This window comes from Butyrivibrio sp. AE2032 (genome assembly GCF_000702965.1).
The window spans coordinates 115,343-173,013 of record NZ_JNLF01000009.1; the positions used below are offsets into that span (position 1 = coordinate 115,343).

Below are 57,671 nucleotides of genomic sequence, written 5' to 3' on the forward strand. Positions count from 1 at the left end.
GATGACCTGGAGCTCTATCTGGATGTGAGCTTTGTATCCGTTGAGATCACTGACAAGGTGGAGTCGGCGGATGCGCTCTTAAATTCCATGATAATAGCCATGGATAAGGCTGATAAGCTGGATAGCAGAGAGCCTGTCATTATCTCTGATAATGAAATGGAGAATAATAAAAAGGAAAACATCTTAAAGAGACTACTTGTAAAGGTTGTGGATGAAGACAAGGTTGAAGTATTCCTACAGCCGATAGTAAGAGCTGATAACGGACAGATTGTAGGAGCAGAGGCTCTTTCCAGGATCAGGGATGACGATGGAAAGCTGATTCCTCCTGTGGCCTTTATTCATATCGCTGAGAAAAATGGACGTATCAATAAGCTGGGAGAGCAAGTTTTTGAAAAGGCCTGCAGATTCATTAAAGAGAATGACCTTGAAAAAATCGGTGTTCACTGGATAAATGTCAATCTGTCGCCCATGCAGTTTATGAAGGCGGATCTGGCTGAGAGATATGACTCAATCTTACAAAAGTATGGTATCAGCCCGGAGAAGATCAGGCTTGAGATCACTGAAGAGTCCATGATAGATGACGGTTTCCTTAGAAAACAGATCCATTCCATGCAAAAGAAGGGCTTTAAGTTTGTCCTTGATGACTACGGAACAGGTTATTCCAACATAACAAGATTAAAGAAATGTCCTTTTATTAACGTGAAGCTTGATATGAGTCTTGTATGGGATTACTTCAATGAGCCTGATGAAATTCTTCCAAGCATGGTACAGGCCTTTAAACACATGAATTTCACTGTGACAGCCGAAGGCATCGAAGATGAGAGAATGGCAAAGGCCATGAGGGAAACAGGCTGTGATTACTTCCAGGGTTATTACTATTCAAAGCCGTTGCCTTTAGATGAATTTTTGAAGAAATACAATACGTGAATAAATCCTTTAGCCGGTGTCCACAGGTCACCGGCATTTTTTGACATTATTAATGAAGGTTGCTTTTTATAACTAATTCTCATATAATACAGACTGTTGTTAGAAGTAGATTTTTAGTAGAAGATTTGAGGTTTTTTTAATGATCAGTGCAAATAATGTAACACTTAGAGTTGGTAAGAAAGCTCTTTTTGAAGATGTAAACATCAAGTTCACGGAAGGTAACTGCTATGGAATCATCGGTGCAAACGGTGCCGGAAAATCCACCTTCCTTAAGATACTGTCAGGGCAGATCGAGACCACAAACGGAGATATTGCTATTACTCCCGGCGAGCGTCTCTCATTCCTGGAGCAGGATCACTTTAAATATGACGAAAACGAGGTCCTTGATACTGTTATGGGTGGTAATGCCCGTCTTCTTGAGGTTATGAAGGAGAAGGATGCCATCTATGCCAAAGAGGATTTTACAGACGAGGATGGAATCAGAGCCAGTGAACTTGAGGCTGAGTTTGCTGAGATGAACGGATGGGAAGCTGAGTCTGACGCAGAGAGCCTTCTTAACGGCCTTGGAATTGAGACTGAGTATCACCATAAGCTCATGAAGGAACTTGATGGTAATCAGAAAGTAAAGGTTCTTCTTGCAAGAGCTCTTTTCGGAAATCCCGATATCCTGCTTCTTGATGAGCCTACCAACCATCTTGATCTTGATGCTATCGCATGGCTTGAGGAGTTCCTTATCAATTATGATAACATCGTGATCGTTGTGTCCCATGACAGATATTTCCTTAATAAGGTCTGCACATATATCGCTGATATCGACTATGGCAAGATCCAGCTCTATGCCGGTAACTATGACTTCTGGTATGAGTCTTCCCAGCTGATGATCCGTCAGATGAAGGAAGCCAACAAGAAGAAGGAAGAGCAGATAAAAGAGCTGAAGGAGTTCATTGCAAGGTTCTCCGCAAACGCTAGTAAGTCCAAGCAGGCTACTTCCAGAAAGCGTGCTCTTGAAAAGATCGAGCTTGATACTATCAAGCCTTCAAGCAGAAAGTATCCTTACATCGACTTCAGACCTGAAAGAGAGATCGGTAACGAGGTCCTTACAGTTGATGGAATCTCCAAGACAATCAATGGAGAGAAGGTTCTTGATAATATTTCTTTTGTTGTTCAGCATGATGACAAGATTGCCTTCGTTGGAGGAAATGAGCTGGCTAAGACAACTCTTTTCCAGATCCTTATGGGTGAGATGGAGCCAGATGAGGGAACCTATAAGTGGGGCGTAACTACTTCCCAGGCATATTTCCCTAAGGACAATACAAAGGAATTTGACAACGATTACAACATTACAGAATGGCTCACAGGTTATTCTGAGATCAAGGATTCCACTTATGTAAGAGGATTCCTTGGACGTATGCTCTTTGCAGGTGAGGACGGCGTCAAGAAGGTTAAGGTTCTTTCCGGAGGAGAGAAGGTTAGATGTCTTCTTTCAAAGATGATGATCTCCGGTGCTAACTGCCTTATCTTTGATGAGCCTACAAACCACCTTGATATGGAGTCAATTTCCGCTCTTAACGACGGAATGATCAAGTTCCCAGGAGTTGAGCTTTTTGCCTGCCGTGACCACCAGGTTGTACAGACAACAGCAAACAGGATCATGGAGATCCTTCCTGATGGAACCTTAGTGGATAAGAGATCCACTTATGATGAGTACCTTGAAAATGACGAGATGGCTAGAAAACGTACAGTTTACAATACAGCCATTGAAGAGGAAGAAGACGACTGATTACAGTTCGTTTCTAATAGTGATGATTTAAAAGGAGGAGCTAAAATGCAGCAGTACAGTCCAGTAAAGTCAGGAAAAGTTCGTGAGATCTACGATATCGGTGAGAACCTTATCATGGTGGCAACCGACAGAATTTCAGCTTTTGACGTAATCCTTAAGAACAAGGTTACCAAGAAGGGTGCAGTTCTTACCCAGATGTCAAAGTTCTGGTTTGATCTTACAAAGGATATCGTGGATAACCACATGGTAAGCGTTGATACAGCTGATATGCCTGAGTTTTTCAGAACACCGGAGTTTACAGGAAACAGTATGCTCTGCAAGAAGCTCACCATGATCCCTGTTGAATGCATCGTTAGGGGATATATTACAGGAAGTGGCTGGGCAAGCTACAAGGAAAATGGCACAGTTTGCGGAATCAAGCTCCCTGAGGGACTTCGCGAGTGCGATAAGCTCCCTGAACCCATCTACACACCAAGCACCAAGGCAGAGATCGGCGACCACGACGAGAACATCGATTTCGACAGAAGCGTTGAAGTTCTTGAAAAAGAATTCCCTGGAAAGGGCCGTGAATATGCTGAGAAGATCAGAGACTATACAATAGCTCTTTACAAGAAGTGTGCTGACTATGCACTTACAAAGGGAATCATCATCGCAGACACCAAGTTTGAGTTTGGTATAAACGAAAAGGGCGAGGTTGTTATCGGAGATGAGATGCTCACTCCCGATTCATCACGTTTCTGGCCTGTTGAAGGTTATGAACCCGGACATGGACAGCCTTCCTTTGATAAGCAGTTTGTAAGAGATTACTTAAAGGCTAATCCTGAGTGCGATTACAACCTTCCACAGGATGTTATCGACAAGACGATCGAGAAGTACCTGGAGTGCTACAGACTTCTCACAGGAAAAGAGCTGTCAGTTTAATGAAGGACTGAACTATTATGCTTTTAAATGTACATGGAATAAATAAGAGTTTTGATGGAAAGGACATCCTTAGGGATGCCTCTTTTCATGTGGAAAATAATGAGAAGGTGGCCATTGTCGGAATTAACGGAGCCGGCAAGACCACCCTTTTAAAAATCATAGTTGGAGAGCTTTCTCCTGATGACGGAGATGTTACCTTCTCCAAGGATAAAACCTGGGGATATCTGGCTCAGAACCAGAATATTGATTCAGATAACACCATCTACGAGGAGCTCAAAGAGGTTAAAAGATATGTCATCGACCTTGAGGAGAATATCCGCAGGGCTGAAGATGACATGAAGCATCTGCAGGGAGATGAACTGGAGAGCCTTCTTAACAGATATACTCAGATGAATGACGAGTTCCAGAGGCTTCAGGGCTACGCCTGGCAGAGCGAAGTTACCGGAGTTGCCAAGGGCCTTGGATTTACTGAAGGAGAGCTTTCTAAAAAGATAAGCACCCTTTCAGGCGGACAGAAGACAAGAGTGGCTTTAAGTAAGCTTCTTTTGCAGAGCCCTGATCTCATTATCCTGGACGAGCCTACAAACCATCTGGATCTTGGTGCTATCAGATGGCTTGAGAATTACCTTTTGAATTACAAAGGGGCAGTAGTTATCGTGTCCCATGACAGATATTTCCTTGATAAGATCGCAGACAAGGTTGTGGAGGTGGAAAACTGCAAGGTATCTACCTTCATGGGCAACTACAGTGCCTATGCGGTCAAGAAGGAACAGAAAAGAGCTGCCCAGTGGAATGCCTATATCAAACAGCAGGCAGAGATCAAGCATCAGGAAGAGGTTATAGCAAAGCTCAAATCCTTTAACAGGGAGAAGTCCATAAAAAGAGCTGAGAGCCGTGAGAAGATGCTGGACAAGATAGAGGTTTTGGATAAGCCTGTTGATGTCAATGACAGCATGAAGATTACCTTAAAGCCTAACTGTGAGAGCGCCAATGATGTGCTTACAGTAGAAGGTCTGTCCAAGTCCTTTGGCAATGAAAAACTTTTTGAGGGATTGGACTTCGAGATCAAGAAGGGTGAGCATGTGGCAATAATCGGTGACAACGGAACCGGCAAGACCACTCTTCTTAAGATAATCAATCAGGCTGAGAGAATGGATGCAGGTAAGATCACTCTGGGAGTCAAGGTAAACATTGGTTACTACGACCAGGAACACCATGTTCTTCATGATGACAAGACTCTTTTCCAGGAGATATCTGATGCCTATCCAACCCTGAATAATACAGAGATACGTAACACACTGGCAGCATTTCTTTTTACCGGTGAGGATGTGTTTAAGAGGATAGGAGACCTTTCAGGCGGAGAGAAGGGCAGAGTTTCACTGGCTAAGCTTATGCTTTCCGAGGCTAACTTCCTTATCCTGGATGAGCCTACAAACCATCTGGATATTACCAGCAAAGAAATCCTTGAGTCTGCTATTTCCGGCTATGAGGGAACGGTTCTCTACGTCAGCCACGACAGATATTTTATTAACAAGACCGCTACAAGGATCCTTGATCTGACCCACAATCAGCTGGTGAACTATATTGGCAACTACGATTATTATCTTGAACATGTAGACGATAAAATGGCAAGACTCTTTGGAGAGGGGACTCAGATGTCCTCAGCTGCAGGAAATGTTTCATCTTTAAGTGCGAGGATCGATGCTGCAAAGGCTGCTCCAACTAATGCATCTGAGAAAGAGAGCTCAGGAGCTGATGACTGGAAGGCCCAAAAGGAGGCTCAGGCCAAGAGACGTAAGCAGGAGGCTGCTCTTAAGAAGTGCGAGGATGAGATCGCTAAATTGGAAGCCAGGGATGCAGAGATAACTGAGGCTCTTTCAGATTCTTCTATTGGAACGGACCTTGCTAAGCTTCGGAAACTTTCAGATGAGCAGACCGAGATACATGATAGACTGGCTATTCTGTACGATGAGTGGGAAACTTTGTCGGAAGAATGAGGCCTTATAGCATTGACCGCGGTGATCAGTGATTATATAATATAGAGTGCTACATTAGCGTAACAAAGAGGAGTCGGCTTTGAATCGTTTATATATACCATTTGTGTGGGAACTGCTTTTTATTTTAGCTACAATTCATTACCCGAAACAGACGTTGATGCTCTTTTTTGTCTTTTATCTTGGGATTCTGTATTACTTTTACTTTTTTTACAAGCAGTTTTCATTTAGAAAATTATATAAGAACTTCAAAAAGGTTGTGGCTTTCTGGATTCCTGTCGTACTAACGTTTTTTGGTCTTTACCTGGCGGATTTTATTAAGACCAATGTGATCCCCAGTCTGTTTCCTCTTGTGAAGGATGGAACAGTACAGATCATTTACCACAATGAACTTTTTCCTACATTCATTTATGCCATAATGATGATCATCATAAAGCCTGTGGCTGAGGAGCTTTTCTTCAGGAAGGCCATCATCAGGTTTGGAAGCAAGAAGAAGGTACTGGCCTTTACGGTAATGAGTCTTGTGCTTTGTGCCCTTTCCCGTGCCCATGGACTTTTGGGAATAGCAGAGTGGATCTTAATGGCACTGCCTGTTACCATCGCTTATGTGGCTACCAGGAATATTTATATTTCAGTTCTGGCCCATGTTATATTTGAGTTCTATGACAATATTTATTCAGTTGTTTATACATTTGCAAGGATCTTCAACAGATGATCCTTGCATTTTTTATGATTTTTTTTAAAATTAACTGTTGCATTTTTTTTCGGGATGATGTATCTTGCTTATGTGTGATTAGTGTAATACACGTCGTGCTATATCAATTATAGGTCTTATGAACAAGGCATTTTTAGATGCAGTCGTTTATTGAATCCCTTAGAAGATAGTTAAAGACAATGATGTGGTTTTTTTATAAGGAGCGCAAAGGCGCAGAAATGGAGTAAATTTGAGAGAAAGATACGAAACACTTAAGCTGAACGACCTTAGAGACATTGCGAAGAAGCGCGGCATTAAAGGCGCATCAGGAATGAAGAAGTCTGAGATCATCGACCTTATGTGTGAGATGGACGAGAAGGAAAATGCTCAGAGACAGGCTCAGGATACAGTAGAGGAAAAGCCTAAGGAGAAGGCCTCTGAAAAGAAAGAATCTGCAGGTGAAAACAGATCCCGTAAAAGAAGGATTGTTGTGACCGGTGGAATGAATAAGCTGATGGAGGAGTCATCTTCAAACGCAGCACCGGCTCCAAGCAAGGAACAGGCTCCAAAGGCAGCTCAGCCAGCTAAGGAAGAGGCAGAACCTCAGGATATGGCAGATGGCGACAGCGCCGGCGGAATCCTTGAGGTAATGCAGGATGGATACGGCTTTATCAGATGCGAGAATTACCTTCCCGGTGAAAATGATGTATATGTAGCTCCCGGTCTTATCAGAAAGTACAACCTTAAGACAGGAGATATCCTTACAGGAATCTGCAGAGCAAAGAAGGAAACAGATAAATTCGCAGCTCTTTCAGTTCTTAATACAGTAAACGGCTACAAGCCTGAGGTTGCCATGGGAAGATGGGATTTCGACAAGATGACCCCAATATTCCCTAACAAGAAGATTAGACTTGAGCAGCCCGGATGCTCTGTTGCTATGAGGATCATGGATCTTATAAGCCCTATCGGTAAAGGACAGAGAGGTATGATCGTTTCTCCTCCTAAGGCCGGTAAGACAACACTTCTTAAGGAGGTTGCAAAGTCAATCCTTAAGAACAGCGCAGATATCCATCTTATCATTCTTCTTATTGATGAGAGACCTGAGGAAGTAACAGATATCAAGGAAGAGGTAGAGGGACCTAACGCAGAGGTTATTTACTCAACCTTCGATGAGCTTCCTGAGCATCACAAGAGAGTTGCCGAGATGGTAATGGAAAGAGCAAAAAGACTCGTTGAGCATGGCAAGGATGTTGTTATCCTTCTGGATTCCATCACAAGACTTACCCGTGCCTACAACATTGTAGTTCCTCCTTCAGGAAGAACACTTTCCGGTGGTCTTGATCCTGCAGCTCTTCACATGCCAAAGAGATTCTTTGGTGCAGCCAGAAACATGAGAGAGGGCGGAAGCCTTACAATCCTGGCTACAGCCCTTATAGAGACAGGTTCCAAGATGGATGATGTTATCTACGAGGAATTCAAGGGAACAGGTAACATGGAAATGGTGCTTGACAGAAAGCTCCAGGAAAAGAGAATCTTCCCTGCTATCAATATTCCTAAGTCCAGCACCAGAAGAGAAGATCTTCTTCTTTCAGGCGAAGAGCTGGCAGCAATCAATAGCCTTAGAAAGGGCTTTAACGGCATGAAGGCTGACGATGCGGTAGATCAGTGCATTAACCTGTTCTCCAAGACCAGAAATAATGTTGAATTCGTAAGAATGGTAGAGAAGCAGATCCGCTTCTGATAGATAATAAAAGCCGTCCCTGGTGTTGGGGCGGCTTTTTACTTAGATATCTTTGAGGTCCAGCAGGTTGGCTATGTCTTTGGCCTGCTGGGCCATTTTTTCTTCTTTTCTTTGTTCTCTCAAGGTCTTTGGGTTGTTTCCACTCGTTTCTTTGGCAGGAATAGTAATGGAAGAGGGCCTTTCCGGTACTGCTGCTGCAATATCCTCCTCGACCTCAAGCACCTGCTGATCCTGAGAAATTTCCGGATTAAGATCTGTCTCAGGCACATTATCAAGGTTCGCAAGCTCTTTCTTCATGGAAACCAGAAGTGTTATAAGGTCAACATTAATATTGGATATGGTGCAGCCGACAGCTTTTTTATCCTGTACCTTAAAGAATCTGACAGCAACAGTAGACAGTTCATAGTTGTGGAGCATGGCTCCATATCTGAACATTACGTCTATATGGTCTCCGATATTGATCTTGGTGTTGTCATCTATAATAAGGGAAATGCCTCTCATGGAAACGTCGTAAACGATGCAGTTCTTAAGATCAAGGCTGTTACCATTGATAGACATAAGACCAAGCTTCTCAATATGGAACCTTTCGGCCTTTCTCTCGTTCTCAGGCTCAAGCATTGAGGCACTTTTGATCAGGTGGAAATTACCGTAACGGGTCTTTACGGGAGTGATGGTGGTTGATACAAATTTGTAGACTCTTCCGTCGCGTTTATTGCGGATCTCACAATTTGAGGGCTCTAAGATCTCCATATACTTTCCGAAGTATTCCATGGGCCTTACAAGCAGACCTCCGGACACACCAAAAATAGCCGAGGTCAAAAGGACAACGCTGTGTCCGTTAATTACGGCATGTATCTTAATTGCGGAACCATTTGCAACTTCACTGATAAGCATAGGCTTTTACCCCCGTTGCACAACCCTATGATTATGATATACTACACATGAAAAAAAATCTAGCATGGGAGATGGGTTATGATCAAAGAAAACTTGGAACTTGTAGAGAAGAATATACAGGAAGCCTGCAAAAAAGCCGGCAGAGATAGAAGCGAAGTAACTCTTATTGCAGTAAGTAAAACAAAGCCCGTTAGCGATATCAGACAGGCCATGGACTGCGGAATTACTGTATTTGGAGAAAATAAGGTCCAGGAGATCAAGGATAAGACAGAGGAGATCAAGGAACCCTTATCCTGGCATATGATAGGTCATCTTCAGGCTAACAAGGTTAAGTATCTTCCCGGCAGAGTCTGCATGATCCATTCTGTGGACAACAAAAAGCTGGCAGATGAGATAGAGAAGCAGTTTTCAAAGACTGATGAGAAGATAGATGTACTTATTGAGGTTAATATGGCTCATGAGGACAGTAAGTTTGGCTTATCCCCGGATGATGCCCCAGAATTTGTCAAAGAGATAAGCACTCTTCCTCATCTCAATATCAGAGGCCTTATGACCATTGCTCCTTACACGGAGGATCCTGAGAGTAACAGGGTTTATTTCAAGGGGTTAAAAGAGCTGATGAACAGCATTAACGCCATGAAGATCCCGGGAGTTAATATGGATACACTTTCAATGGGAATGACAGGAGATTACCAGGTCGCAATTGAGGAAGGAGCTACCTTTGTAAGAGTAGGAACAGGAATTTTCGGAGAAAGAAACTACAACATCTGAACCTTTTATTAAATAAATATAAACGAATTTACACTCAAAAAGCCAGATAGTATAATAAATTTGTATACTGTTTGGCTTTTATATTGCCTAAAAAGGAAGTGCTTTATGCTGAAAACAGTACCACTAAATAAAAACTTGACGCTTGATCAGATCAATCACCTCATAGATACAGGCCATGTTTTTGTCACGCCTTTTGGACTGAACAGAACCTGTTACATTGTGGTTAATCACAAGCCTTTTATGGTCATTGCAACGGATATTTCTATCAGGGGAGTACAGCTTTCCGGGTCCTGGTACACCTGGGAGGAAGTAGAAGCCATGGGAGGAGTCTACGATTCTGAATTTGAGGCATTAAAAGCTATTGCAAGCGGTGCGTGATAAGGGTAAAATTATTCTCACGTAGAATTTGGAGGCTATTGGTTTGGGGTATGTATTTTATTATTGCCAGGCGTATTTCTTTTGCATTCTGCTCCTGGCTGTTATTCTTTTTAAAATCGTAAAGAGTGTAAATAAGCAGGCTTCTCAGATTTATCTGGGAAATATGATAATCATTCTTATGTTCTATTATGCCGCTGAGATTTTTTGGGGAATGGTGGACGGAGGCTTGTTTGGGCAGTCGGTTTCACTGATCTATCTGGCAAATACCTGTACTTATGTTTTAATAAGCTTTTCTGCATATTACTGGTTTGTGGTCTCTGAGGTAATACAAAGAGACATGTTCATTGAACAGATGAGAAACCGGCTTCTTTTGGCTATTCCTGTAGTTATTGCAGCTTTTCTCTGCATTTCTGCCAACTGGACAGGACTGGTATTTTATGTCGATGAGAGTGGCACTCTTGTAAACGGAAGGTTTTATGTTCTTCTCATAATAGTTCCCTTTGGTTACATGATCGCGGCTTCAATAAAGGCTTTTTCAAGATACTTCAACAAGGACAGATATGCTGAAAGAGGTATCTATCTCATGATCGCTATTTTCCCTGCAGCGCCTATTTTGCTTGGTATTTTACAGGCTATTTACTGGAGAATACCTTTCCTTTGCTATGGCGGAGTACTGGCGGTCTTTTATGTTTACACCACAACCATTGATAATCTGATCTCCATTGATCCTTTGACTCAGACCAACAACAGGAATCAGATGTACAGATATCTTATTCAGAAGATGAAGAATGAAGAGCCGGGAATGAGTCTATTCCTCCTGATGGTTGATGTGGACAGAATGCGCAATATCAATGAAGCCTACGGACATTCCGAGGGCGACAGGGCACTTGTCAGAGTTTCCACTGCAATTAAAGAAGCCTGCCAGGGTGGCCCCAGAAGCAGGATGTTTGTTTCAAGATATGGCGGCGATGAATTTGTTATAGTTGCTGAGATGGCCTATAAGGCAGAAGCCACATGGCTTGCAGATCAGATCAGAAATAATATCAGAAGAGCAACTGAGAATGATGCTGCTCCCTACGATGTAACTGTCAGCATTGGAATCGCTCAGTACGACTACCAGGCACCGGTATCTATTCAGGCATTCATAGCAAGAGCAGATTCAGATCTTTACCAGAATAAGAAACTGGCTATGGGTTAAAACATAGAACTTACAAGGCTTATAATGACACCTGTAAGAATAAAGCCTGCCAGAATCGCGATTGCATATATGAATTTCATTCTTGCCATAAAACTACTCCTCCCAAAACGTGGTATACTATAGTATAACAGATTGGAGGGGGAAAAGTATGCAGATTTATGTGTCAGGTAACGTTCTTCGAAGTGGCGACGGTTCAGTTGAGCATCCTTTTAAGACAATACAGGAAGCTGCTCTTATAGCACAGGCAGGCGATACCGTGTTGGTGGCTCCCGGTATATACAGAGAATGGGTAAAACCTGTAAATTCAGGCACAGAGTCTGACAGAATTAAATATGTCAGCACTTCAAGAGGCGAAGCAGTTATTACGGGCGCAGAGCGCCTTAGTGGCTGGGAAGCCTTTGAAAATGTTTGGCGCATTCGAATTCCAAACAGCTTCTTTGGGGATTACAATCCCTATACGGATGAGGTCCATGGTGACTGGTTCTGGACATCCGATAAAAATCCACACACAGGAGATATATATTTAGACGGCAGGTCAATGTACGAGGTATTTGACCTTTCTCTTTGCATGCATCCACAAAAGGACAGAAGGTCCTGGGATGCAGATTTTTCCCAGTATGTATGGTACACTGCCCAGGAGGACGGTAGTACTGTGATCTATGCCAATTTCCAGGGTAAGGACCCCAATGAGGAGAATGTGGAATTCTCTGTCAGAAAGGCATGCTTCTATCCTGAAAAGACAGGGCTGAACTATATCACCTTATGCGGATTTACAGTAAGATGCGCTGCAACGCAGTGGGCACCACCAACAGCTCTTCAGGAGGGAATGATAGGACCTCACTGGGCTAAGGGATGGATCATTGAAGACTGTGACATCTATGAATCAAAGTGCTGTGGTATTTCCCTTGGAAAGTATTACCAGAAGGGTAACAACAATAAATGGTCCACAAACTATGTGAAGATTGGATCCCAGACTGAGCGTGATGCTATCTGCCAGGCTGTAAATGAAGGCTGGGATAAAGAAACTGTTGGCTCCCATATTGTAAGACGCTGCGATATCCATGACTGCGGACAGACAGGAATTGTAGGGCATCTTGGAGGCGCTTTCTCCATCATAGAGGATAATCATATCCATAACATTAACAACAAGCATAATCTGGCGGGAGCAGAGATCGGTGGAATCAAGCTTCATGCTGCCATTGATGCAATAATTAGGCGCAACCACATTGACCACTGTACAAGAGGTCTTTGGCTTGACTGGCAGGCTCAGGGCACCAGGGTAAGCCAGAACCTGTTTCATGATAATGTTCCTCCGGAGGGAACTGTAATTGAAGACGGACTGTCCCTTGGTGAGGATATCTTTATTGAGGTTTCCCATGGCCCTACACTGATAGACCATAACCTCTTGCTTTCAGATATTGCCTGCAGACTCAGCACTCAGGGCCTTGCCTTTGTGCACAATCTGATAGCTGGTTCATTTACTTATGTTGGATTAGGAACAGATGACGGAACAAAAAAGTTCCCTACACAGAGGTTTACACCATACCATGTTCCTCATTCCACGAAGATTGCCGGATTTATGACCATACTTCACGGAGATGCAAGATTCTACAATAACATCTTTGTTCAAAAGAAAGTTAGACAGGATCTTCTGGATTTCTGTGTATCTCAAAACTCCGATACCATGGACATGAATAACTTCATCTGTGGTACCTGTGTATATAATCACTTCCCGACACCTTCAGAGTATTTCTCAAGGTTTAAAAAGGGCGCAATAAAAGAGGCTGGATCTACAGATATGTACTATGATCATCTGCCTGTTTACACCGGCGGAAATGCCTTCTATAACGGAGCGAGAGCCAGCGACTATGAAGTGGCTGCTCACGTGGATCAGGATCACAAGATCAGTCTTTACCTTGATGAGGAGGACGGAAGATATACTCTTCACACCAATCTCTATGAGTATCTTCCGAGAAACTTTACACTTCCTGTAAACACTGAGTCTTTGGGAGTTGCCTTTGAGCCTGAACAGAGATTTGAAAATCCTGATGGCAGCGCCATTATGTTTGATACAGATTACTTTGGGAGGAAGCGCGGAAGATATCCGGTTGCAGGACCTTTTGAGGAGTGTAATACAGACAGATTTACAGTCCAGACTCCTGGCTTTGGAAGCTACAGGATCCGTCACGATGAAAGTCCTCGCCTTGAAGGAAAGGAAGAAGCAAAAAAAGACGCTGAGGCAAAGGAAGAGGAATCTTTCTTTGAAGAAATGGATCCTTCTAAGGAATTTGAGACAAATTATGACCATGAAGCCAAGGAGCCGAACTTCACCATGAAGGAAGACGTTCCTGAGCCGGAGGATATCGTTTCAGAAGTGAATGCCAATATTCTTCTGACAGGGTGCGAGAGCGCCGGTATCTCTTTTCCGTTTGAAGGAAGCCTGTTCCAGGTTAGAGATATGTTCGTAAAGGGGAACGAAGTGTGGCTGTACGATGGCGTCAATGACAAGGTTGTAGAACTGGACTGCGAGTATGGAATTTACCATACGCTTAAGAAGTGGTCCATTGGGGCGCTTCAATCTATAGATGTATCTGATGATCCCAACTGTGAGGGCTTTGTTCGCACAGCAGGAACACTTTTGTGTATCCTTAATAAGAGCATGGCTCACGACCCGGCTGATACCTGTGCTACCATACAGGAGAAGGTCAACTCAGGAATAGAGCATAAGGGCATCAAGATGCGCTTTACCACTAAATACCTTAAGTTCATTCGCAACAAGAAATTCATTTCTCTTGAGGATGTTATTTACAGGATGAGCAAAGGCAACATGGATATAGTCACAGAGAGACTTGAAAAACTCTGATACTAAACTAAGGATATAGGAACTGATGGAAAAAAGAGCTAACTGGTACGAGCTGGACAATGCTGCCAAGATCGTACCGTCGACTGCAAAAGGCGCAAATACAAGAGTATTCAGGATTACCTGCGAGCTGAAGGAAGACGTCAACAAGGAGATTCTTCAAAGGGCACTGGATGAGACCATTGAGGAGTATCCCTTCTTTAACTGTGTCCTTCACAGGGGAATTTTCTGGTACTATTTGGAGGATAGCGACCTAAAAGCTGTGGTGGAGGAGGAACATTCACCTGCCTGTATGCCACTGTACATAAAGGGAAAAAAGGCGCTTCTTTACAGGGTAAATTATTTCAAAAAGAGGATAAATCTTGAGATGTTCCACGTGCTGGCTGATGGCACGGGAGCCTTCATGTTCTTTAAGAACCTCATCACAAGGTATCTGCAGATCAGATACAACTTAAGTGAAGATATTAAGCCTTCTGATGACTTTTCCCTTGAGGAGAAGAATGTCGATGCTTTCACAGATAATTACAGCAAGCAAAAGGGCTTAAAACAGCTCAATGAAATGAGATCTGTAAAGGCTTATCAGGTAAGCGGAGAGCTGGATGATAATCTTTTACCTCATCTTCTTGAGGGTACTGTGTCTGCTTCTAAATTCCTGGAACTGGCCCACAAGTATAACACTACAGTTGGGGTGCTTTGTGTTGCTTTGTACATCAAGGCGGTAATACAGGGAATGAACCGTCATCAGAGAAAGAAGCATGTGGTGGTCAGTGTTCCTGTTAATCTTCGCCAGTTTTATAAGAGCGGAACTGCCAGGAATTTCTTTGGTGTTATCAATATTGATTATGATCCTGCAAAATATACCGGAGAGATTAACAGCATAACAGATCAGGTTGCTGCGGACTTTAAGGAAAAGCTTGCTCCGGAGAATATTGAAAAGACAATGAACTCATACTCGGCTTTGGAGCACAATCTGGCTATTAAGATGGTGCCACTGCCCATCAAAGACTTCACTATAGGCAGATTTGACAGTGCAGCTAAGAGGGGAGTTACAACCTCAATGTCGAACCTTGGCCTTATCAAGATGCCAAAAGAGGTAGAGGACTACATAGACAGGTTCTGCGCCTTTATGACAGCGTCTTCTCAGCAGGTGTGCGTATGCACCTTTAAGGACAAGATGGTATTCGGAGAAGTTTCACCCTATAAGACCCACAAGACCATGCTAAATTTCTTCAGGTGCCTTACTGAAGAGGGACTGGAGATTGAGCTTGGTACTAATGACTACGATTTATACGAGGATAAGTGATGCAATACTGTAAGAAATGTAATGTTAAGATTCGAGGAAGAAAAGAGTGCTGCCCACTTTGCCAGGGGCTTTTATACGAGACTGAAGGGGATGAGAATCCTTCTTTCCCTGTACTTGGGAAGAGAAAGATCACATCAATAACCTTTTTGAAGGTTTGCACCTTTTTGTTCATAGCTTCTGAGATCGTTTTTGGGACAATCAATATCATGACCAAAGGGGAATTTTCTTTTATCGGCCCTGTTATGCTGGGAATTCTGGTGGTCTGGATCGATATCATTGCCACAATGTACCTTCGAAACAATCTGATAAAGGTCATAACCTTTGAGGTTTTGGTTGCCATAGTTGTGGATTACTACATCGATAAGATGACCAATTTCCACGGCTGGAGCATCCGCTGGATGATACCCATGACCCTTATTGGCCTGGCTATCGTGACTATTGTTACTGCGCTGATACTTAGACTGCGTCTTGATGAATATATTCTGTACATTGTATTTGATTTTGTGATGGTGCTTCTTCAGATCATCTTTATCAGAAATGGGGAGAATACCTTCCCATGGCCGGCAGTGTGCAGCATTATGTTCTACATGATACTTATAGCTGCTCTTGTGATATTCAGGTTCCGTGATCTTAAAAATGCCTCGGAGAAGATGTTTAATCTATGAATCTTAAGAATAAGCTGAACAAGAACAACTTAAAAAGAGGTATTGTTTTCGCATCCAAGGCCGGAGACTTTGTTGAGAATTCCATCGGCAAAGCAATTGAGAACAGGCTTATGGCGCCGGACCTTCCAAAGGAGCCTGAGAAAATGGTATGGTACAAGGTTCCATTGGATAGGGGACTTTCGGGGGATGGTTCTGAATACTATATCTATGTTAAGCTGGCTGATCCTGAGAAGCTCTGCGTATTCCTTTCCGGGGGCGGAGTTGCCTGGAATGAGTACACAGCTGCCAGACCTGTTACAGGGGGAAAGGTTGCAGCCGGCCAGCCTAATTTCTATTGGAATAATCTAAGACCCTTCACCCAGATCATGAACATAAATGTTGGCATCACTGATATCTCCGGCGACAAGAATCCGTTTAAGGATTGGAGCTTTGTGGTCATAACCTATGCCACAGGAGATTTTCATATAGGATGCAATGATTATCCCTATAAGACTGAGGATGGCAACACAGAGGTGCTTCATTTCCATGGCTATGTTAATTTTCTTGAGAGTATGAAGGTGGCAAAAGCTCTTTTCCCTAATCCTGATACTCTGCTTATAGCAGGAAATTCAGCAGGAGCTTTTGCTGTGCCTGCCCTGGCAGGAGAGATAGTGGACAACTACTATCCAAAGGCAAGAAATGTGACACTTCTTTCAGACAGCGGACTACTTCTGTATAAGGGCTGGAGAAAGACTGCAAAGCACATCTGGATGGCAAAGGAGAGTTTCTATAAGCCTATTCATTCGGACAATATTACTTTGGACTGGTATAGGGATCTTTATGACAGATATGGAAGCAGATTCAGATATCTTTATTCAAGCTCTGTAAGAGATTATCTCCTCAGTGCATATCACAATGATATCGTAAATAAGAAATATGCGTCAGATTCTGATGTACAGGAGGAATATTTCCTGCTGAATAAGAAGATGGTGCAGGAGTTAAAAGAAATAACGCCGTATTTCGGCATCTTTTTGAATGAGTGGAAAATACCGCTTATGACCAGCGGTGGAACAGTACATACCAGCGTTCGTGAACCCCATTTTACGTTGTTTACGCAAAATGGGATATCAATGGCCCAGTGGCTATCGGACGCGGTAGAAGGCAAGGTCTATGATGTCGGATTAGACCTTATTGATTAGTTCAATCTAAAAAGCACTGCTCAATGAGCGCTTCATATTCATCACGTAGTTCTTCAGGTATATCGTATTCATCGAGCGCTTCAGCTACTGACCAGTGCTCGTTGATCATTGAACGAAGAATGTTGCGGATTACACTAAGATCCAGTGCCTCAAGACATGCAACGTTAGCCATACTTTTTTCCCTCCTCATTTTGTAACACAAAACACTTTTTAACTACAATATATTGTATTATATAATTTATTATATACAAGTATTGACATTTCACTTCCTGTCACTTTTGTACAATATGCACAGAAACCTGGGGGAACTTTCATGCATATAACTACAATAACTTTGATCATTTCAATACTAAGCCTTGTGATGAGCTTCTTTATGGTGGGCTTTTTGCCGTCATTAGTGTCGTTTATTATGGGCTTAGTTCTTTTTTTCAAGGAAGAAGAGAAGTCTATCGAGACTGTCAGGATAATTGCCATTGGTACAGCGGGACTTGCCCTTCCCATTGTTATGTATCTCAATACCTTTGGCTTTGGACTTCCTGTAAAAGGTGACATGTACGCCAGTTCTTTTCAGCAGATCCTTTCCACCAACTATTCCAATTTCGGTATTCATGTTTTTGATCCTAAGACCACTGTTAGTCAGGAAACTGAACTTGCAGCCACGGAGCCCGACAACTTGCCTGAACAGGAGGATGATCAGACCTATTTTGTGCAAAATGACATAAAGGTCGATAAAGAGGAAGAAGAACAGAAAGATAATGACACAAATGTCGTAGAAAATAATGGCATTTTTGAAAGTTTGGACAGTATAGACCCCAAGGAGAAGAACAAGGGAGGGATTGTTAGCATAGCACCTTCTGATGATGACATGCCTTCCTATGGAGGACTACCTGTTGGAACTATTCTTGTGGCTCAGTACTTCAGAGAAGATGATCACAACTGTAATCCAGTTCTGGTTCTTCAAAATAAGACCGGTGATCTTTGCAGGTTTGAGTGCAGATTTATTGCAAGGGATAAAGAGGGAGAGGAACTGGCTGTTTCTGACAAGACCGTAGAAGTAGTCAGGGACGGCTCTGTATTTGTTTTCGAGGGAAGATTTGATAAAAGAGACTTAGGAGGCAAGATACCTGATGCCTATGAATTTCTCATAACCAAGAGAACTCCCTATGAAACTGATATGGCCAAATATATTTCTGTTCATACTGCAGTTGAAGGCAGTTCAGCACTACTTACTGCAGAGAATAAATCCGACAAGAAGGTTAAGGTTGATGCCTACGTTCTTTTCTTTGATGGAAAAGAGCTTGTTGACTGTATGTGGATGATCCCACAAAACATCGATGAAGTGTGCCTTGATCCCGGAAGCGCTGCAACCATCCAGGGCGATGCCTACTATAGATTCGACAGGGTTGAAACCTTTTATACCGCCTATGAGGCTGTTGGCGAGAATGGATAAAAATATGTGGTATAATGATAGTGCTGCGCGTTGAACCTTGGAATGAAAGGAAACAGAGGCATTGAATAAAGCCATGAAGATAGTTCTTATTATATTGTTGATACTGGTCATCCTGTTCTTTGCATTTTCTCTTTTTATGGCAGGATTTGTCATGACGGGACAAAGGCAGACTCTGGATGAGGCCTTTGAGTGGCAGTCTGAACACTATGATACTTCTTTTTATGAGGGGCTTGATAAGATTGATTATACTGTACCAGGATACGAGGGGTATGAGCTTCACGTTCAACTGTTAACAGATCCAAAGGCGGCTCAAAAGAGCAGTAAGTATATCATTATTTCCCACGGATATACTGACAACAGAATGGGATCGCTTAAATATGTTCCCATGTACATGGATCTTGGATTTAACTGCATTATCTATGACCTTCGTGGCCATGGCCTTAATGAAAAGACCTTTACCAGCTATGGAGTTTTAGAGAGCCAGGACCTTCTGTGCCTTATAGAGGACACAAGAGAAAGGTATCCTGATCTTACTTATCTTGGGCTTCACGGTGAATCACTGGGAGCAGCAACTACCCTTACATGCCTTAAAGAAAAACCCGCTGTGGACTTTGTGGTTGCAGACTGTGGCTTTTCGGATATAGAAAATGTCCTAAGGAATGGCTATAAGAGCGCAGGTGTTCCAACATTTCTTTTTGAGATTGCTGACTTTGGCGCAGTAATGAGATTCCATTATTCACTTAGGGATATGAGGCCAATAGACAGCCTTGATGACAATACTATACCTATCTTGTTTATACATGGGGCAGAAGACAATCTGATCATTCCTAAGAATTCTGAGGATATGGCAGAGCGCACAAAGGGGGTAAAAGAGATACACCTTATTCCAAAGGCAGGACATGCGGAATCTATTCTTACAGATCCGGAAACTTACCATAAATATGTGGAGGGATTCCTTCAGGGTTTGCAGAATTGATCATAGAAATATCTTATTTATGAGGGAGAGAAAGAATGAAGTTAAAAAGAGTATTGGCTTTAGCAACAAGTATACTGACATTTGCGAGTTTGCCTGTTTCTTCACTGGCAGCCACATCTGAGCTGACAGGACTGGAGATCAGCGATGCCATCGCAAACCAGAGACCTGTGGCCATTATGGTGGACAACGAGAAAAAGGCTCTTGCGCACTACGGCACAGGAGAGGCGGACATTGTCTACGAGATGATGAACAGCACAGCCAACGGCCGTGTCACAAGACTTATGTGTATTTATAAGGACTGGACCAATCTGGGACAGACAGGAAGCATCAGAAGTACAAGAACTACTAATGTAATGCTTTCGGGAGAATACAACGCAGTTCTGGTTCATGACGGTGGACCATTCTATATTAAATCTTATCTGGCACAGCCCTATGCCTCCAACTTAAGCGGAGGATTTACAAGGGTTAAAAATGGTAAGCCTACCGAGTTTACAGAGTATGCTTTTGGTCAGGAGATGGTAAGCAGATTTGCAAAGGCCGGTTATCCAACCACCTATACAGCTGCTCCCGGAAATCATTTCCAGTTTGCAGGTGGAGATACAGAGCTTGCCAGCGATCTTGTGGCAAATAATGTTGAGCTTGGAAACATCTTCCTTCACAACAAGAGCAGACTTGCCTATAATCCTGAAAGCAGAACCTATGATTATTATGAGTATGGTTCATTACACACAGATGCTGAAGATGGTCAGCCTTTGACATTTAAGAACGTTATCTTGCAGAATGTTTCTTTTAACCAGCTGGACAAGAACGGCTATCTGACTTATAACGTTGTTGGATCAGGATCAGGGTACTACATTACAAATGGTAAGGCTATTCCTATTACCTGGAAAAAAGATTCTGAAGCAGGAGTTACTCATTATTACAAGGCGGACGGTGGAGAGCTTGCTGTTAACAGAGGAAAGACTTACATTGGGCTTTGCCCTTCTGACAGCTGGGGAAATCTTCAGTTGAACTGAATTGGCTATATTAATGCGCATGGACGAGTTTTTTGTCTATGCGCATTTTGCTGTGTTGGAAACTTTAATGCTTTAAAGGGTTTGTGCAAAAATTACACTTTTTGTATCAGTTTCACACAAAAAGTGTACAATATATTTGTTAATAAGTACAAAAAATAAAAAAAGTATAAACAAACCTATTGCATTTTGCACAAAGGCGCGATATGATTATTTTGTCGAAAAGAACTGACCGACAGTCGTTAAATTAAGTTGATTTAAGTTTGTAGGAAAAGGTTTTTGACGGACATGATGAAAGCGACACCCTGGTATTACAAAACTGAAGAAGAGCCTTGAGAAAAGAGTAAGGGTATAGATGAGGGGGAACCTCATTTTACTTTGCCTGCTCTTTTTTTATTTGACAAAATAGAATGAAAAATCGTGAATTTATTGACAGAATTGAGATGAATCCTATCATAGCTGCCGTGAAGGATGATGAAGGTTTAAGGACAGCACTTACAGAAGACGTCGAGATAATTTTTGTATTATACGGAGATATATGTTCGATTCCGGGCATTGTTGAAAAGATCAAGAAAGCCGGGAAGGTGGCCATGGTCCATGTGGATCTGATCACCGGACTTAACAATTCAAAAGAGGTCTGTCTTGACTTTATCAAGAACAATACAAAGGCAGATGGCATCATCACTACAAAGAGCAATCTGATATCCCATGCCAAGGAGCTTGAACTGAATACAGTTCTCAGATACTTCATACTGGATAGCATGGCACTTCAGAATATTGAGAAGCAGGCGAGAATGCCCGGGGTAAGACCTGACATAATAGAGTTTCTTCCGGGTATAGTTCTTCCTAAGATGATCAAGAGAATCAACAAGGTCAGCAGAGTTCCAATAATAGCCGGGGGGTTAATTGCTGACAAGGAAGATGTTATGAATGCCCTTGAGGCAGGAGCACTTGCTATTTCCACCACCAATCCTGATGTTTGGGGATTGTAAAAAAGAACATTAAAGCGAAGGGGCTTTAATAATATTTCTTTCACAAGAAAAAGGAGGGTATTGTAATGGCAAAATACGTAATGGCACTGGATGCTGGTACCACAAGTAACAGATGTATCCTTTTCAACGAAAAGGGTGAGATGTGTTCTGTTGCACAGAAGGAATTCACACAGTATTATCCAAAGCCCGGTTGGGTTGAGCATGATGCTAATGAAATCTGGCAGACACAGCTTTCAGTTGCTCGTGAGGCTATGAACAAAGTTGGGGCTACACATGAGGACATAGCTGCAATCGGTATCACAAACCAGCGTGAGACAACAATCGTTTGGGAGAGAGCTACAGGTAAGCCTGTATATCACGCAATCGTATGGCAGTGCCGTAGAACAGCTGACATGAAGCAGGAACTTATGGACAAGTATCCTGGAATCGACAATGCAGCTTACAACAAGACTGGTCTTGTATTTGACCCATATTTCTCAGGAACAAAGCTTCGTTGGATCCTTAACAACGTAGAGGGTGTTCGTGAGAGAGCAGAGAAGGGTGAGCTTTGCTTCGGTACAGTTGATTCATGGCTTATCTTCAAGCTTACAAAGGGTAAGGTACACGCTACTGATTACTCAAATGCTTCAAGAACAATGATGTTCAACATCAACACAGTCGATTGGGATGAGGAGCTTTGCAAGCAGCTTGAAGTACCTATGAGCATGCTTCCTAAGGCACTTCCTTCAAGCTCAACAGAGTTTGGCGAGTCTGATCCTGAGTTCTTCGGCGGCCCTATCAAGATCGCAGGTGTTGCTGGTGACCAGCAGGCAGCTCTTTTTGGCCAGACATGCTTCGAGTCAGGTATGGCTAAGAACACATACGGAACAGGTTGCTTCATGCTTATGAACATCGGCACAAAGCCTCAGTTCCCTAACAACGGACTTCTTACAACTATCGCTTGGGGTCTTGATGGAAAAGTTGAGTACGCTCTCGAGGGTTCAATCTTCGTAGCAGGCGCAGCTATCCAGTGGCTTCGTGATGAGGTTAAGCTCGTTGATACAGCACCAGATTCTGAGTACTTCGCAACTCAGGTTGAGGATACAAACGGATGCTACGTAGTTCCTGCATTTACAGGACTTGGTGCTCCTTATTGGGATCCTTACGCACGTGGAGCTATCACAGGTCTTACACGTGGTGTTAACAAGAAACACATTATCCGTGCTACTCTTGAGTCTCTTGCACTTCAGACTAACGATGTTCTTGGTGCTATGGAAGAGGGTTCAGGAATCAAGCTTGCAGCTCTTAAGGTTGACGGTGGTGCATGTAAGAATAACTTCCTTATGCAGTTCCAGTCAGATATCATCAACGCTCCTGTACATCGTCCTGTATGCGTTGAGACAACAGCTATGGGTGCTTCTTACCTTGCAGGTCTTGCTGTTGGATTCTGGAAGAGCAAAGAAGACGTTATCAAGAACTGGGCTATCGACAAGGAGTTCAAGCCTGAGATGACAGAAGAGGCTCGTGCTACAAAGCTTAAAGGCTGGAAGCAGGCTGTAAATGCAACTCTTGGTTGGGCTAAAGAGTAATTCATATTTAATTAGTGAGGAAAAAAATTATTATATATTACTCAAAGGGGGTAAAAATTCATGAGTGTTTATGTAGGCGAGTTTATCGGAACAATGTTACTGGTACTCCTTGGTGATGGCGTTTGCTGTAACGTTTCACTTGAGAAGTCAGGCTTTAAGGGTGGCGGAGCAGTTCACATCCTTATCGGTTGGGGAATGGCAGTTATGGTTCCTGCATTTGCAATGAGTAACTTCACTGGATGCCCTTCAGCATTCAACCCTGCAGTTACGATCGGTCTTGCAATCAGAACAGGTGACTGGAGCACAGTTGTTGGCCAGATCATTGCTCAGATGCTCGGTGGTTTTGTAGGCGCAGCTATCCTTATGGTTCTCTACGGAGATCACATTAAGGCTACAGCAAACGACGACGTTGTTCGCGGATGCTTCTGCACAGCACCTTCAATTCCTAACCAGGTTCTTAACTTCCTGTCAGAGTTCGTAGCTACATTCGTTCTTGTATTCACACTGGCTCTGATCCCTGCTGGAAACGACCGTGTTGTATGGCCACTTGTTTACGGCGTAATCGTTGCATGCGGTGCTTCCTTCGGTGGACTTACAGGATACGCTATGAACGCTGCAAGAGATACAGCTCCTCGTCTTGCTTACCTTTGCCTTGCTCCTAACTTCGGCAAGAAGAATGGTAACTGGTCATACGGCTGGATCCCTGCTGTAGCACCTATCTGTGGTGGGGTTGTTGCTTCTCTGCTTTACAACGCACTTACAGGATTCATGGGCTAATAAAATAAGATTTGTGCTTGCACTAAATCTAAAATGTAGTATCATGGATTTAACTGGATAATGAACTGGAGGCGAGAGTAAGCACAAAGCTGTGGGGAACACAGTTTGCTTTCTCTCGCCTTTTTTCATAGCAGAGCATTTTTAATAAAAAAGGAGATTATTATGTTGTACGATGTGATCGTAATCGGTGCTGGTGTCACCGGTTCTGCAGTCGCAAGAGAGCTTTCCCGTTATGAAGCTAATGTTTGCGTTCTGGAGAAATGCGAAGATGTTTGTGAAGGAACATCTAAAGCTAATTCAGCAATCGTTCATGCCGGATTTGACGCAGCTGAAGGCTCACTTATGGCTAAGCTCAATGTCAGAGGCAATGAGATGATGGACGATCTTGCAAGGGATCTTGATATTCCTTTCAAGAGAAATGGATCAATGGTTGTTTGTATTCACAAGGAAGCCCTTGATGGACTTAAGGACCTCTATAACAGAGGTATAGCTAACGGTGTTAAGGACCTGAAGATCCTTAGCAGAGAGGAAGCTCTTGAGATGGAGCCAAATCTCTCAGATAAGTGTGAGGGAGCACTTTGGGCTCCAACAGGTGGAATCATCTGTCCGTTTGAACTTAATATCGCTATGGCTGAGAATGCCAACATGAATGGCGTAGACTTCCGTTTCAACACGGAAGTAGAGGATATTAAAAAAGGCGAGGACGGCAACTGGCACCTTCGCACTAACAACGGTGAGTACGTAACAAGATACGTTGTTAACGCTGCAGGTGTTTATGCTGATAAGATACATAATATGGTAAGTGCAGATAAGATGCACATTATCGAACGTAGAGGTGATTACTGCCTGCTTGATAAGACAGTTGGCGGACATGTAAAGCACACAATCTTCCCACAGCCTACAAAGCTTGGTAAGGGTGTTCTTGTTTCTCCAACAGTTCATGGTAACCTCATTGTAGGACCTACAGCTGTAGATCTTGAGAACAAGGAAGGAAACAACACAACAGCAGCAGGAATCGATGATCTTATTGCTAAGGCAGGCGATCACGTTCGCAACCTTCCAATCAGAAATGTTATCACTTCCTTTGCAGGACTTCGTGCTCATGAGGAGCACCACGAGTTCATCATCAAGGAAGTTGACGATGCTAAGAACTTCATCGACTGCGCAGGAATCGAGTCTCCTGGACTTACTTCATCACCTGCTATCGGAGAGATGGTTGGTAACATGATGAAAGAGATGATGGGACTTAAGGAGAAGGCTAACTGGATCGCAACACGTAAGGGTGTTAAGAAGACAGAAGGTCTCTCAGTTGAAGAGAGAAATGCTCTCATCAAAGAGAATCCTGCTTATGGAACAATCATCTGCAGATGTGAGTCCATTACTGAGGGAGAGATCCTTGATGCTATTCACAGACCTCTTGGAGCAAGATCCCTTGATGGCGTAAAGCGCAGAACAAGAGCTGGTATGGGAAGATGTCAGGCTGGTTTCTGCTCGCCAAGAACTATGGAGATCCTTCACCGCGAACTGGGTATTCCATATGAGAAGATCACAAAGAGCGGCGGAAAGAGCAACATCGTTCTTGAGAGAACAAAAGGGGAGGTAAGCGGGTCATGAAGACATATGATATCGTAATAGTAGGCGGCGGCCCTGCTGGCCTTGCAGCAGCTGTAGCTGCAAAAGAAGCTGGAAATGACAGCATTTTGATCCTTGAAAGAGATCATGAGCTTGGTGGAATTCTTAACCAGTGTATCCACAATGGTTTTGGACTTCATACATTCAAAGAGGAGCTTACAGGTCCTGAGTACGCTTATCGTTTCATTAAGCAGGTTCTTGACCTTGGAATCGAGTATAAGCTCAACACTATGGTTATGGATATTGCAGCTGATAAGACTGTAACAGCCATGAACAGAGAAGATGGAATGTTCCAGATTCCTGCTAAGGCAGTTATCCTGGCTATGGGATGCAGAGAAAGGCCTCGTGGAGCCCTGAATATCCCTGGATATCGTCCTGCAGGTATCTTCTCAGCAGGAACAGCTCAGAGACTTGTAAATATCGAAGGATATATGCCAGGTCGTGAGGTTGTAATCCTTGGTTCCGGTGATATTGGACTTATCATGGCTCGTAGAATGACTCTTGAAGGCGCTAAGGTTAAGGTTGTAGCAGAGCTTATGCCTTACTCAGGCGGACTTAAGAGAAACATTGTTCAATGTCTTGATGATTACGGAATTCCTCTTAAGCTGTCACACACTGTTGTTGACATCGAGGGCAAGGAGCATGTTACAGCTGTTACAATCGCAGAGGTTGGTCCGGACAGAAAGCCTGTTCCCGGAACAGAAGAGAGATATACCTGTGATACACTTCTTCTTTCCTGCGGACTTATCCCAGAGAACGAGCTTTCAAGATCAGCCGGCGTTACAATGAACCCTATCACATCAGGTCCTGTTGTAAACGAATCTCTTGAGACCAATATCCCAGGTGTATTTGCCTGCGGTAACGTTCTTCACGTACATGATCTTGTTGACTATGTATCTGAGGAAGCTAAGAGAGCCGGACAGAATGCTGTTAAGTACATTGCTGATGGCTGCAAGAATGCTGATAACGACAACGTTATTGAGCTTTGCGCTACAGAGGGTGCAAGATATACAGTTCCTAGCACAATCAACAAGGACAGAATGGAAGATCTTCTTACTGTAAGATTCAGAGTTGGTGATGTTTACAAGAACTCCTTCGTAAGTGTTTACTTCGATGATGAGAGAGTAATGCACAATGAGAAGAGAATCCTTGCTCCCGGTGAAATGGAGCAGATCATTCTTCAGAAGAAGAAACTCGATGAGTATCCAAATCTTAAGAAGATAACTGTAAAGATAGAAAAGGAGTGACAAGCTGATGGAAACTAGAGAATTAACATGTATCGGATGTCCCATGGGATGCCTTCTTACAGTTACTTTAGATGGTGGTGAGGTTACTGAGGTTAAGGGTAACACCTGTGCCAAGGGTGACATCTATGCAAGAAAAGAAGTTGTAAATCCTACAAGAATCGTTACCAGCACTGTTAAGATCACTGGTGGTGACAAGGAGAGAATCTCCGTTAAGACAGCTAATGATATTCCAAAGAGCAAGATCTTTGAGGTTATGAAGGATATCGATGCTGCTACAGTTCCAGCACCTGCTAAGATTGGTGACGTTCTTATTAAGGATGTTGCAGGAACAGGCGTAGACGTTATCGCTACAAGAAACGTAGAAGCTGTCTGAAGCAACAAAACTACATAAAGATGTTGCAAAGTAAATAATATGAGTTTAGAATACAAGGTGTACTAGTTCAGCTAGTACACCTTGTTTGCGTTTAACATTTATTGGAGGGAACAATGAACCTGATCAATCCATTGGACAGCAGACCAATCTACGAACAAATTGTTGAGAATTTCAAAATGCAGATCTTTAAAGGGATCTTAAGGGAAGGTGACCAGATGCCATCGGTGCGAACTTTGGCAGTTGAGCTTTCAACCAATCCCAATACTGTTCAGAAGGCCTATGCTGAGCTGGAGAGACAGGGCTTTATCTATACAGTTAAGGGCAGAGGGAACTTTGTCAGGGGCGATACGCTTTTGGTGGAGAACAAGAAGAATGAGCTTGTTAAGCAGATCATTGAACTGTTTACCCAGGCTCATGAGATTGGCCTTTCACTGGATGAGCTGGTAGAGGAGATACAAAAGAAGCTTGAAGAAATGACGCTGGGGGAGAAGAGTAATGATTGAACTTTTAGATCTTGAGAAAAAATTTGATGATATCAAAGCAGTAGCATCTGTTTCCCTGAACATAAATGATGGGGAAGTCTTTGGCCTGGTTGGAACCAACGGAGCAGGAAAAAGTACCATTCTCCGTATTATATCCGGAGTTATAAAGCCCGATTCAGGAATTGTTCTGGTGGATAAAAGACCTGTCTACGATAATCCTGAAGTTAAGAGAGATGTCTTTTACATTTCAGATGATCAGTACTTCCTTCCTAATTCAACTCCGGAGGAAATGGCTAACTATTACGAGGGCATCTATAAAGGTTTTGATAAGTTTAAATTCCATAAGCTCTGTAATGGATTTGGTCTTGATGCAAAGAGAAGGATTAGTACTTTTTCCAAGGGAATGAAGAAACAGGTAGCTATTCTTCTTGGGCTTTGTGCAAATACTAAATATCTTCTTTGTGATGAGACTTTTGATGGTCTTGATCCGGTGGTGAGACAGGGAGTAAAGAGTCTGTTTGCCGGAGAAATGTCGGACAGAGGGCTGACTCCTGTTATTGCTTCCCACAATCTTAGGGAGCTGGAGGATATATGTGACCACATTGGACTTCTTCACCAGGGCGGCGTTATCCTTTCTGAAGATATTGAGGATATGAAGCTCAAGATGCAAAAGGTCCAGTGCGTATTTAACTCAGAAGAAGATGAGAAAAGAGCTTTAGAGGACCTTGACGTACTTCTGAAGGAAGAAAGAGGGCGTCTTAGGACCTATACCATCCGTGGGGAGCGGGAAGATATAGAGTCTGCCTTTAAGAGAGGAAATCCTTTATTCTTCGAGGTTCTGTCACTTTCTTTGGAAGAGATATTTATCAGTGAAACGGAGGTAGTTGGGTATGACATCCGCAAATTTGTCCTTGGGTGAGAAGTTAAAAAATCATAAGACTTACATTAACAGAACGCTTTGGACCAGTTATGTGGCCCTTCCTTTTATGGCTGCTTATTTCATCCTTGGCGTTATCATGATGGTTTCAAGAGCAACCAATTATGCTGAGATGTATCATCAGAGTCTTGAGGTTCTTCAATTGGAAAAGCTTCGGGCAGTAGCAATGATTACAGGTATGGAGAGCTTTAGCTGGTTTTTTGTGGCTATAATTGCCTTCATGTTTGCACTGCAGGGCTTTTCCTATATCTTTAATCAGAGCCAGCTGGATTTTTACTTAAGCCAGCCAACCACCAGAGCTCAGAGAATCAGAAGAAACTACTTTAATGCAATTTCAACTTATCTGCTTTTGTACCTTTCCTGTGAGATAGTAGCTCTTTTGATAGCTGCTGTGATGGGAGCAGTAAATAGCTATGTTCTTATGTCAGCACTTATTGAGACCGTAAGAAATCTTCTTTTATTCTTTACGGTTTATAACATAACTGTCTTAGCAGTGATACTTAGCGGAACACTTCCTATAGCAGTTATCCTTACAGGCTGTTTTGCATTTATTTCACTTATTATTGCAGGAGAGATAAGCCTTTATAAGGGTGTTTTCTTTGCAACCTACAGCTATATGGATTCCACAAGAGCCTATCTTTCACCTGTAAGTGATACAGTAGCCTCATATGTAGCGCTTGTCTCTAATTTACGGGCAAATGGTGCTCTTATGTCCATGGACTACATAAATGCAAACCTGAAGTCTGTCTTTACCTATGATCTGGACTGCCTGGTAACAGGTATTATTGCCTTTGTATTTGTGATCATATTTGCCAGAAACAGGCAGGCTGAGTGGGCAGGAAAGAGCATACCACTTCGCCCTTTCAGATGGCTTGTTAAGATTGTTGGCTGTATCGTTGTAGGTCTTGCCAGCGGATACTTTGTCTACATAGTTTATGAGTCTGTATGGAACAATTCCCTTCATATGATGATGTTTGTGATCATGGTGATTGGAACTGTGCTTGCTGGCTGCATTATTGAGGTAATACTCGAGGGGAACATCAGGAAGTTCTTCAAGGGCTTTGCCCAGACCATTATGGCACTTGCCATCGTAATCCTTGTGTTTGTTATCTGCAAAGGAGATCTGTGTGGCTTTGACACATATGTTCCTGCAAAAGATAAGATAGCTTCTGCAGCCCTGATCAATGGCTCCAGGGATTTCAATGTGGGAAGTGTTTTATACGACAATTTTGATTACAGCGAAGCTGATGAGATGGTTCTTACGAACATTGATGATATGCTGGCAATTGCTTCAAAGGGAATGGAAACCAAGAAAGCTGAAAGACAGGATCAGGAACAGGGACGTTATGTAAATAGCGGATATGATACCACAGTTCTTTTCAGGCTAAAGAGCGGAAGGAAGGTATATAGGGCAGTTACAATTCCTTACGATGTTCTTGATAATGAGCTTGACAGGATTGTTAATAACGAAGAGTACAAGAAGGGTCATTTCGATGTGTTCCACGATGAGATGATAAGGGAAGTGGATGCTAAATCACCTGATCATAACCTGCGGTACAACAACAATGACCAGGATTCAGGCCTTGATACCAAGCATTTCTCTTTTGCAGAACTCAGCGATGCTTATAGAAAAGACCTTTTGGAGAATTACAGCTTTAAGTATGCAAAAGAGCATATGCCAATAGGTTCTATTGAATATGAGAGTAACGATGATACCTATATTTATGGTAGTATTAATGTGTTTGAGAATTTCACCAATACTATAGCTCTTTTAAAGAAGTATGGCATTTATTCTGAGAATGACCTGGATGCCGAGCACATCAGTTCAGTAAAGGTTTCAAACTATTATCCGGGTTATGATCTGGAACAGGTTTCTGTGGATGACATTGATGATGCACCTGACACAGTTTTCCATACCTATACTGATAAAGAGCAGATGGCGCAAATTCTTGAACAGTGTATCTGCACAAACTATTACAATGAGTGGTTTAACTACAACCTCATTAACGATCAGTACCATGCAGAAGTAATGCTGGACAATGAGCCCTCTTATTACGGAGGAATCGGATATTCATTCTTTAAGGGAAAGGTTCCTGAATTTGTCAAAACTGATACAAATAATTGAGAAAAAGAATATGACTGCAAATAAAAGAAGAAGCCTGATCTCATGGCTTTTTCTTATGCCGTCGCTTATAGGTGTCGGGTTGTTTTTTGTGGCTCCCTTCGGAGTGGTCATCTATTATTCCATGATTGATAATCCTATCCGCAGGAACTTTGTGGGACTTAGAAACTTTGCTACGGTATTCAGGAACGAGGCTTTCAGACAGGCGGGACTAAACACCTTAAAGTTTTCCTTTGTGGCAGTTCCCCTGGCTGTGTTACTGTCTCTTTTCCTGGCGGCGGTAATGGAATCCAGGATTCCTGGAAAGAGCTATTTCAGGACCTTTTTCTTAAGTCCTCTTATGGTGCCTACAGCATCGGTGGTGCTTATATGGCAGGTGCTATTTAACTATAACGGGCTTGTTAATGAGTTTTTAATGAAATTTGGAATGGACAGGACAGATTTCCTTAAGTCTGATAAAGCTCAGATAGTGATAGTAGTTCTTTTCCTGTGGAAGAATCTGGGGTATAACATGATCCTGTTCATGGCAGCTCTGGCAAGCATTCCCAAGGAACTTGTGGAGGTGGCAATGCTTGAAAATGCCACTAAGTTCCAGGTGTTCTGGCATGTTAAGGTAAGGTTCATGTCTTCAACGATCCTTTTTGTGACTATCATGTCCCTTATCAATTCCTTCAAGGTGTTCAGGGAAGTGTACCTGATGACGGGAGATTATCCGTATCATACCCTGTATATGCTTCAGCACTTTATGAATAACACCTTTGGAACGCTGGATTATCAGAAGCTTTCTTCTGCAGCTATAATTATGTTCATAGTTGTTTCAGCCCTTGTATATGTGATGTACCGGGTAGAGAATATGTACGGAAGGGATATTGAAGGGTAGAGACAGCATGAGATTACAGCGTGACAGACAAAAAATAGCGATCCAAAAACGACGGATAGAGATATCAAAAACAGCCATAGTAACAGTGGCTGCTGCGGTTTTTGCCTTTATCTTCCTGATGCCGATCATACTTACCATAACCAATTCCTTCATGTCGGCTTCGGAGATAAACGCCAATTATGGAAGCATTTTTGCTACTACGAATAAAGGCGGAAAGGTCTTCGTATCCAAGACAGTCAACTTGAAACTTATACCGGATATGATCACTTTTTCCCAGTACTATACGGTGCTTTTAAAGAGTCCGGAATATCTTTTCAAGTTTTGGAATTCAGTGCTTTATGTGGCACCTATCGTAGTGGTTCAGCTTCTGGTGGCAACCTTTGCTTCTTATGGGTTTTCTCGATATGATAGTAAGAAAAAAAGAGTAGTGTTTTTTGCTTACATCATCGTGATGTTGATGCCTTATCAGGTTACTCTGGTACCAAATTTCCTGGTGTCCAAGTCACTGGGACTTTATGGAACCATATGGGCAATCCTTTTGCCGGGATTTTTTTCACCCTTTGCTGTGTACCTTCTTACGAAGTTCATGAATAGGATACCAAAGGAAGTTATGGAAGCCGGCTCCATAGACGGTGCAAGTGAATGGATGATATTTACCAGAATATGCCTGCCACTGTGCAAGGGTGGCATTGCATCAATTGCCATATTGATATTCTTTGATTACTGGAATATGGTTGAACAGCCGCTGATTCTTTTACCGGATTCGGATATGCATCCGCTGTCGGTGTTCCTGTCCAGGATCAATACAGGGGAGATAAGTCTTGCATTTGCAGTCGCAGTAATATATCTGATCCCGCCGCTTCTTATCTTTTTGTACGGCGAGGATTATCTGGTGGAAGGTATTTCCTACCAGGGAGGAATTAAAGGTTAATTTAGGGAGAGAGTTATGTCAGAAGAATTAGAAGTTAGACAGGAGCTGGGGAGCAGCAAGGAACAGGAGATGGTTCCTGCAAACGGGGAAAAGAGTCCAAGAAACAGAAAAGATATGGTCAAGAACATAGCCATCGCATTTTTGTCGGTGATGCTTCTTCTCACCTTTTTTTCTAATACGATCATGAATTACTCTCTGCCACAGGTCGCAACCCAGCAGATCACCTCAGGGACCATCAGCCCTCAGATAAGAGGAACAGGTACAGTATCTGCTGAGGATCCTTACAATATCACGGTGAAAGAGACCAGAAAGATTTCAGGAGTTGCCGTAAAGGAAGGTTCCCACGTAGAGATAGGAGATGTTATCTACTATCTTGAGGATCAGGAGTCAAAAGAGCTTACGGACGCAAGAGAAAAGCTTGATGAAATGGAACTTACTTATGAGCAGGCTCTTTTTTCCGGCGATGTTCCCAATGACGTCATAACGAATGTCAGAAATGGAAGAAACACCACCTATGACTCCTACCAGAAGGAACTGGCCCAGGCTATAGACAATTATAATAATGCAAAGAACCTGGACAATGCGGCTCAGGCTGATATAGATTATATGACCCAGAAGGATAACTATGATCAGGCCGGGAACAATTATAATGCAGCAACGCCGGGATATACCTTGGCTGAGCTTCAGTATGAACTGACTGTTGCTACCCAGAACGGGAATAGTGACAGGATCAAGGAACTGGAGAATCAGATTGCAGAGCTTAACAAGGATAAATCCCAGCTCTCCAATTACGGTTCTCAGGAGAGCCTTAGCTATGCCCAGAAGCTGGCTCTTTTAAACCAGACGAAGGCTAAGACTGCAGCAGCACTTAAGGTTGCTGAGGATGAGAAGGAAAAACTTCTCACAAGCATTGCAACAGAAATAAGCCTTTGCCAGAAGAGAGATAAGATTACAGAACAGAAGGAAAAGATCGCTAAGCTTGAAGCAGAGTCTGTAGGGGCTTCAGTTAAGAGCCCAGTTGCAGGAACGGTTTCAAGCCTTGGAAAGGTGGCAGGAGAATCCACTTCTGCAGACGAGACCATTGCAGTTATCCAGGTTGATGGAAAAGACATGACAACAAGCTTTTCAGTTACCAATGCCCAGGCCCAGAAGCTTAAGGTGGGAGATGCTGCAAAGCCTCAGAATGTATGGCAGTATGGGGATGATTTTAAGGCTACTCTTACAGGAATCAAGAATGACAAACAGGATCCCGGAAATAAGAAGGTTCTCACTTTCAAAATTGAAAGCAAGGACGTAACTCCGGGTCAGAACATTTCCCTTACTATAGGGGAGCGAGCTGTGGAGTACGATCTTGTGGTTCCAAACAGTGCCATAAAGACTGACAGTAACGGAAAGTTTATTTTGGTGGTAACAAGTAAGTCAAGCCCACTTGGTAACAGATATAAGGCATCAAGAGTTGAAGTTACAGTAAAGGCACAGGATGACAACAACAGCGCCATTGCAGCTGCCGTAGAGGGAGATGAGTACGTTGTAACAACATCCACAGCCCTGGTAAATCCGGGAGATCAGGTGAGGCTTGCAAATAATTGATGGCAATAAAAGATGTTTTTGTAAAGTACATAAAAAAGCATTTTTGTTCCCGCTGGAGGATCATAGCCTTTGGTCTGGTGGCTTTTCTTTTGATAGTCTATGCAGTGCTTGGCGCTGTAATGAGCAGTATTATCTCGGGGCTTCCGGAATTTCTTTTGGCTGACAGGTGGTCATCAAAGGGTGATATGGCTCAGGTGAGTATCTATACCACCGAGGATCAGCTCATAGATCAGGACAGCATAAAGCGCTTTGATTATATGCTGGAGAAAAAGCTTGCCGAGGCAGGAGTGGATGATCCTGACGATGACGTGGCTTTTTCAGGCCCCAAGGTAGTTGATACCATCGGTATTGATGAGATGAATAAGGAACCTAAGGAAGATGCTCCTGTCAATGAAAGGAAAGGCATCAGGAAGCTGTACAGTATCAGCTACTGTGCTCAAGGACAGGTGTCAGTAACCTTTGAGAACAGAACTGCTGACAAAGTGTCAGCAATTGGTTGTGGCGGAGATTTCTTTTTGTTCCATCCCATGGAGTTTGTGACCGGGGCACCTTTTTCGGGAGATGACCTGATGAAGGATTCCATCGTTATTGATGAGACTTTAGCCTGGCAGCTGTTTGGTTCCACCGACATCATCGGACAGATGGTTACTATAGGGGGTGTTCCCCATTATGTGGCAGGAGTTGTCAAGAGAGATACAGGAAAGCTTAAAAAGGCCGCAGGACTGGATAAAAGCTATGTATATATGTCCTATGAGAGTCTTTCAATATATGGAATGATCCTAAGTGGCAGGACTGTTTCTCAGGAAATATCTGAGCTTGGCACCAAGGCTGAAAAGGGCGGTATCAACTGTATTGAAGTTGTATGCCCAAACTCTGTTAAAGGTATGGCTGCAAGAGTCTGCAAGGATAGTCTTGGAGTTACTGATGAGTTTGTTGAGGTGATCGACAACACTGAAAGATTCTCCTTCTTTTCACTGCTTAATGTGATCAGGGGCTATGGCACCAGAAGCATGTGGAACAAGGCTATTTACTATCCATACTGGGAAAATGTAGCAAGAGGCTACGAGGATATATTGGCAACCATATTGCTTGTCAGGATCCTGTGCATGAGTGTTGTTATTATACTCATAGTGATTTCAATAGTAAATGCATATAGAAAGAAGACCTGGACAGTCAGGTCTGTTGTAAAGGCTCTTGCCGAAAAGAAATATGATCTGGAGGCAGAGCATCAGCAAAAGAAATGTATGGATGCGTGAGCTTACATGCAGAGAGGAGATATTATGAAAAAAGGAAGGATTGTGGGAAGACGTATCACCACCGGACTTATGGTGGCTGTCCTTGCTATATCGGGACTTTCCGGCTGTGGCAAGGGAAAAGATAATGGAAGCATAATCGATCAGGCAACCAGTGGTTCAAAGGACTGCGTTTTTAAGACTCAAAAGCTGGACCTTGGAGATCAAGCTGCGAAGGATTACAACAGATTACAGCTTGTAGGGGAAAGGGTCTACGCTACTACTTATGCAGATGGTGGCAAGATGTCCGTTATCTCTTTTAACCAGGACGGAAGCGATGTTAAATCCTACAAGGTGGCAGAGGCTGATAATGAGAGCCACAGTTTCATAAACTTCGACAAGGATGGAAATATGTACTCTGTCCTTGAAATATACAACTACATGGACGATAATGTGGAACTTTATGCTGATCCGGACGAAGCAGATCCACATCCGGAGGAGACGGAGGGAGGCAGTTCAGAGGCAAGTTCTGAAGCAAGTTCCGAGGCGGAAGATAAGGATGCAGATGATACGGCAGAGGCTTCAGAAGACAGTAGCACTGGTGAGGGGGCGGCTGCTGAGCAGGAGATCCGCACAGATGATGAGCAGCTTATTGTCGTTGATGATGTTGCTTCAGTCGACACAGACCCGGAAGCTATGGCCATGTACATGGGAGATGAAGATGATCATCAGTACCTTGTGAAGTATGATCCTGAAGGCACTGAACTTTACAGAATCTGCCTTGATGAGGATGTTGATGAAAACAGCTACTTCTCAGTCTTTTCCATGATCTACACCGAGGAGTATGGTTTGCTCCTTAGCTCAACTAAGGGCGTACAGCGCTTTAATGAAGCCGACAGCTCTTTTAAAATGCTCCTTGATACTACAGATAAGAGCAGTCCCTATGCTGATTCTTCAATAAGCCTTTATAACGGCTTTGACGGTCAGATATTTGCATCCCTCTGGGGGCAGACGGGAATTGAGCTTTATACCTTTGACGCAGCCACTGGAACGATGGGAGAGAAGTCTTCGGCTTTTGACACCTATGATAACTACATCTTCTTTGGTGGAAACGGATACGACCTTTATGTGTCAAGATCTGACGGAATCTATGGCTACGACAAGAGCAAGGACAAGCTGGAAAAGCTGATAGATTACGTGTTCTCAGACATAAGCGTTGACTATTCATTAAGCTCAATTGTAGCTTTGAGCGACCAGGAATTCATTGCAAATCTTCCTGATGGAGATGGGGAGTACGCGCTTTTCAGGCTGACAAAAGTTCCTGCTGATCAGGTTAAGGATAAGACAACCATCACCATTGCCGGAAGCTTTGTTGATTATGATATACGCCAGAGGGCCTACAAGTTTAATCAGGAAAGTGATGATTACAGGATAAAGGTGGTTGATTACACAAATCTTACCTCCGGTGATGACTGGAGTGCAGGAGCAACTCAGTTTAACCTGGATATTGTATCCGGCAACACACCTGATATCATGCTCTTTTCAGCAGATGAGCCTGTAGACAGCTACATTAACAAGGGGTTGTTTGTGGACCTGTTGCCTTTTATTAACGCAGATCCTGACCTTAAGGATGTGAAGTTCGTGGACAATGTCTTTGAGGCCTTTAAGACAGGAGAAAGGCTCTACCAGCTGGTTCCGTCCTATTACATAAACACTGTTACAACTAAGACTTCTTACCTTAAGGGCCAGGAGATACTTACCCTTAAGGACTGCCAGGATCTTATTGAGGCGAAAGGCGTCAAGATTTCAGATTCCTTTGGCCTTGCCAGTCAGGAAACCATATTAAACTACGCCCTTATGACTGCCGGTGATAAGTACATTGACTGGGAGAATAAGAAGTGCCATTTTGACGACGAGAGTTTTATTGAGCTTTTAGAGTTTGCAAAGCAGTTCCCAAAAGAGATTACTGATGATATGTACATGGAATATGATGATGCAGCTCTTTTCAATGGGGACGCACTGTTTGAATTGACTTACCTCAATAATTTCCGCTCCTATGCAAGAATGAAGCAGGGAAGATTCGGGGATGACATTTCTTTTATCGGATTCCCCAATGACCTTGGTATCAACTGCTCTGTAATAGATGCAAACTATAGATTTGCCATCAGTTCGCAGTCCAAGTATCCTGATGTATGCTGGGATTTCATCAGACAGTTTTTGATGGATGATTATCAGAGTAATCTTCTCTATAATTTCCCTATCAGGAAGGATTACTTCGACAAAATGGCGGAGGATTCCCTGGACAATCCATTCTGGCTTGACGATAATGGCCTTAAGGTTTACGAAAAGGAATACAGCTATATTGGTGACCAGCAGATTGAATTAAAGCCACTGACTAAGGAAGAGGCCCAGTTTATGAAGGATTATGTTCAGTCCTTGACGATGGTCTATGCGCCTAACCAGAGCGTGAACAGCATTATCCTGGAAGAGGCTATGGCATTCTTTAATGGACAGAAGAGTGCAAAAGAGGTAACTGATATCATTCAGAGCAGATTAACTATTTACGTCAACGAGAACAGTTAAAATGTGGAGTGGAGCGTATTGTGAAAAAGAGAGTATTATTGTGTATTATGGCAACAGCTCTTTTAACAGGGGCTATTGCAGGATGTGGAAAAAAGGGTGATGAGAGTTCTGCAGAAAGCAGTGTGGAAGCTTCTGTAGAGGCTGGTTCTGATACTTCTTCGGAAGGCGCCTCTGTCAGCGATGCTACAGGCGACGAGGCGGCAAAAGAGGTATTTCAGGTCTTTTTGCACAACCTTGCCTGTGAAAAGGATGGTAAAGTGGAGGCTATAGGAAGCTATCCTGAGATCCTACTGACAGAAAGTTATGGGAATCAGTATCCTAAGCTTCAGACTGAGATTTCAAGCCAGAATTACGATTGGTCTGTAAACGTTAAAGCTTACGTGAATGAATACGCAGGCTATGAGAAGATGGATTTTCAGCAGGGAGTAGCCTTTGAGTCTGACATTGGGGCTGATATTGAAAGAGCAGACGACAGGCTCTTTACCCTTATGGTTTACTTCTATGATGATGCCGGAGGAGCGCATCCGAGTCATTCCACAGGTTCCATAAACATGGACCCTGCTACCGGAAAAGTTGTGCCCCTTCAGGATGTGCTTAAGGATGTAGATGGCGCACCCCAGATCTTTAAGGATGCTCTCTACGAAGCGTATCCTGATGCTGTGGATGAGTTTGAGTCTATGATCTATAGGGAAGCTGACCAGGATGTTACGGATGCTTTCAGACAGAAACTCATGGAGGATGGCTTCACCTGGACTCTTAAGAGTGAGGGACTTCGTATTTACTATTCTCCTTATGAGGTTGCATCCTATGCAGCGGGAGAATTTGAGACTCTTCTGACCTTTGATAAGTATCCTGATCTTGTACAGTCCGTATTTATTCCTGATTCGGACCTGGATAAAGAGAAGATGACCGATACACGGAGTTTGGAAAAAGAGGTGTTCCAGTGGGAAGAATCCGATATGAATTTGTATGAATCAGATGCTGATACTGTTGATGTTATAACTGTTCCAAACAAGACCTGGAGTGCTTACACAGAGGATGGAAGAGGACCGGACGACGGCGAGCACATTAAGCTCACAAAGGTCAGTGAGAAAAAAACAGACTGGCTTGATACCTATAAATGGGCTAATGAGAACGGCTTTGAGCAGCGAAATATGCCCTATTATGACAGCGAGTATTATTATGAGGGCGTAAACCCAGTAGAATATGGCTATATGAATACCGGATTGTTGATCCATGACAGGGACTATACAAAGGTTTTATATAACTTGGATCTGAGCACCCTTTGTAACGGGCCTGATGAAGAAAAAGGAAGAGTGTCGAACTCTACACAGTTTATAAGATGGGCGAAGATTTACGACGGAACACTTTATGTATCAATTATTATAAATGGCTATTCCTCTGAGGAACCAAACAGCAGCTACATGGTAGCTATTCAGCCTGATACAGGATATGTTCTTTGGAGAAGTCAGCCTCTTGTGGCCAATGCCAATAATTTTGAAATCGTGAAGGATACTATAATCTGTGGCTATGGCTTTACTGCGGAGCCGGATTACATCTACCTTCTGGACCGTTTTACCGGACAGGAGATGGACAAGATTCCTGTGAATTCAGCCCCTGATCAGTTCGAGGTTGTAGGAAATGAGCTTTACGTGGCTACTTATAACACAGCCTACGAATTTAAGATTGAATGAAGATAGTAGGGGAGCAGCTCTGCCAAAAGCAGGGTTGCTCCCCATAATATAGTCGATTATTTAGCTCGAATTATAATAGGCTCTCCATTGAGGCTGATGTAACCGTGCATGACTTCTACTGGCGAATTGTCGATAAGGTTTTCGTAGCGTCCGTCCGGTACATTTATTGGAATGATGCCAGGTTCTCCCTTGAGAGAGAAGATGCCAATGATCTTTTTGCCGTTCCTACTGTAAATGGCCTTGAGTACGTTATCCTCGTAAGTTTTGGTGCGGTAGGTAGAATCAGCAAATAGCGGATCCTGCTTGATTTTATACAGGCTCTTCATAATATCTGAAAGATCCATTGCCTCATCGGACTTCCAATCAACTGTGTCTTTGTCAAAGAGGTTAGGAAGGTGAGATAAAGCACATTCCTGACCTGCATAGATAAGTGTCATTCCCTTTTGGAAATATAGAAAGGCTGTGGCATTTCTGATAGCTCTTTTCCCTGGGAAAAGAAATCTTGCCCTTGGCTGGTCATGGTTCTCTAAGAAGCGAAGTTTAACGTAATTGTCAGGGTAGATGTATTCCTGGCGGTTGATGGCATCAGAGTAGGCCTTAAGGGAACCGGTTCCGGATACATACTCAGTGAGATTGCTGTAGATGTCATAGTCGTAGAGAATGTCAAAGGCATCGTACATCTCGCAGTCTGACTGGGCTACAAGGCCAAGATCGCGCATAGTCAGAATAAATGGCGGATCGATGGATTCGGAAAGCCAGATACATCCCGGGCGAACCTTTTCAACTTCTTTTCTGGCTTTTCTCCAGAAATCAAGGGGAACAAGAGGTGCAACGTCGCACCTGAAACCGTCTACAATCTCAGCCCACATCTTCAGACTTTCAATCTGGTAGTCCCAGAGACCTTTATTTCCATAATCAAGATCAATTATATCTGTCCAGTCTCCGACACGGTTTCCAAAGGAACCGTCGGGTTTATGGTAGAACCACTCAGGATGCTCTTTTGCAAGAACTGAGTCAGGAGAGGTGTGATTGTATACCACGTCTATGATGCACTTCATGCCTTCGTCGTGGATTGCCTTAACGGTTTTCTTAAAATCCTCCATGGTGCCATATTCGGGATTGATGGCCCTGTAGTCCTTTATTGCATAGGGAGAACCGAGGCTTCCTTTACGGGCTTGTTCGCCAATTGGGTGGATGGGAGCAAACCATACAATATCAACACCAAGGTCTTTGATCCTTGGAAGAGAGGGAATTACCGCCTTGAAAGTGCCTTCTTTACTGAAGTTTCGGACAAAGATCTGGTACATAACCTGGTTTCTGAGATTTTTAGATGTAGTCTTGGACATGAGAAACCTCCCTTGTTATATAAGCAGTGATTATCTAGATATCTCTTTTCATCATAAGGTTTATTGCTGGCCCTTGCAAGGGTGCGTTTTTGTTGTATTAGTAGCTGTTGTCATATGATGGCAAGTGTATTTGACATGGTGTAAAATGGATAATGATAATTAACATAAAGGGGAAAATGATATGAAAAAAGTACTTGTTGTTGTAGATATGCAGAATGACTTCCTGACAGGAGCGCTCAGAAATGAAGAAGCGATCAAGGTTGCAGGGTATGTGAAGTCTAAGATTGAAGAAGCGAAAAAGGCTGGCGAAACGATCATCTTTACCAGGGATACTCATGCAGAGAATTACATGGAGACAGAAGAGGGTAAGAATCTTCCTGTTCCTCACTGCATTAAGGGGACTCCCGGCTGGGAAATAATCGATGAACTTAATGCAGGTGCTAATGCTTCTTTGATAATTGATAAAGAGACTTTTGGCTCAAAAGACCTGGCTGAATACTTCAAAGATCATTCTGACGAAATTGATGAAGTTGAATTCATTGGCGTTTGTACCGATATTTGCGTTATTTCAAATGTTCTTTTGACAAAGGCCATGATACCAAATAAGAAGATCTATGTAGATGCTGCAGGCTGCGCAGGAGTAACCAAGGAAGCTCACGATACTGCACTTGCAGCCATGAAAGCGTGCCATATAGTTATAGAGAATCAGGGAAAAGAGATCTGGAGATGAGTCACGGGCGTAAAGTATACAGCAGACTAAATGAGATACCTACAGGACACGCAAAGGGGCAGCTTACAAACGGCTGCCTTGTTGTTGAAGGTGGTGCTTTCAGAGGACTTTATAACCAGGGTGTTATGGATTTCTTCATGGAGAACAACCTTAACTTTGAGTGTGTCATTGGAGTGAGCGCAGGTGCCATGGCTGCACTTAATTATGCATCAGGGCAGATTGGAAGGTCCGCAAGATGCAATCTTACTTACAGACATGATTCAGAATATATTGGTGCTCAGGCTATAATCCAAGCGCATAGTCCTTTAAATATCGATTTTGCATTAAGACCTGATGAAAAACTGGGACTTGGAACACTTGATGAGAACACGTTCTATGATCCTCAAAGACGCTTTATCGCTGTTGCTACAGACTGTGATACAGGTAAGCCAGTATACTTTGAAAAGGGCAAATGCAAGGATATTCTTAAGGCCATAAAAGCTTCAGCATCAATGCCTTATGTCTCACCTATGGTTGAGGTTGATGAAAAGCGTTGCCTAGATGGTGGCTGCAGCTGTCATATTCCCTATAGATGGGCTCTTGAACAGGGCTATGAGAATATCGTAGTCATTAAGACCAGGGAGAGAGGGTTTAGAAAAAAGGAATCCTCTAAGAGCTATGCAGAGAGATTTTACAAGGATTTTCCTGAGTTTGCTGGTAAGCTCATGAGCATGAATGCTGACTATAACAAGGAATGTGATGAGATTGACAGGCTTGAGGAAGAAGGCAGGATATTCGTTATAGCTCCATCTGAACACGTTACTGTGAAAAGAGTCGAGAGTAATATGAACAAACTCGGGAACCTCTATTGGTTAGGGTACAACGATGCAAAGAATAATCTCTTTTCACTGAACAAGTATCTGAAGTAGAAAGGAGACCATTATGTTAGAAGTTGGAACAAAGGCACCGGCATTTGAACTTCCTGACCAGAATGGAGTAATGCATTCTTTGGAAGAATATAAGGGAAAGAAGGTTATATTGTACTTTTATCCTAAGGACAATACTGCTGGCTGCACCAAGCAGGCATGCGGTTTCTCAGAAAGATATCCGCAGTTTACTGAAAAAGGCGCAGTAGTACTTGGCGTGAGCAAAGACACTGTTGCTTCTCACAAAAAGTTCGAAGAGAAGTATGGCCTTGCATTTACTCTGCTTGCAGATCCGGAGCGAAAGGTAATAGAGGCTTATGATGTATGGAAAGAAAAGAAGAACTACGGAAAAGTCTCCATGGGAGTAGTGCGAACAACATATCTAATTGATGAAGAAGGCATCATCATAAGAGCTAATGATAAAGTAAAAGCTGCCGAGGATCCGGAAAAAATGCTGGAAGTTATACAGTGATATAACGAGCAATGCATCTGGATATCCTGCTTGCTCAAACGATGCATCTTAGAATTGCAGAGCAATTCTAAGCCGCGCAGTCGCGCGGTATAAAAAGGGATCCATAGCCAAAAACGCATATAAATATGCCTTTTGGCTATGGACCCCTTTTGCATCGTTTGAGTAAGCAGGATACGGGAATCGAACCCGCCTCTTCAGCTTGGGAAGCTAACATACTACCGATGTACTAATCCTGCGCGACTATTTTATTCTATAAAATGTATGCTATAATTTCAAGAGTGTATGAATAAAAGTATTAAGAAAAGAGGGAGAATATCATGACAGAAAAAATTAAAAAAGCAACTGCTAAAAGTAAGGGCCTTGCTGGGGAATTCCGTGAGTTTATCATGCGCGGAAATGTAATGGATATGGCTGTCGGTGTTATCATTGGTGGAGCATTCCAGAAGATCATTTCATCACTTGTAGATGACATCATCATGCCACTTATAAGCGTTTTAACTGGCGGTATCGACTTCAACAATAAGTTCGTTGTTCTTGATGGAGGCTCTTATGCAACACTGGAGGCTGCAAAAGAGGCTGGAGCAGCAACTCTCAACTACGGAACATTTATCACAGTAGTAATCAACTTTATCCTTATGGCTCTTGTTATTTTCTTCCTGGTTAAGACCATGAACAACATTAGCAATAAGTTTGCCAAGGAAGAAGCAGAAGCACCTGCCACAACAAAGATCTGCCCTCGCTGCAAGAGTGAGATCAATATAGAGGCAACTAGATGTCCTCACTGCACATCTGAGCTTTAATTGATACAAACAAAGAAGAGACTGAATCAGATAACGATTCAGTCTCTTTTTATATCCACAATTAGAATGAGGTGGAACCTCTCTTAACCAGTTCTCCGGAGAAGATGGTCTTTTGTGGCATCTCGTTCTGGGAAAGGGTACCGATAAGGGTTTTTACCAGCTGGATGCACATATCCTCAAGCCTGTTGTCAATTGATGAAAGCTCAGGTTCGCTGCAGTGGGAGAGGATTGAGTTGTTGTATCCTACAATCTGAAGCTCTGATGGAACCTTGATGTGATTGGCTCTTGCAAAGTTCATGGCGCCTACAGCAAGGAAATCATCACTTGTGATGATTCCGCTGAACTTAAGGCCCTTGTTGTAAAGGGATTCAACGAAATTCTTAACAGCATCAATGTCTTCGTGGCTTCCCTTAAAGCATTGCTGGAGCTGCTTCTTAAGGCTTATATCATTAGTTAAAAGAGCATTCTGATAACCTGCAAGCTTCTTCAAACCAGAATAGGAATTACTGTTGTAGAGATAAAGGATATCCTTGATTCCACTTTTGATCATCTGCTCTGTAGCATCCTGGGTTGCTTTGTAATCATCGCACAGGGTGCAATATACGTTGCTACAGTCGAAATCCGCATTGAGGAGCATGATCGGTACTGATGCAGCTGCATCTCTTACATACTGGTTATCCTCAGGATTGTTCATGATGAAGTTGGAACCTATCATGACAACGGAATCAACATGCTGGGAAAGCAGGAGATTAAGGGATTTCTGTCTGGAAGACATCTCATATCCGGTACAGCAAAGGACTGAGTTATACCCATTCTCTCTAAGGCTCTGCTCAATATAATAGATGGCTTTGGCAAGATAAAGGTCAGATGCGTCGGCGCAAAGGATGCCTATGGTCTTCATTGAGTTAAGACCAAGTCCTCTTGCGAAAGCATTTGGCTTATATCCATATTGATCAATTATGTCCATGACCTTCTTACGGGTGCGGGGCTTAACGTTGGTGCTGCCATTAAGCACTCGGGAAACGGTAGCGATTGAAACCCCGGCCTTTTTGGAGATGTCATAGATTGTCATCTGGCTTCCCATAAATTATCTAACCTCTAAAGGAAAATCAAAATATCTTACTGCATTATTGTAGGAGATATCTGAAACTATCTGTCCGAGTACATCAAGTCCTTCCTCAGGATATTCACCGTTCTCAACAAGTGTGCCAAGATAATTGCACAGTATTCTTCTGAAATACTCATGTCTTGTGTAGGAAGTAAAGCTTCTTGAATCTGTAAGCATTCCTACAAAACCTGAAAGGTTGCTTGACTCAGCAACACATCTGAGCTGTTCTTCCATGCCGAACTTGCTGTCATTGAACCACCAAGCGCTACCCTGCTGAACCTTAGCAATAAATGGAGCTTCGCAGAAGCAACCTAAAGTGGTGTTGATGATCTTATTATCATTAGGATTTAAACTGTAAAGAATGGTCTTAGGAAGAGCATTCTTAGAGTGGAGTGCATTAAGGAAATCTGCCATCTCACCCATTGGATAATAAGCATCTATTGTATCGTATCCTGTATCAGGACCGAGCTTCTCAAACTTAGGTGTGTTATTGTCACGCTTGCATCCGAAGTGAAGCTGCATTACCCAGCCTCTCTTTGCAATCTCTTCGCCCTCAAAGAGCATGAAGGCTGTCTGGTACTTAAGATCTTCTTCCTTCGAAAGCTCTTTTCCTGAAAGACGCTTTGCAAAAATGGCCTCAACCTCTTCCTCGGTAGCAGGGTGGTACATAACGTACTCAAGAGCGTGATCTGTAACTGTGCAGCCCTTTGAACCAAAGAAATCAAGTCTCACCTTAAGAGCTTCCTTAAGAGAAGCGAAGGAATCAACCTTGACACCGCTAACTTCTGAAAGAGTGTCAATGTAAGAAACAAATTCAGGCTTAGTGATATTCTTAGCCTTGTCTGGTCTCCATGCTGGAAGAACCTTCACATCAAAAGAAGCATCCTCTCTGATCTTATCGTGCCACTCAAGGGTATCAACAGGATCATCTGTAGTGCAGATAAGTGTAACATTAGACATCTTAATGAGCTTTCTAACGCTCATATCAGGTGACTGAAGAACCTTGTTGCAATGATCATATACTTCCTTGGCATTGCCTGCTGTAAGAGGCTTGTCGTAGCCAAAGTATTTCTTGAGCTCAAGGTGTGCCCAGTGGTAGAGTGGATGACCTACTGCCTTCTCAAGGCATTTTGCAAATGTAACAAATTTCTCTTCGTCAGAAGCATTCCCAGTAATATACTTCTCATCAATGCCAAAAGAACGCATCAGGCGCCATTTATAATGATCGCCTCCAAGCCATACCTGAGTAATAGTCTCAAAATGGCGATCTTCAGCGATCTCTCTTGGACTGATATGGCAGTGGTAGTCAAGAATTGGCATTTTTTCTGAAAAGTCATGGTAGAGCTTCTTTGCAGGTTCATTCTGTAAAAGAAAGTCCTCATCCATAAATTTTCTCATGCTTTATAACCTCCCGTAACGCTTTTACATGTAAGCGTTTTCAATATTTTTACATCATGTATTATACCGAACAGTTATGGGAAATACAATAGAAAAATGAGTTGACGTTTTCACCCCTTGAATATATGATTCTATTGAAAACGCTTTCAGAGTGTTTTTAGAAGGGCGGGTTATATGAGTAAATTTTTACAAATTCATCAGTCGGATAATGTGGTGGTTTGCCTTGAAGAAATGAAAAAAGGTGACAAGATCACTCTTTCCGACAACAGAGAAGTAGAACTTAAAGAAGACGTTCCTGCAGGCCACAAGGTGGCTATACAGGATATTGCCAGTTATGAAAATATCATCAAATACGGTTACGCCATTGGTCATGCCACTGAGGATATTTCAGTTGGAAGATGGGTCCACACTCATGATATCAAGACCAATCTTGAGGGTATACTTGAATATAAGTATGAACCCAATAAGGCTGATATCGAGGAAAAGAAATCCAGGATGAATACCAAAAAAGGCACATTCCAGGGCTTTAAGCGCAGCAACGGAAAAGTTGGTATACGAAATGAGATCTGGATAATCCCCACTGTTGGCTGTGTGAACAACATTGCTACAGCTCTTGCAAAAGAGGCTAATTCCTATATTAAAGGATCTGTTGATGAGGTTGTTGCTTTCACTCACAACTACGGATGTTCACAGACAGGAGATGATCAGGAACATACAAGAACGATCCTTTCTGACCTGATCAATCATCCAAATGCAGGCGGAGTGCTGGTTCTGGGCCTTGGCTGTGAGAATAGTAACATTGATGTTCTGATGCCTTATATAGGAAAGTATGACTCTGAAAGAGTTAAATTCCTTGTATGCCAGAAGTCTGATGACGAGATGGAAGATGGCTTGAATCTGTTAAAAGAGCTTATAGAAGTAGCTTCAACAGATGAAAGAAGCGAAGTATCTCTTTCAAATCTGACCATTGGTCTTAAGTGCGGAGGAAGTGATGGATTCTCTGGAATTACAGCAAATCCGCTGGTTGGAAGAATTTCAGACAGGATCATTGAGTATGGTGGAACATCCATACTTACAGAGGTTCCCGAGATGTTTGGAGCCGAGACTATTCTTATGAACAGATGTAAGGATGAGAGTACCTTTGATGATACAGTCAGCATGATAAATGGTTTCAAGGATTACTTCACAAAACAGGGAGAGCCTATATATGAGAATCCTTCTCCCGGAAACAAGGCTGGCGGTATTACAACCCTTGAGGATAAGTCCCTTGGATGTACGCAGAAATCCGGTGATTATCCTGTTATGAACGTTATGGAATATGGAGAAAGGACAGATGTTACAGGACTTAACCTCCTTTGTGCTCCCGGTAATGACCTTTGCGCAGCTACAGCGCTTGCAAGTGCTGGTGCGCAGATAGTTCTTTTCACCACAGGAAGAGGAACGCCTTTTGCATGTCCTGTACCTACTATGAAGATCTCCAGCAACAGCACAATAGCAGGTAAAAAGTCGGGCTGGATCGACTTCAATGCCGGACAGATACTGGAAGGAAAAACCTTTGACGAGCTTACGGATGAGCTCTTTGAAAAGATAGTAAGGACCGCTTCAGGCGAGAAACTGAAAAGCGAGCTTGCGGGCTTTCATGATATGGCCATCTGGAAGAGGGGCGTTACACTGTAAAAACTACATGAAAAAGTTATCATTTTAAAATATTTTTTGTATTTTTTTAACATGTAAGCACTTACGAAGATGGCATAAAGACGGGACTTTTTTAAAATGCCATGGCTCTTTGTTACATATCTTACAAAATTAGTACTTGCAAAGCTTTCAAGAACATGTTAAAGTACACACATAAGCAAATGAAAACGCTTACATTTAATCTTTCAAAATTCACATGGGAGGAACGAATTAAATGAAAAAGAAGGTTTTATCTTTAATTCTGTCATCAGCAATGGTTGCTTCACTTGCAGCTTGCGGTTCTAACACTGCAGAAGTTGCACCTGCAACTGAGTCTGGCGACACAACCGCAACACAGTCTACAGATGCTGCAGCTACAACAGAGCAGACAGAGGCTGCTTCTGATTACGAGCTTACAGATCTTTACATCACTGTAGACGGAACACTTACAGCAAACGTTGACAACGGACAGGACGCTTTCGTTGAGCAGTGGGAGAAGGCTGTATCAGAGAAGCTTGGACATGACATTAAGCTTCACATCAACCAGCCAGAGCACTCAGGCTACAAGGATAACGTAGCTCAGCTCCTTACAACAGGACAGCCTGGCGATGGTCAGTATCCAGATGCACTTATCATGAGCGCTACAATGTTTAAGCAGTACCAGACAACAGGTATTCTTTGGGACATGGCTGATGCATATGATAACGCAGAGTTCCAGTCAAGAGTAACTCTTCCTTCAATCAACGAGAACATGAAGACAGCATCAGGAGAGCTTTACGGATTTGCTCCTACATACGGTAACGGATGTGTTACATATGTTAAGCAGTCATGGCTTGATGCAGCTGGCCTTAAGATTGATGATATCAAGACTTTCGATGATTACTACAACATGCTCAAGGCATTCACAAAGGATGGCCAGACAGGTGTTATCGCAGCTGGATTTGGTAAGATGGACGAGGCTCCATACATCAACTACATGCCTGAGTTCTGGCAGGGTGCTTATCCTGCAATCTACCAGAAGGATGGTCAGTGGGTAGATGGATTCCAGGAGCAGGCTACTGTAGATGCTCTTACAAGACTTGCTCAGGGTTACGCTGATGGCGTTATCGATAAGGATACTGAGGAAGCTTCAACAAAGACAGCACGTGAGAAATGGTTCTCAAATGACCAGACAACTTCAGAAGGTGTATTCACATACTGGGCAGGAACATGGCTCAGAACTCTTACAGACAACCTTGACAAGAACGATGTAGACGCTGATCTTGGTGACGACAGACTTGTACAGCTTGCTCCTATCAAGGAGATCAAGGATACATGGGGCGGATACCTTAACCGTGAGGCTCCTGTATGGGTAATCACAGATGATGGCGACGGAGACAACGCTCGTGAGCAGGCTATCTTCGATGCACTTCTTGAGACAATGCTTGATGGTGATACAGTTCAGACACTTTGGACATATGGTGCTGAGGATGTTCACTGGTCAACACACGCTGAGTCCTTCACAACAAACCCTGATGATCCTGACAAGAAGAAGGATTATGAGTACGAAGAAGGCAAGTTCCACCTTAAGCAGTCACCTAACGACCCTAACTCTGTATGGAAGAAGAACCACCTTGATCCAGTTCTTGTAATTGCTCCTCTTACAAATGGTTTCGTTGATAACGATCCACTTATCGAGGAAGGCAACAAGTTCTTCACAGAGAACTGCGTAGATGCACCTCAGTCACCTTCATCTGAGACACTTACAGAGGTTGAGGCTGATCTTGCAACAGATAAGACAACTCTTATGAACGAAGTAGTAGCTGGCAAGAAGTCAGCTGAGGATGCTATCGCTGAGTACCAGACAAAGTGGGGCGATACAATCAACACAATTCTTGAAGAGCTTAACAGCGCTGAGTAATTTGTTATACGAGATTAGTTTTATCTAAGTAAATCTATTATCTATATGGGCATCAGAGATGGTGCCCATATAGAACCTTTAAATTCTTTTAGAACTTTTTTCTTTTTTATTTCACAGTTTTATGAAAATGGGGCAGGGATAATGAGTAAAACACAGAAGGTAACGTCCACCGGACAGACTATAAATAAGAAACCTTTGGGTATGCGTATCTGGAATCACAGAGGTTTTTATCTAATGTTTCTTCCTGTATTTATCTATGTGCTGATAGTTTACTATTGGCCAATGCTGGGAGTAAGATACGCGTTCTTTGATTACACACTTAAGAAAATGGAACCAGTAGGCTTTAAGCATTTTAGCAAGATGTTTTCAGATGCAGATTTCTGGAAAGCCTTTTTTAATACATTGCAATTGTCAATAATCAAGCTTCTCATTACTACCGGTACAGCGGTTATCGTATCAGTATTTATCAATGAGATGGCTAACCTCTTTGCTAAAAAAGTATTGCAGACTGTAATTTATCTTCCTCACTTTATGTCATGGACAGTTACAGCAGCGATCTTTACATTGTTCCTTTCAACTTCTTCAACAGGTTTTGTGAATGAAACTTTGAAGAGCTGGGGACTAATTTCCGAAAGCATTGACTTCATGCATGAGCTAACATTGTGGAGACCGGTATACTATCTGGTCAACATCTGGAAAGAGACTGGTTGGGGAACCGTTATATTCCTGGCTACACTTTCCGGAATCAATCCTGAGCTCTATGAAGCAGCTGATATTGATGGTGCTTCAAGACTTCAGAAGATCTGGTATGTAACTGTACCTGAGCTTCTCAACACAATCATCATCGTACTTATCCTGAATCTGGCTAAGGTTCTTAACCTTTTCGAATCAGTATTCGTTATGTACAACAACCGAGTATTTGCTGTTTCCGACGTTATTTCTACATACATCTATCGTAAGACCTTTATGACTGCTATTCCTAACTACGGATATTCAACTGCCGTTGGTCTGTTTAAATCAGTAGTTGGTTGTGCCCTTGTTCTTATCTGTAACAGGGCCAGCAAGAAGGTTCGCGGACGTGGAATCATTTAAGGAGGCTTAAGGTGGCTAAACAAGTAGAATTTGGAGCAGGTCGTAAGAGAAGGACCGATGCTTTTGATGTAATCAATTATTTAGTATTTATTATTTTGGGACTTATTGTACTTATTCCAATCTGGAAGGTAGTAGTAGATTCCTTTAACGCTGTTGGTGTCTACAAGTTCCAGTTCTGGCCAAATGAGCCAACACTTGATGGTTACAGGACCATCATGCATACAGCTAAACTTTACAGACCATTCCTTAATTCTGTTATTACTACTATTTTTGGAACACTTCTTGGTCTTGTAATGTCTACACTTGGTGGATATGTACTTTCACAGTATGAGATGCCAGGTAGAACACTGCTTGCATATTTCCTTCTGTTCACCATGATCTTCTCAGGTGGTATGATCCCTGAGTATTTGGTTATGAAGCAGCTTGGACTTGTAAATAACATGTGGGTACTTGTTGTAAAACATGGTATGAATGTCTACAACCTGGTATTGATGCGTAACTTCTTTGAGGGAATTCCCGGTTCACTGTTTGAAGCGGCGAAGATTGATGGATGCTCACCAATGGGAATCTTCTTCAAGATCGTGCTTCCTCTTTCAAAGGCAGCTCTTGCATCAATTGGTCTTATGTTTGCTGTAACAGTATGGAATGACTATTCAACAGTTCAGATCTATATTACAAACCGTGATCAGGTTAACTTCCAGTACATCCTGAGAGTTATGGTCATGGATGGTGATACGCCGACAACGGCATATAAGGTATCACAGAGCACACTTTATTACTCAGCTATCGTATGTGCTATTCTTCCTTTCATGCTTCTGTATCCTTTCCTTCAGAAGTACTTTGTAAAGGGTGTTAATGTTGGTGCGGTTAAGGAGTAATACCACAAAAATTTAAAGATAATGCTAGTATACACGCCGCCCGGGTTTTACCTGGGCGGTTGTTTTACAAGTTACAGGGAGAAAAAATGAGACATATCTTTTGGGCTGGGGATTCTACTGTTGCTGACAATAAAGCATCCACATTTCCGCAGACAGGAATCGGACAGGGGTTTGACAGATACACTGCTCCTGATGTGGTTGTATATAATCATGCAGTCAATGGCAGAAGTACCAAGAGCTTTATTGATCAGAGCCGTTTGGCTGTGATCTACAATGAGATTGGAAAGGGAGATTATCTCTTTATTCAGTTTGGTCATAACGACGAGAAAGAAATGGATCCGGATCGTTACACGGACCCTAACGGGGAGTTTATTAACAACCTTGAAAAGTTTGCCAATGTGGCAAGGAATAAAGGAGCATATCCGGTTTATATCACTCCTGTAGAGAGAAGGCTTTTTGATGAGAATGGAAAGCTTAAGCCTTCAGGTCACACAGAATATGTTAAGGCTATGAAAGTAGCAGGAGAAAGGTTTGACGTTCCTGTGGTGGATCTCTTTTCCATGAGCAGAGCATTCCTTGAAGAGATGGGAGATGTGGAAACCAAAAAGTATTTTATGAATCTTGAACCCGGTGAGGCTTCCTGGAAGATAGAGGGACAAGAAGATAATACCCATCTTAAGTATGAAGGAGCTATGCTCTTTGCAGGAATGGTAGCTAAAGGACTTTCAGATCTTGGGGAGCCCTATTCAACACTGGTTGTTGGTCTTGAAAAGGATAGAGAAACAGAAACTGAAAAGATAGAGGTAAATGGTTAAAACCTATGGGATATGCAGATTTAGGAAACAGATACAGAAATCCAATTCTCTTTGCTGATTACAGTGATCCTGATGTGATAAGAGTCGGTGATACTTTCTATTTGACTGCCAGTAGCTTTAATTACACTCCGGGGCTTCCAATTCTTGTTTCAAAGGACCTGGTAAATTGGAAACTGATCAATTATGCCCTTGAGAATATAGGACAGGAAAGGTTTTCCATACCAAGGCATTCTCAGGGAGTGTGGGCTCCTTCCATCAGATATCATGAAGGCATGTTCTATATCTATTACGGAATGCCTGATGAAGGTATTTATGTAGTAAGGACGAAGGATCCATTTGGTAAGTGGGACAAGCCCATATGTGTACTTGAAGGAAAAGGCCTTATAGACTCATGTCCATTTTGGGATGAGGATGGAAGAGCCTATATTATTCATGGCTATGCCAAGTCAAGGATTGGCTTTAAGAGCATACTTGGAATATTCGAGATGAGCCCTGACGGCCTTAAGGCTATCTCTGAGGATCATTTTTTGTTTGACGGAAATGATCCCGAACATCCTGCCATTACAATCGAAGGCCCCAAGGTCTATAAAAGAGGCGGATACTATTACATCTGGGCTCCTGCCGGAGGAGTAAGGCAGGGCTATCAGGTTGTACTTCGTTCAAAGTCTATCCAGGGACCATATGAAATAAGGACTGTAATGGACCAGGGTAGTACTGTTATAAACGGACCTCATCAGGGAGGATTTGTTGATACAATAAATGGTGATGAGTGGTTTATACACTTCCAGGACAGAGGCCTCTATGGCAGGATATGCCATCTTCAGCCTGTGACATGGCAGGAAGACTGGCCTGTAATCGGAAAACCTAATGGAGACTGTGGCGAGCCTGTATATGATCTGGATAAGCCTAATTGTGAGCTTTTGCCTGGATCCAAGATAAATTCCTATTTCCCGTATTTGGGTGAGTGCGAAATCTTCAGACCCTCCATATCATGGAACTTGGATGAAACAGGACTTGAGGCTTCAGATGATTTCACAGAAGGAAAGATTGGTCTTCAGTGGCAATGGATGGGAGACCACGAAGATAGTTTTGCTGTAGCCATTCCCGGAGAGGATGGAATAAGGCTTTATTGCCAGAATCCCTCAGGAGACGAAGAACCAATACTTTGGCGCAGCAGTAATGTGCTTACTCAGAAGCTCATCTATCCAACTTTCAGAGCATCTGTGAATATGGACGCAAGCTGTTTACAGCCCGGAGAAAGAGCCGGAGTCTGCATGACAGGTGGTCAGTATGTAGCTGCTTTTCTTGAGAAGTGTGAAAGTGGAACATGCTATGTAAAAACTGTTTTGTCTGCAGGCGGAGATAGTGACAAGGTTGAAAATACAGTTTTTTGTAAGTCTTTGACAGAACTCTTACCACAGGGCCTCTCTTTACAGGACGAGAACTTGAAGCATCTTAAGTGGCTCATGACCTTTGAATGCTGTGATAAAGAGCGTGAAAAAGAGAATCTTTATTTTGCCAATGTAAATAACTGCAATGTAAAATTGAAAATGAAGCTTATTATTGAGGACGTGGAAAATGTTGATGGCGCAGATATAAAACAGGATGCTACGATTGACCTTGGAGTAGATTACACACCTTCAGATCACACCTGGGTTGGAGCAAAGCTTGGTCTCTTTGCATTAGCTAAAAATGGAACAGTTCACGGCTCCGGTTTTTCAGACTTTAGAAATTTCACGGTTGAGGAAATATAAATGAATTTAGAAACAAACGTATATTTTGAGAGTTATGAGAAACACAAGGGAAATCCTCTTATGGCTCTTCTTGGCTTTTACAAGGGGATGTATTCCAACTTTTTCTGGTCTGCTTTTTTTTATGTAGTAAAGCATAGCCCGGTATGGATACTGCCTATCATAACAGCCAATATAATTAACAATGTCACAGATAAGAACCCGGATGTCCTGACAATAATTGCCTTCAATGTAGGATTGATGGTCATTCTTCTTGTGCTGAATGTGCCGATGAATTATCTCCATATTCATTTTAGGAGTAAGGCAGTAAGGAAGGTTGAAGCCGGACTGCGAAGTGCTCTTATCCACAAGATACAGGTAATGTCAATTCCTCACCAGAAGGACATGCTCTCGGGAAGACTTCAGTCAAAGATCATAAGGGACGTCGAGGCTGTAGAGACTTTGTCTTCTCAGTTGTTTGTATCCCTGATCAATATTGCTATCAATATAGCTGTTGCTCTGACTGTAACTGTAAGCAAGAGTATAGTGGTATTTCTTTTCTTTCTTTTTATGGTTCCTTTGGCTGCAGTTTTGGTGGTGGCTTTTAAAAAGCCCATCAAGAAGCACAACCAGACCTTCAGAAAAGAGATGGAGAATACCTCTGCCAAAGTAATGGAGATGGTGCAGCTTGTGCCTGTAACAAGAGCTCACGGCCTGGAGGAAGAAGAGATAATGAGAATGGATACTCAGGTGGATCTCATTGCTCAGGCAGGTTACAGTCTTGATATCATACAGGGAAATTTTGGAGCTGTAAGCTGGGCGTTTTTCCAGATATTCCAGGTTATGTGCCTTGCCTTTACTTCTGTTTTGGCGGTTAAAGGTACTGTACAGGTAGGTGATGTTGTTCTTTATCAGAGCTATTTTACATCAATAGTAGGACAGGTCTCATCTCTTTTAAATCTGCTTCCTGTAATATCAAAGGGACTGGAGTCGGTTTCCAGTATCGGTGAAATACTTACTTTCTCACATGTGGAAGACAATGAGGGTAAGGAAGACATTGGAGAGATAAAAGGCGAGTATGACTTTAAGGATGTTTCATACTCATATCCTGATAACGAGGAGCCGATCCTTAGAGATATTAATTTGCATGTAAACCCGGGAGAGACAATAGCCTTTGTGGGTGAATCAGGAGCAGGTAAATCTACGATCATGAATCTGATAGTGGCTTTTGGGTTCCCTAAGACAGGAAAGCTATTTATCGACGGAAAGGATATTACTTCCGTTCACCTGGGAAGTTATAGGAAACAACTGGCTGTTGTACCTCAGGAGACAATTCTTTTCTCCGGGACCATAAGGGATAATATCCTCTATGGAACCACAGGGGTTACCGAGGAGAAGCTTCAGAAAGTAATTGATGAGGCGGGACTTAGAAGCGTAATTGATAAACTCCCTAATGGCCTTGATACAAAGGTTGGAGAGCATGGAGATAAGCTGTCGGGAGGTCAGAAACAGAGAATATCCATAGCCAGAGCACTTATCAGAGAACCAAAGGTTATGCTTTTGGATGAGGCAACATCAGCACTTGACTCCATATCCGAAAAAGAGGTTTCTTATGCATTGGATAAGATATCCAGTAAGTGTACAACCTTTATCGTGGCCCATAGACTTTCAACTATAAAGGAGGCCGACAGGATAATAGTCATAGAAGATGGAACTATAGCTGAGATCGGAACATTTTCTGAGCTTATGGAGAAAAAAGGAATATTCTACCAAATGGAGGTATCAAGATGATACAACTGGGAATCAGATTTCACGACACAAAAGAAGCACCCTTTGAGGAGAGGCTTCAGAATGTAAAAGAGCAGGGCTTTTCCTGCATACATATGGCACTTTCCAAGGTGCCGGGATTTACTGCGGACCCTATGGCACTGACTCCCGGATATGCCATGTACATTAAGAATGCTTTAAGCCACGCAGAAGTTGATATGGCTGTCCTTGGCTGTTACCTTAATCTTGCGCATCCTGATCCTGTTAAGTTAAAAGAGATACAGGAGAAATATTATGCGCACCTTCGTTTTGCTTCTATCCTTGGCTGTGGAATGGTTGGAACTGAGACCGGAGCGCCTAATGAGAGCTACTCCTATGATAAAGAGGCCTGCCATTCAAAAGAGGCACTGGACATCTTTGTAGAGAATCTTAAGCCTGTAGTAGAGTGTGCTGAAAAGTTTGGCGTTATTCTGGCTATTGAGCCTGTTTACAGGCACATCGTCTATGACGGAAAAAGAGCAAGGCAGGTTCTTGACCGTATCGGATCACCAAATCTTAAGATCATTTTTGATCCAGTAAATCTGATCTGGACTGATAACTATGAGCAGAGGATGGAAGTGATAGATGAGGCCATAGAACTTCTTGATAAGGACATTGCCATGATCCATCTTAAGGACTGCGTATTAGAGCCTGATAAGGTGAAGAGTGTTGGCTGTGGATTTGGAGAAATGGACTACACCAATATCATTAAATTTGCCCTGGAGAAGAAGCCTTTCATACAGGCTACTTTAGAAGATACAAAACCCGAGACTGCAGTGCAGTCCCGGGAAGTAATTGAGAGTTATTTCTTAAGGTGTTCAAGCTGATTTGTGACCTCTTCGGGAATCTCGATTTCTTCTTTGTTGAGCTTTGCGATAATGTTCTGAATAGGTTTTGCCTGGTTCCCGATGTGAACTCTGTAGTGATTGATGAGTTCGGTGTACTGAGGGTTTTCGCCAATTCTGTCCCGGACCTCTTTTCCGAAGGGACAGAAGGTGAAGAGGATTTCTCTTGCCACCTTGTTGAGCCTTGGTGAGCCGGCGGATTCATACTTGATGTATGCCAGATAATCAGCAATAAACACATTCTTGTAATTGTTTGAATACTTCTTAAGGTCAGTTCTGAGCTTCTCCTTCTGTTCGCTGGACAGTGCGGAGTTCTTTTTAAAGAACTGAAGATAGTCGCAGTACATGGAGGTGAGGGAGGGATCTGTAACGTCGTTCCAGTGAACTCC

The 57,671-nt window shown here is 42.8% G+C and carries 49 protein-coding genes and 1 tRNA gene (2 of these 50 running past the window's edge); 43 read left to right on the top strand and 7 right to left on the bottom strand.

The genetic code is table 11. From position 1 onward, the window contains the following. From BO18_RS31765 to rho, 6 genes are all read left to right on the top strand, one after another. Positions 1-927, top strand: the 3' portion of a protein-coding gene (locus BO18_RS31765; protein WP_034453029.1) for an EAL domain-containing protein. Its footprint begins 966 nt before the window's first position; only the last 927 of its 1,893 coding nucleotides appear in the window; the start codon falls outside the window, past its left edge; its stop codon occupies positions 925-927. 139 nt (positions 928-1,066) lie between these two features. Continuing rightward, positions 1,067-2,707, top strand: a complete 1,641-nt coding sequence (locus BO18_RS31770; protein ID WP_034453030.1) for an ABC-F family ATP-binding cassette domain-containing protein — start codon at positions 1,067-1,069, stop codon at positions 2,705-2,707. Between the two features lie 45 nt (positions 2,708-2,752). Further along, positions 2,753-3,628 carry a phosphoribosylaminoimidazolesuccinocarboxamide synthase gene (locus BO18_RS31775; protein WP_034453031.1) on the top strand — a complete coding sequence of 292 codons (876 nt, stop codon included), beginning with the start codon at positions 2,753-2,755 and terminating at the stop codon, positions 3,626-3,628. Between the two features lie 17 nt (positions 3,629-3,645). Beyond that, on the top strand, positions 3,646-5,625 hold the full coding sequence (locus tag BO18_RS31780; RefSeq protein ID WP_034453032.1) for an ABC-F family ATP-binding cassette domain-containing protein: 1,980 nt from the start codon (positions 3,646-3,648) through the stop codon (positions 5,623-5,625). 256 nt (positions 5,626-5,881) lie between these two features. Next, the gene (locus tag BO18_RS31785) at positions 5,882-6,337 is read left to right on the top strand and encodes a CPBP family intramembrane glutamic endopeptidase (RefSeq protein ID WP_185752658.1); all 456 of its coding nucleotides are present in this window, start codon (positions 5,882-5,884) and stop codon (positions 6,335-6,337) included. 229 nt (positions 6,338-6,566) lie between these two features. Further along, the gene (rho, locus tag BO18_RS31790) at positions 6,567-8,057 is read left to right on the top strand and encodes a transcription termination factor Rho (protein WP_034453034.1); all 1,491 of its coding nucleotides are present in this window, start codon (positions 6,567-6,569) and stop codon (positions 8,055-8,057) included. Between the two features lie 42 nt (positions 8,058-8,099). Here the strand turns inward: rho and BO18_RS31795 are convergent, their stop codons facing one another. Further along, a complete protein-coding gene (locus BO18_RS31795; protein WP_034453035.1) occupies positions 8,100-8,951 on the bottom strand; it encodes a PilZ domain-containing protein in 852 nt (283 codons plus the stop codon). A 78-nt stretch (positions 8,952-9,029) separates the two neighbouring features. Between BO18_RS31795 and BO18_RS31800 the strand changes: the two genes are divergently transcribed. The 7 genes from BO18_RS31800 (at position 9,030) to BO18_RS31830 (ending at position 17,304) form a co-directional block, all read left to right on the top strand. Further along, on the top strand, positions 9,030-9,722 hold the full coding sequence (locus tag BO18_RS31800) for a YggS family pyridoxal phosphate-dependent enzyme (RefSeq protein WP_034453036.1): 693 nt from the start codon (positions 9,030-9,032) through the stop codon (positions 9,720-9,722). Positions 9,723-9,827: 105 nt separating this feature from the next. Then, positions 9,828-10,100: a hypothetical protein gene (locus tag BO18_RS31805; protein ID WP_034453037.1), complete on the top strand. Its 273-nt coding sequence runs from the start codon at positions 9,828-9,830 to the stop codon at positions 10,098-10,100. A 43-nt stretch (positions 10,101-10,143) separates the two neighbouring features. After that, positions 10,144-11,298, top strand: coding sequence for a GGDEF domain-containing protein (locus BO18_RS31810; protein ID WP_034453038.1), 1,155 nt, complete (start codon positions 10,144-10,146; stop codon positions 11,296-11,298). 148 nt (positions 11,299-11,446) lie between these two features. Then, complete coding sequence (locus BO18_RS31815; RefSeq protein WP_066738548.1) at positions 11,447-14,161, top strand: right-handed parallel beta-helix repeat-containing protein; 2,715 nt, start codon at positions 11,447-11,449, stop codon at positions 14,159-14,161. A gap of 25 nt (positions 14,162-14,186) precedes the next feature. Further along, positions 14,187-15,461 carry a hypothetical protein gene (locus BO18_RS31820; protein ID WP_034453040.1) on the top strand — a complete coding sequence of 425 codons (1,275 nt, stop codon included), beginning with the start codon at positions 14,187-14,189 and terminating at the stop codon, positions 15,459-15,461. Then, positions 15,461-16,126, top strand: a complete 666-nt coding sequence (locus BO18_RS31825; protein ID WP_034453041.1) for a DUF6320 domain-containing protein — start codon at positions 15,461-15,463, stop codon at positions 16,124-16,126. Before BO18_RS31820 ends, BO18_RS31825 begins: the two co-directional genes overlap by 1 nt. Beyond that, positions 16,123-17,304 (top strand): pectin acetylesterase-family hydrolase, encoded by a 1,182-nt coding sequence (locus BO18_RS31830; protein WP_034453043.1) that lies wholly within the window; start codon positions 16,123-16,125, stop codon positions 17,302-17,304. The genes BO18_RS31825 and BO18_RS31830 overlap by 4 nt, the downstream gene beginning before the upstream one ends. Before the next feature lies 1 nt (position 17,305). Here the strand turns inward: BO18_RS31830 and BO18_RS35335 are convergent, their stop codons facing one another. Continuing rightward, positions 17,306-17,476, bottom strand: coding sequence for a hypothetical protein (locus tag BO18_RS35335; RefSeq protein ID WP_185752659.1), 171 nt, complete (start codon positions 17,474-17,476; stop codon positions 17,306-17,308). A gap of 141 nt (positions 17,477-17,617) precedes the next feature. Here BO18_RS35335 and BO18_RS31835 point away from each other — a divergent pair, with 141 nt between their 5' ends. The 18 genes from BO18_RS31835 (at position 17,618) to BO18_RS31920 (ending at position 39,783) form a co-directional block, all read left to right on the top strand. Beyond that, positions 17,618-18,754, top strand: a complete 1,137-nt coding sequence (locus BO18_RS31835) for a hypothetical protein (RefSeq protein ID WP_185752660.1) — start codon at positions 17,618-17,620, stop codon at positions 18,752-18,754. Positions 18,755-18,827: 73 nt separating this feature from the next. Beyond that, positions 18,828-19,730 (top strand): alpha/beta hydrolase, encoded by a 903-nt coding sequence (locus tag BO18_RS31840; RefSeq protein WP_034453147.1) that lies wholly within the window; start codon positions 18,828-18,830, stop codon positions 19,728-19,730. Between the two features lie 35 nt (positions 19,731-19,765). Then, on the top strand, positions 19,766-20,746 hold the full coding sequence (locus BO18_RS31845; RefSeq protein WP_034453046.1) for a DUF3048 domain-containing protein: 981 nt from the start codon (positions 19,766-19,768) through the stop codon (positions 20,744-20,746). Between the two features lie 407 nt (positions 20,747-21,153). Further along, positions 21,154-21,735: a glycerol-3-phosphate responsive antiterminator gene (locus BO18_RS31850; RefSeq protein WP_034453048.1), complete on the top strand. Its 582-nt coding sequence runs from the start codon at positions 21,154-21,156 to the stop codon at positions 21,733-21,735. Between the two features lie 65 nt (positions 21,736-21,800). Beyond that, the gene (gene glpK, locus BO18_RS31855; RefSeq protein ID WP_034453050.1) at positions 21,801-23,303 is read left to right on the top strand and encodes a glycerol kinase GlpK; all 1,503 of its coding nucleotides are present in this window, start codon (positions 21,801-21,803) and stop codon (positions 23,301-23,303) included. A gap of 60 nt (positions 23,304-23,363) precedes the next feature. Next, on the top strand, positions 23,364-24,080 hold the full coding sequence (locus BO18_RS31860) for an MIP/aquaporin family protein (protein WP_034453051.1): 717 nt from the start codon (positions 23,364-23,366) through the stop codon (positions 24,078-24,080). Between the two features lie 165 nt (positions 24,081-24,245). After that, entirely contained in the window at positions 24,246-25,694 is a 1,449-nt protein-coding gene (locus tag BO18_RS31865; protein WP_034453149.1) for an NAD(P)/FAD-dependent oxidoreductase, read from the top strand. Further along, entirely contained in the window at positions 25,691-26,959 is a 1,269-nt protein-coding gene (locus BO18_RS31870) for an NAD(P)/FAD-dependent oxidoreductase (RefSeq protein WP_034453053.1), read from the top strand. Before BO18_RS31865 ends, BO18_RS31870 begins: the two co-directional genes overlap by 4 nt. Positions 26,960-26,966: 7 nt before the next feature. Then, positions 26,967-27,332 (top strand): DUF1667 domain-containing protein, encoded by a 366-nt coding sequence (locus BO18_RS31875; RefSeq protein ID WP_034453055.1) that lies wholly within the window; start codon positions 26,967-26,969, stop codon positions 27,330-27,332. Positions 27,333-27,445: 113 nt separating this feature from the next. Beyond that, complete coding sequence (locus tag BO18_RS31880) at positions 27,446-27,835, top strand: GntR family transcriptional regulator (RefSeq protein ID WP_034453057.1); 390 nt, start codon at positions 27,446-27,448, stop codon at positions 27,833-27,835. Further along, positions 27,828-28,733, top strand: coding sequence for an ABC transporter ATP-binding protein (locus BO18_RS31885; RefSeq protein WP_034453059.1), 906 nt, complete (start codon positions 27,828-27,830; stop codon positions 28,731-28,733). Before BO18_RS31880 ends, BO18_RS31885 begins: the two co-directional genes overlap by 8 nt. Continuing rightward, complete coding sequence (locus BO18_RS31890) at positions 28,705-30,876, top strand: DUF6449 domain-containing protein (protein WP_034453061.1); 2,172 nt, start codon at positions 28,705-28,707, stop codon at positions 30,874-30,876. Before BO18_RS31885 ends, BO18_RS31890 begins: the two co-directional genes overlap by 29 nt. 10 nt (positions 30,877-30,886) lie before the next feature. Next, positions 30,887-31,753, top strand: coding sequence for a carbohydrate ABC transporter permease (locus tag BO18_RS31895; RefSeq protein WP_051689377.1), 867 nt, complete (start codon positions 30,887-30,889; stop codon positions 31,751-31,753). Positions 31,754-31,760: 7 nt separating this feature from the next. Beyond that, complete coding sequence (locus BO18_RS31900) at positions 31,761-32,684, top strand: carbohydrate ABC transporter permease (protein WP_081861373.1); 924 nt, start codon at positions 31,761-31,763, stop codon at positions 32,682-32,684. Positions 32,685-32,699: 15 nt separating this feature from the next. Continuing rightward, a complete protein-coding gene (locus BO18_RS31905; RefSeq protein WP_034453063.1) occupies positions 32,700-34,274 on the top strand; it encodes an efflux RND transporter periplasmic adaptor subunit in 1,575 nt (524 codons plus the stop codon). Continuing rightward, the gene (locus BO18_RS31910; protein WP_034453065.1) at positions 34,274-35,530 is read left to right on the top strand and encodes an ABC transporter permease; all 1,257 of its coding nucleotides are present in this window, start codon (positions 34,274-34,276) and stop codon (positions 35,528-35,530) included. The genes BO18_RS31905 and BO18_RS31910 overlap by 1 nt, the downstream gene beginning before the upstream one ends. Before the next feature lie 24 nt (positions 35,531-35,554). Then, entirely contained in the window at positions 35,555-38,089 is a 2,535-nt protein-coding gene (locus tag BO18_RS31915) for an ABC transporter substrate-binding protein (protein WP_034453068.1), read from the top strand. Between the two features lie 20 nt (positions 38,090-38,109). Then, positions 38,110-39,783: an RsiV family protein gene (locus BO18_RS31920; protein WP_185752661.1), complete on the top strand. Its 1,674-nt coding sequence runs from the start codon at positions 38,110-38,112 to the stop codon at positions 39,781-39,783. A gap of 56 nt (positions 39,784-39,839) precedes the next feature. Here the strand turns inward: BO18_RS31920 and BO18_RS31925 are convergent, their stop codons facing one another. Further along, positions 39,840-41,129 carry an alpha-amylase family glycosyl hydrolase gene (locus BO18_RS31925; RefSeq protein ID WP_034453075.1) on the bottom strand — a complete coding sequence of 430 codons (1,290 nt, stop codon included), beginning with the start codon at positions 41,127-41,129 and terminating at the stop codon, positions 39,840-39,842. 181 nt (positions 41,130-41,310) lie between these two features. On the opposite strand from BO18_RS31925, the gene BO18_RS31930 reads away from it, so the two are divergent. Genes BO18_RS31930 through bcp form a run of 3 tightly spaced genes read left to right on the top strand, consistent with a single transcriptional unit; the run spans position 41,311 to position 43,236 of the window. After that, the gene (locus tag BO18_RS31930) at positions 41,311-41,859 is read left to right on the top strand and encodes a cysteine hydrolase family protein (RefSeq protein WP_034453076.1); all 549 of its coding nucleotides are present in this window, start codon (positions 41,311-41,313) and stop codon (positions 41,857-41,859) included. Then, positions 41,856-42,767 carry a patatin-like phospholipase family protein gene (locus tag BO18_RS31935; protein WP_034453077.1) on the top strand — a complete coding sequence of 304 codons (912 nt, stop codon included), beginning with the start codon at positions 41,856-41,858 and terminating at the stop codon, positions 42,765-42,767. Before BO18_RS31930 ends, BO18_RS31935 begins: the two co-directional genes overlap by 4 nt. Positions 42,768-42,780: 13 nt before the next feature. Continuing rightward, complete coding sequence (bcp, locus tag BO18_RS31940) at positions 42,781-43,236, top strand: thioredoxin-dependent thiol peroxidase (protein ID WP_034453078.1); 456 nt, start codon at positions 42,781-42,783, stop codon at positions 43,234-43,236. A 165-nt stretch (positions 43,237-43,401) separates the two neighbouring features. Here the strand turns inward: bcp and BO18_RS31945 are convergent. After that, positions 43,402-43,472: transfer RNA gene (locus BO18_RS31945), tRNA-Gly, on the bottom strand. Between the two features lie 81 nt (positions 43,473-43,553). On the opposite strand from BO18_RS31945, the gene mscL reads away from it, so the two are divergent. Beyond that, complete coding sequence (gene mscL, locus BO18_RS31950) at positions 43,554-44,036, top strand: large conductance mechanosensitive channel protein MscL (RefSeq protein WP_051689378.1); 483 nt, start codon at positions 43,554-43,556, stop codon at positions 44,034-44,036. A gap of 61 nt (positions 44,037-44,097) precedes the next feature. Here the strand turns inward: mscL and BO18_RS31955 are convergent, their stop codons facing one another. Together BO18_RS31955 and uxaC are read right to left on the bottom strand one after the other, a co-directional pair. Next, positions 44,098-45,120 carry a LacI family DNA-binding transcriptional regulator gene (locus tag BO18_RS31955; RefSeq protein ID WP_242856651.1) on the bottom strand — a complete coding sequence of 341 codons (1,023 nt, stop codon included), beginning with the start codon at positions 45,118-45,120 and terminating at the stop codon, positions 44,098-44,100. 3 nt (positions 45,121-45,123) lie between these two features. Beyond that, on the bottom strand, positions 45,124-46,542 hold the full coding sequence (gene uxaC, locus BO18_RS31960; RefSeq protein WP_034453079.1) for a glucuronate isomerase: 1,419 nt from the start codon (positions 46,540-46,542) through the stop codon (positions 45,124-45,126). A 174-nt stretch (positions 46,543-46,716) separates the two neighbouring features. Between uxaC and BO18_RS31965 the strand changes: the two genes are divergently transcribed. The 8 genes from BO18_RS31965 to BO18_RS32000 all read left to right on the top strand — a co-directional run bounded on the left by BO18_RS31965 (position 46,717) and on the right by BO18_RS32000 (position 57,264). Continuing rightward, positions 46,717-48,219, top strand: coding sequence for a UxaA family hydrolase (locus BO18_RS31965; RefSeq protein ID WP_034453081.1), 1,503 nt, complete (start codon positions 46,717-46,719; stop codon positions 48,217-48,219). 232 nt (positions 48,220-48,451) lie between these two features. After that, positions 48,452-50,116: a hypothetical protein gene (locus BO18_RS31970; RefSeq protein ID WP_034453083.1), complete on the top strand. Its 1,665-nt coding sequence runs from the start codon at positions 48,452-48,454 to the stop codon at positions 50,114-50,116. Positions 50,117-50,257: 141 nt separating this feature from the next. Then, positions 50,258-51,208: an ABC transporter permease gene (locus BO18_RS31975; protein WP_034453085.1), complete on the top strand. Its 951-nt coding sequence runs from the start codon at positions 50,258-50,260 to the stop codon at positions 51,206-51,208. A gap of 11 nt (positions 51,209-51,219) precedes the next feature. Further along, positions 51,220-52,086 (top strand): carbohydrate ABC transporter permease, encoded by an 867-nt coding sequence (locus BO18_RS31980; RefSeq protein ID WP_034453087.1) that lies wholly within the window; start codon positions 51,220-51,222, stop codon positions 52,084-52,086. An 86-nt stretch (positions 52,087-52,172) separates the two neighbouring features. Continuing rightward, positions 52,173-52,901, top strand: a complete 729-nt coding sequence (locus tag BO18_RS31985; protein ID WP_034453089.1) for a rhamnogalacturonan acetylesterase — start codon at positions 52,173-52,175, stop codon at positions 52,899-52,901. A gap of 5 nt (positions 52,902-52,906) precedes the next feature. Next, the gene (locus tag BO18_RS31990; protein ID WP_034453090.1) at positions 52,907-54,655 is read left to right on the top strand and encodes a glycoside hydrolase family 43 protein; all 1,749 of its coding nucleotides are present in this window, start codon (positions 52,907-52,909) and stop codon (positions 54,653-54,655) included. Beyond that, positions 54,656-56,422, top strand: a complete 1,767-nt coding sequence (locus tag BO18_RS31995) for an ABC transporter ATP-binding protein (RefSeq protein ID WP_034453091.1) — start codon at positions 54,656-54,658, stop codon at positions 56,420-56,422. Then, on the top strand, positions 56,419-57,264 hold the full coding sequence (locus tag BO18_RS32000) for a sugar phosphate isomerase/epimerase family protein (protein WP_034453092.1): 846 nt from the start codon (positions 56,419-56,421) through the stop codon (positions 57,262-57,264). Before BO18_RS31995 ends, BO18_RS32000 begins: the two co-directional genes overlap by 4 nt. Here the strand turns inward: BO18_RS32000 and BO18_RS33925 are convergent. After that, positions 57,240-57,671, bottom strand: the final stretch of a protein-coding gene (locus BO18_RS33925; RefSeq protein WP_051689379.1) for a cyclic nucleotide-binding domain-containing protein. Its footprint extends 1,683 nt past the window's final position; 432 of the gene's 2,115 nt are visible here — the last part of the coding sequence; its start codon lies off the right edge, out of view — the gene reads right to left on this strand; the stop codon is at positions 57,240-57,242. The genes BO18_RS32000 and BO18_RS33925 overlap by 25 nt on opposite strands.

What these genes read in the sequence shown, in the direction of transcription:
- BO18_RS32000 (WP_034453092.1), top strand. Translation starts at nt 56,419, where the DNA reads ATGATACAACTGGGAATCAGATTTCACGACACAAAAGAAGCACCCTTT.
- BO18_RS31780 (WP_034453032.1), top strand. Translation starts at nt 3,646, where the DNA reads ATGCTTTTAAATGTACATGGAATAAATAAGAGTTTTGATGGAAAGGAC.
- BO18_RS31885 (WP_034453059.1), top strand. Translation starts at nt 27,828, where the DNA reads ATGATTGAACTTTTAGATCTTGAGAAAAAATTTGATGATATCAAAGCA.
- BO18_RS31825 (WP_034453041.1), top strand. Translation starts at nt 15,461, where the DNA reads ATGCAATACTGTAAGAAATGTAATGTTAAGATTCGAGGAAGAAAAGAG.
- BO18_RS31895 (WP_051689377.1), top strand. Translation starts at nt 30,887, where the DNA reads ATGACTGCAAATAAAAGAAGAAGCCTGATCTCATGGCTTTTTCTTATG.
- BO18_RS31840 (WP_034453147.1), top strand. Translation starts at nt 18,828, where the DNA reads ATGAAGATAGTTCTTATTATATTGTTGATACTGGTCATCCTGTTCTTT.
- BO18_RS31955 (WP_242856651.1), bottom strand. Translation starts at nt 45,120, where the DNA reads ATGGGAAGCCAGATGACAATCTATGACATCTCCAAAAAGGCCGGGGTT.
- BO18_RS31820 (WP_034453040.1), top strand. Translation starts at nt 14,187, where the DNA reads ATGGAAAAAAGAGCTAACTGGTACGAGCTGGACAATGCTGCCAAGATC.
- BO18_RS31910 (WP_034453065.1), top strand. Translation starts at nt 34,274, where the DNA reads ATGGCAATAAAAGATGTTTTTGTAAAGTACATAAAAAAGCATTTTTGT.
- mscL (WP_051689378.1), top strand. Translation starts at nt 43,554, where the DNA reads ATGACAGAAAAAATTAAAAAAGCAACTGCTAAAAGTAAGGGCCTTGCT.
- BO18_RS31860 (WP_034453051.1), top strand. Translation starts at nt 23,364, where the DNA reads ATGAGTGTTTATGTAGGCGAGTTTATCGGAACAATGTTACTGGTACTC.
- BO18_RS31935 (WP_034453077.1), top strand. Translation starts at nt 41,856, where the DNA reads ATGAGTCACGGGCGTAAAGTATACAGCAGACTAAATGAGATACCTACA.
- BO18_RS31805 (WP_034453037.1), top strand. Translation starts at nt 9,828, where the DNA reads ATGCTGAAAACAGTACCACTAAATAAAAACTTGACGCTTGATCAGATC.
- BO18_RS31985 (WP_034453089.1), top strand. Translation starts at nt 52,173, where the DNA reads ATGAGACATATCTTTTGGGCTGGGGATTCTACTGTTGCTGACAATAAA.
- BO18_RS35335 (WP_185752659.1), bottom strand. Translation starts at nt 17,476, where the DNA reads ATGGCTAACGTTGCATGTCTTGAGGCACTGGATCTTAGTGTAATCCGC.
- BO18_RS31930 (WP_034453076.1), top strand. Translation starts at nt 41,311, where the DNA reads ATGAAAAAAGTACTTGTTGTTGTAGATATGCAGAATGACTTCCTGACA.
- BO18_RS31915 (WP_034453068.1), top strand. Translation starts at nt 35,555, where the DNA reads ATGAAAAAAGGAAGGATTGTGGGAAGACGTATCACCACCGGACTTATG.
- uxaC (WP_034453079.1), bottom strand. Translation starts at nt 46,542, where the DNA reads ATGAGAAAATTTATGGATGAGGACTTTCTTTTACAGAATGAACCTGCA.
- BO18_RS31925 (WP_034453075.1), bottom strand. Translation starts at nt 41,129, where the DNA reads ATGTCCAAGACTACATCTAAAAATCTCAGAAACCAGGTTATGTACCAG.
- BO18_RS31990 (WP_034453090.1), top strand. Translation starts at nt 52,907, where the DNA reads ATGGGATATGCAGATTTAGGAAACAGATACAGAAATCCAATTCTCTTT.
- BO18_RS31970 (WP_034453083.1), top strand. Translation starts at nt 48,452, where the DNA reads ATGAAAAAGAAGGTTTTATCTTTAATTCTGTCATCAGCAATGGTTGCT.
- BO18_RS31995 (WP_034453091.1), top strand. Translation starts at nt 54,656, where the DNA reads ATGAATTTAGAAACAAACGTATATTTTGAGAGTTATGAGAAACACAAG.
- BO18_RS31875 (WP_034453055.1), top strand. Translation starts at nt 26,967, where the DNA reads ATGGAAACTAGAGAATTAACATGTATCGGATGTCCCATGGGATGCCTT.
- BO18_RS31830 (WP_034453043.1), top strand. Translation starts at nt 16,123, where the DNA reads ATGAATCTTAAGAATAAGCTGAACAAGAACAACTTAAAAAGAGGTATT.
- BO18_RS31975 (WP_034453085.1), top strand. Translation starts at nt 50,258, where the DNA reads ATGAGTAAAACACAGAAGGTAACGTCCACCGGACAGACTATAAATAAG.
- BO18_RS31770 (WP_034453030.1), top strand. Translation starts at nt 1,067, where the DNA reads ATGATCAGTGCAAATAATGTAACACTTAGAGTTGGTAAGAAAGCTCTT.
- bcp (WP_034453078.1), top strand. Translation starts at nt 42,781, where the DNA reads ATGTTAGAAGTTGGAACAAAGGCACCGGCATTTGAACTTCCTGACCAG.
- BO18_RS31800 (WP_034453036.1), top strand. Translation starts at nt 9,030, where the DNA reads ATGATCAAAGAAAACTTGGAACTTGTAGAGAAGAATATACAGGAAGCC.
- BO18_RS31845 (WP_034453046.1), top strand. Translation starts at nt 19,766, where the DNA reads ATGAAGTTAAAAAGAGTATTGGCTTTAGCAACAAGTATACTGACATTT.
- BO18_RS31880 (WP_034453057.1), top strand. Translation starts at nt 27,446, where the DNA reads ATGAACCTGATCAATCCATTGGACAGCAGACCAATCTACGAACAAATT.
- BO18_RS31775 (WP_034453031.1), top strand. Translation starts at nt 2,753, where the DNA reads ATGCAGCAGTACAGTCCAGTAAAGTCAGGAAAAGTTCGTGAGATCTAC.
- glpK (WP_034453050.1), top strand. Translation starts at nt 21,801, where the DNA reads ATGGCAAAATACGTAATGGCACTGGATGCTGGTACCACAAGTAACAGA.
- BO18_RS31890 (WP_034453061.1), top strand. Translation starts at nt 28,705, where the DNA reads ATGACATCCGCAAATTTGTCCTTGGGTGAGAAGTTAAAAAATCATAAG.
- BO18_RS31850 (WP_034453048.1), top strand. Translation starts at nt 21,154, where the DNA reads ATGAAAAATCGTGAATTTATTGACAGAATTGAGATGAATCCTATCATA.
- BO18_RS31815 (WP_066738548.1), top strand. Translation starts at nt 11,447, where the DNA reads ATGCAGATTTATGTGTCAGGTAACGTTCTTCGAAGTGGCGACGGTTCA.
- BO18_RS31870 (WP_034453053.1), top strand. Translation starts at nt 25,691, where the DNA reads ATGAAGACATATGATATCGTAATAGTAGGCGGCGGCCCTGCTGGCCTT.
- BO18_RS31795 (WP_034453035.1), bottom strand. Translation starts at nt 8,951, where the DNA reads ATGCTTATCAGTGAAGTTGCAAATGGTTCCGCAATTAAGATACATGCC.
- BO18_RS31965 (WP_034453081.1), top strand. Translation starts at nt 46,717, where the DNA reads ATGAGTAAATTTTTACAAATTCATCAGTCGGATAATGTGGTGGTTTGC.
- BO18_RS31905 (WP_034453063.1), top strand. Translation starts at nt 32,700, where the DNA reads ATGTCAGAAGAATTAGAAGTTAGACAGGAGCTGGGGAGCAGCAAGGAA.
- BO18_RS31835 (WP_185752660.1), top strand. Translation starts at nt 17,618, where the DNA reads ATGCATATAACTACAATAACTTTGATCATTTCAATACTAAGCCTTGTG.
- BO18_RS31900 (WP_081861373.1), top strand. Translation starts at nt 31,761, where the DNA reads ATGAGATTACAGCGTGACAGACAAAAAATAGCGATCCAAAAACGACGG.